Consider the following 55,912-nt stretch of genomic DNA (forward strand, 5'->3'; position numbering starts at 1 on the left):
GCGGCACGGGGGCGGCACAGTACTTTGTAGGATCTGTGAACGCCCTGTGAGCAAGTCGAAGGTCTGTACCACTTGAACCGGGGTGCAAGGATGTTCGACGATTCGCTTCCCTCCTTTCTGCAACCGGTAGTTGGGTGGGGAGCGTCTTTGCGGTTGCCCCTTCACGGTGCCGCGAAATTGTGGCATTGGGGAAGAGCGGGTACGCATGAGGGCATTTGGAGCACCGTCAAAAACGGTGGCGTACGCGTACAACCCTGACGGGGGGAAGCGTGTCCAACAGGCGTGGCAGAGGTTCTCGACATCACCAGGGTGGTCCCGGTCCGTGGCGCTGCAGTGCGTCCGCTCCGCAGACCCCGCCCGTCCGGCGGCATGCCGGTGATCGCCCCGATGCCCGCGCCCCGCACCACCCGCATCCCGTCCCAGCGCGAGGGCGCTGAGGAAACCATGGCTGCGGGCACCACCGTCGATCACCTCACCGAGACCTACCGCGCCCACTACCGGTCGCTGCTCGGTCTCGCTGCCCTCCTCCTGGACGACACGGCCTCCTGCGAGGACGTCGTCCAGGAGGCGTTCATCCGCGTCCACTCGGCGCGGAACCGGGTGCGGGACCCGGAGAAGACCCTCGCCTATCTGCGTCAGACCGTGGTCAATCTGTCGCGGTCCGCGCTGCGCCGCCGCATTCTCGGACTGAAGCTGCTCTCGAAGCCGATGCCGGACATGGCGAGCGCCGAGGAGGGGGCGTACGACCAACTGGAGCGGGACGCGCTGATCAAGGCGATGCGCGGACTCCAGCGCCGCCAGCGCGAGGTGCTGGTGCTGAGGTACTTCGCCGATATGACGGAGGCTCAGGTCGCGGAGACCTTGAGCATATCTCTGGGCTCGGTGAAGGCGTACGGCTCACGGGGTATCGCGGCGCTGCGTGTCGCCATGGAGGCGACGGCATGAGCGGGCACAGGCACAGGTTTGAGCGGTACGGGCCGGACGGGCCGTTTGACGACCGGACTGGGAACGGAATTGTGAACAACGGGCCGGAAAATGAGCTGGGCGGCCTCGGAGGCCTCGGCGGGGACGAAGACGCCCTGCGCCGACTACTGCAGGGAGCCGTGCAGGACCTCGCGCCCTCCGAAGGCGCCCTCGACCATCTGCGAAGGGCGGTCCCCGCGCGGCGCGCCCGCAAAAGGCAGGCGATCGTCGGTGCGGCGGCCGCGGTGCTGCTGATCGGCACCGCCGTCCCCGCCTTCGTCCATGTCGCGAACTCCAGCGGCAGCGACAGCGCCAACCCCGTCAACGCCGGACACGGCGAACAGGCACAGGGCGGCACCGGGTCCGAGACGAGTGCCGACGGCGGCGCCGAGGGAACGGACAATCCCTGGGGCGGCGGCCAGGGCACCGCTCAGGACCAGGGCGGTGCGTCGCAGGCGCCGGAGAAGTCGACCGGCAACCCGGTCGGCACGGCGGGCGGGGTGGTCAATCCCCCGGGCACGGCGGCCGCGAGTTCACCGGCCTGCGCCGCCGACCAGCTCGGCGTCACCTCGGTGCAGGCGGCCAAGCCGGACGCCGAGGGCAAGGTGTACGGCACCTTCCGCATCGCCAATGTCTCCAAGACCGACTGCGCAGTCGGCGGCGACGGCACGGTCGGCTTCCAGGCGCTGGGCGCGGCCGACCCCGCCAAGATCAGTGTGGTCGGCCACACGGCGGGCGACGCGGCGACCGGACTGCCCGCCCCCTCGCAGGAGTCGAGCGCGCTGCTGCTGAAGCCGGACGCGGCGTACGAAGTGAAGTTCGCGTGGGTGCCGAAGGACACCTGCCCGACCACCGGCGCCTCGCCCGACCCGACGCCCTCGCAGGGCGGCTCATCGGGTACGAGCACCGGCACGGGCACGTCGGAGAACACCGAGCCCCAGCTCGCTGCGGAGGACGGCGGCGGCACGGCGGACGGCAGCGTCACTGTGAACCACGTTGCGGAGCCGGGCGCACCGACGGCGGAGACGACAATCCCGAACGCGTGCGCGGGCACGATCTACCGCACGGGCGTGCTGAGCGCGCAGTAGCAGCGGCGGAAATCAGGCCCCTCTCCCCTGGCATCCGGAGCAGTGCAGCCGGGTCAGCAGCAACCACAAGGCCCAGGGAAGCCTGGTCGCCCGAGCGCGGGACATGACCGCAGGAGGGGCCAGGGAGGGTCCGGGGCAGCTTGTAGCCCGACCGTGTGACCTGCCCGGCCGAAATGGGGCAGCGTGGCGTGCCGGTCTGTCCCGTCCGCGGCGCGGAGTGCTTTCGTCTGGGGGCCGGGTGTGCGACGGCTCCTGCGTCTGTCCGGGCGGGAAGGGCGACTCCCGGTCTTCTCCGTGCGCCTCGCCCGTTCACTGAGGGCGTGACGTCCGAAACGCCGAAGGAGAGGGCGTCGTGGCAGGCAGTGCCGACGAGAACCGTGGGGCGATGTCCGCGCAGCTGCTCAAGGGCCGGAAGGCGCTGGTGACCGGTGCCAACTCGGGCATCGGCGAGGCGACCGTCCTTGTGCTGGGCCGGGCCGGAGCGGACGTGGTGATGAACCACGTCGTCGGTGCGGAGAGGGCCAGGAAGGTTGTCGTCGACGGCGGAATGACGCTCTTTCCCGGCTTCGCCACCGGAGGCTGATCTCCGATGCAGGATCACGTCACGCCCCGCCGGGTGGTGATCCTCGGCGGGGGGTTCGCCGGGCTGTTCGCCGCCCGCGCCCTACGCAGGTCGCCGGTCGCCGTGACCGTGGTCGACCGCTGCGCACACCACCTTTTCCAACCGCTGCTCTACCAGTGCGCCTCCGGAATCCTGTCCGAGGGCCAGATCGCCCAACCGCTCCGCGCGGTCCTGCGTCGTCACCACAACGTGAGGTGCCTGCTCGCCGAAGCCACCGACGTAGATGCCGACGCCCGGCTGGTCCACGCCCGGCGACCCGATGGCGGTGCTGTCGAGCTGCCCTACGACGATCTGATCGTCGGGGTCGGCATGCGCCAGTCCTACTTCGGGCACAACGAGTTCGCCGCGCACGCCCCCGGCATGAAGACCCTGGACGACGCGCTGGACATCCGCCGACGGCTCTACCTGGCGTTCGAGATGGCCGAAGCGGCCGCGGACGACCGGGAACGGCAGCAGTGGCTCACCTTCGCGCTCGTCGGCGGCGGGCCGACCGGCGTCGAACTCGCGGGACAGATCCGGGAGATCGCCGGCCACACGCTCGACCGGGAGTTCCAGACGATCGACTCCGCCCGGGCCCGGGTGCTGCTCTTCGAGGGGTCCGACGAGGTGCTGGGCGCGTTCGGCCGCCCATTGGCCCACCGTGCGGCCCGCACCCTGCGGAGCCTCGGCGTGGAGCTCCATCTGGGCACGAAGGTCACCGACGTCGACGCGCACGGCCTGACGGTACAAGACCAGGACGGTGCGACCACCCGGTTCGAAGCCCGCACCGTGCTGTGGACAGCCGGCGTCGAGGCGCCGCCCATCGCCGCCGCGCTGGCCCGGGCAACCGGCGCCACCCAGGACCGGGCCGGACGCATCGTCGTCGAACCCGACCTCACCGTCACCGGCCACCCGGAGATCCGCGTCACGGGCGATGTGATGAGCCTGAACAAGCTGCCGGGCCTGGCCGAGGTCGCCATGCAATCGGGCGCATACGCCGGCCGGGTCGTGCGCCACGCGGTGGAGGGCAGGATGAAGCAGCCGAAGCCCTTCACGTACCTGGATCTCGGCAGCGCCGCCTACATCTCCCGCGGCCGGGCCGTCGTCAAGGCCGGCCCGCTGCACCTGTCGGGCGCGATCGGCTGGTTCGCCTGGCTCTTCATCCACCTGGCCTTCCTCACCGGTTTCCGCAGCAGGCTGGGAGCGGTGCTCAGCTGGTCCGTCTCCTTCGCCACCAGTTCGCGACGCGAGCGCGCCTTCACCATGCCCGACACCGATGCGGCGGCCACCGGCCCGCCCGAGCCGAAGGCGCCCCCGCCGCATCCCTGACAACGGCCTCGGCCCTTCCCGGCCGCCCCCTCCGCACCCTGTCCCTCCTCAGCCCCGCCCCCCTCACAGGGGCAGACCACCGAGGCGCACATGCTCAGCACAGCGGCCCTGCTGGCGAACACCCCGGCTCAACTCCTGCCGGCTCGCGAGCTGATGGCCTTCACCCTGGCCTCGCACATCCTGCTGGTCCCGTTCGGGGTGGCACTGCCGTTCATCACGCTGCTGATGCATCACCGGGCGCTGCGCCGCAACGACGCCGTCGCCCTTCAGCTCGCGCGGCGCTGGTCGGCGGTGATGGCTGTCCAGTTCGCCATCGGCGTCGTCACCGGCACCGTGCTGTCCTTCGAGCTCGGTCTGCTCTGGCCCGGCATGATGGGCCGCTGGGGCGACGTCTTCGGCCTCGGGTTCGGCGTCGAGGCCTGGGCGTTCTTCCTGGAGGCCGTCCTGATCGCGATCTACCTCTACGGCTGGCGCCGGCTCAAGCCCTGGACGCACTTCTGGCTGGCCGTACCGCTGCCGCCGGCCGCCCTCATGGGGGCGTTCGGCATCATCGCGGCCAACTCCTGGATGAACACCCCGCAGGGGTTCCGCCTCGATGCCCAGGGCAATCCCGTCGACGTCAATGTGCGGCAGGCTGTCTTCACACCGATCTTCGGCCCGGAGTACTGGCACTTCGTGGTCGCGATGTTCATGACCGCCGGCTACCTGGTCGCCGGCGTGTACGCGGTCGGCTGGCTGCGGGGACGCCGCGACCGATACCACCGGCTCGGCTTCACGCTGCCGTTCACGGTCGCCGCGATCCTCACACCGGTCCAGTTCATGCTCGGCGACTCCGCTGCCCGAGCCGTCTTCCACAAGCAGCCGATCAAGTTCGCTGCCACGGAGATCGTATGGAAGACCGACACTCACGTACCGGAGTACATGTTCGGGCGTCTGCATCCCGACGGGACAACCTCCGGCGGACTCAGGATTCCCCAGCTGGACTCGATCCTCGCCGGTTTCAGCCCGGACACCAAGGTAACGGGCCTGTCGTCGGTCGCCGCGAGTGACCGCCCCACGGCGACTCAGGCCACCATCGCCCACTGGGCCTTCGACATCATGGTCACCGTCGGCAGCGTGCTCATCCTGCTCGCGCTCTGGTACGCCTGGTCCTGGCTGCGGCATCGGGACCTCCCTCGCAGCCGTTGGTTCTTCCGCTGCGCCGCAGTCGCGGGAGCTGCGTGCCTGGTCACCGTGGAGTGCGGCTGGATCACCACGGAGGTCGGCCGCCAGCCCTGGATCGTCTACAACCACATGAGGGTCTCGGAGGCGGTGACCGCCACCCGCGCCGGCTCGCTGTGGACGATGCTCGGCATCGTCATGGCCGTGTACGTGGCCGTTTTCGCGGGGTTCCTCGCGATCGTCCTGAAGATGCGAACTCGCTGGCGCATCGCCGACGAGGGCTCGGCCGCCGCGCGCGCCGCACTGCCCCCTGAGACCGACACCCCCTACGGGCCCAGAAGCGAGCCCGAGCCCGCAGCCGCCGAGCCCGCAGCCGCCGGGGCCGCGCTCGGTGGCGGGTCCGACCGCACCTCTGGCGGTGCGTGATGATGGCTGATCTCATCGCCTGGGTGATGGTGCTCGCGATCGCCGCCTACGCCTCTGCGGGGGGTACCGACTACGGGGCGGGCTTCTGGGACCTCTTGGCCGGAGGGGCGGAACGGGGCGAGCAGCCGCGCCGGCTGGTCGACCACGCCATGGCACCGGTCTGGGAGGTCAACAACGTCTGGTTGATCTTCGTCCTGGTCATCATGTGGACCGGCTTCCCGACGATGTTCCAGGCCGTCTTCTCCGCGATGTGGCTGCCGCTCGCCCTCGCCGCCGTCGGTCTGGTGCTCCGTGGCGCCGGATTCGCCCTGCGCAAGCCGTCCCGCCGCCTGGCCCAACGACGGATCTGCGGTGCGGTGTTCGCCGTCTCCTCGCTGGTCACGCCGTTCTTCCTCGGAGCCGTGCTCGGCGGCATCGCCTCCGGCCGGGTCGCCGTCGGCACGACGGCCTCCGCGGACGCCTGGGCCAACCCGGTCTCCGTCCTCACGGGTCTGCTGGCCATCGCCTCCAGCGCCTTCCTCGGGGCGGTGTTCCTCTGCTCCGACGCCCGGCGCTTCGGCGCGGAGGGCCTCATCGACTACTTCCGCCTGCGGGCGCTGCTCGCCATCGGCGCCGTCGTCGTCCTCGCACTCATCGGCCTGCCCGTCACCCACAACGGCGCCCGGTACGTCTGGAAGGGCCTCACCGGGGGCCTGGGCCTGCTCCTGATCATCCTGGCCGCGGTCTGCGGTCTGGCCACGGTGCTGCTTCTGGTGCGCCGGTCCTTCGGCTGGTCCCGCTACACCTCGGTGGCGAGCGTCGCCCTGACCGTCGGCGCCTGGGGCTTCGCGCAGCGGCCCTACCTGCTGCCCACCTCGCTGACGGTGGCCCAGGCGGCCGGCGCCGCTCACACACTGCGCTGGCTGGCGCTCGTCACGGTCATCGCGATCGTGCTGGTCGGCCCGGCGCTGGTGCTGCTCTACCGGCTCGACACCATGGGTGAGCTGGAGCCGCTCACCGACGCCGACACCCGGGCGGCCAGAACATCCGGGGACAACCTGTAACGGCGCTCCGTCGCCGCGTGCGACACCCCGTCAGCGCAGCCGGGCGGCGATGTGGTCACCGACCCGCAGGGCGTTGGCGATGGCGGTCAGTGACGGGTTCACCGCGCCGATGCTGGGGAAGAAGCTGGTGTCCACGACGTAGAGGTTGTCGAGATCGTGGGCCTTGCAATCGACGTCAAGGGCCGAACTCTTCGGGTCGTCGCCGAATCGCACGGTGCCGGCCTGGTGAGCGGTGGCGCCGATCGGCATGCCCTTGTGCAGGTAGATGCTGTGCGACAGCAGGTGGTGCTCGTGCATGCCCAGGTGCCCGAGCATCTTCTGCAGCTTGTGCTGGAGGCGCTTGAGACCGGCCATGTTGTTCTTCTCGTCCAGGGCCAGATGGATGGCGTCGTCCTTGTCGAGGGTGACGCGGCTCCCGGGCAGCGGGAGGTCCTCCCCGCACAGCCAGAAGTCGACGGCGTGGTGCGCCAGTACCTCGAACGGCATGTCGGGCGAGACCGCGCCGGCCCAGCGCGGCGCCTCGCCGTGGATCTGGTCGGCGTCCGACTTGCCGAGCATCTGGATGCCGCCGAGGGGGTAGTCCCAGTCGTCCGCGCCCAGGTACCAGTCGTGCAGCGCCAGGGTCTTCTGGAACTTGGTGGGGTTCGGTTCCTTCGACACCGCCATCAGCGCCAGGTTGTTGTGACGCATGTAGTGGCGCCCCACCACGTCCGAGCTGTTGGCCAGGCCGCCGGGGTGCTTGTCGTTCGCCGAACGGAGCAGCAGGACAGCGGAGTTGACCGCGCCACAGGCGACGACCACGATGTCGGCGCCGAATCCCTCGGTCGTTCCGTCCGCCAGTTCGGCGACGACCCTGGTGACGGTGCGTCCGGTCGCGTCGGTCTCCAGATGCCGCACGTTGGCGCCCGTCACCATCGTGACGTTGTCGTGCTTCAGCGCCGGGTCGACGCAGATCACCTGTGCGTCGGACTTGGCGCCCACCAGGCAGGGGAAGCCGTCGACCCGGTCGCAGCGGATGCAGACGCTGTCATGGGTGGCCCGGCCGTTCTCGTCCTGGGTCAGGTTCACGCCGATGGGCAGGTGGAAAGGGTGCAGTCCCCTCTTCTCCAGGTCGTCGCTGAGCTGCTGGATGCGCGGCTCGTGCTCCACTGGAGGATGCGGATACTGTCCGCCGGCCGGACCCTCGGTCGGATCCTCGCCATGCCTCCCGTGCACAAGGTAGAGCTGCTCCGCCTGCGTGTAGTACGGCTCCAGGTCCTCGTAGTGGATCGGCCAGGCCGGTGAGATACCGTCGTGGTGGCGCAACTCGCCGAAGTCCTCGGGCCGGAGCCGGAAGAGCGCGGCGCCGTAGAACTTGGTGTTGCCCCCGACGTAGTAGTTGACCTCCGGGGGGAACTGGTTGCCGTGCTTGTCGTACCAGAACTCGGGGGCACGGTACTTGCCCTTGACGAAGACGGCGGTGGAGTCCCAGTTGGCCCGCTCCCGGGGCAGGTAGTCGCCGCGCTCCAGGATCAGGACCCGCTTGCCGGTGGGGGCCAGCCGGTGGGCGAGCGTACCGCCGCCCGCTCCCGTACCGATGACGATGACGTCGTAGTGGTGATCGTCGGCCATGCGAAGGTCCCGTTCTAGGAGTCGTTGGCTGTCCTGGCCGTAGCGCCCGTCTGGAGGACCCGCTGTGCCGCACTGTGCCGGACGCACGCCCGCACAATCGGGCACATCCGAGCCAATGTGGAAGCTATCGGGCGGTTCCGGCAGCGGCGACCCGACGGGAGCTGAACAGGTGCCTGTTCACCCGATTGCCCGCACGGCGCTCGCCGCCTCGGCCCTCGACGTCACCGACCCCGGGCCGCTCCCGGCCGGGCATCCGCTCCGGCACGCGCCCACACGCTGATCAGCCCACACGGCGGAGGCGACAGCTCAGCCGGCCCTGACCTGGGGCCGGGCCCGAGACGTCACAGTACGGCGATCGGGTTGACCGGTGAGCCGGTGGCGTCCGGGAGCCGCAGCGGGGCGATCACGCAGAGGAACGACCAGCGCCCCTCCGCCTCGCAGACCGGCGCCAGGTCCTCGAACTGCAGGTAGTCCAACAGGTGAAGGCCCATGGCGTGGACCGCCAGCACATGCACGGGGAAGTCGACGCCCTCGGTGGAACTCGGGGCTGTGTCGTTGTTCCCGTCGCCGCCCAGCACGGCGACCCGCCGGTCCGCCAGGAACTCCAGCGCGGACGGATGGAGCCCGGCCCGCAGTTGTGCCGCGTGCCACGCTCCCAGTTCGGCGCGGCGGCGGCGGTGGCCGACCCGGACGAACAGAAGGCCGCCCTCGGTCACGCGGACGTCCTGGGCGGTCTCGGCCGCGGTGAGGTCGTCGGCGGTCACGTGATCACCGGGTTCGAGCCACGGCACACCGCGCAGCCGCGGGATGTCCAGCAGCACGCCGCGTCCGACAATCCCGTCGCGAGCCGCCTCGATGGAGAGCGCCGTGGCTCCGCCCGCCGTGACGCTGCTCGCGGCCACTCCGCCGTGCAGCGTGCCGTCGTAGATCACGTGGCACAGGGCGTCGATGTGGCTGTCGGCGTCGCCGTGCACATTCATCGCGAAGCTGTCCCTTGCGAAGTGGAGCCCGCTCGAAGCGTCTTGTTCCGGCTGCCCGCTCATCCGGTGCTTCGCGGGCTGTGGATTGTCCGGACCGGGCACTGTCTCCACCGGCGCGGCGAGCGTGACCGTCCGGCCGGTCCGCACCTCGCGGGTGGCGGCCAGCACCCGGGCAGGAGTGAGTGCGTTCAGAGCACCCCGCTCGCCCTCGGCCCAAGCGGCGCGCGAGACCAGGCGCTGGTACAGCACGCCGAACTCGGCCGCGGTCAGTCGTGGCGGTCCTGCAGGACGGGCATGCGTGACCATGGGTCAGCGCCCCTCCTCCGCGTCGAGCGCCTTGTCGAGGGTGATGGCCGCCATGATGAGCGACAGATGGGTGAACGCCTGGGGGAAGTTGCCCAGTTGCTCCCCGCTCGGACCGACCTCCTCGGCGAACAGCCCGACGTGGTTGGCGTAGGTCTGCATCTTCTCGAAGGTGTAGCGGGCCTGGGAAAGCCGCCCCGCCCGGGCCAGCGCGTCGACGTAGAGGAAGGTACACAGACTGAAAGTGCCCTCCGAGCCGCGCAGCCCGTCCGGCGATGCCTCCGGGTCGTAGCGGTAGACGAGGCTGTCGGAGACGAGCTTGCGGTCCATCGCGTCGAGCGTGGAGAGCCAGGCCGGGTCCTTCGGGGCGATGAACTCGACCCGCGGCATGAGCAGCAGGGAGGCGTCCAGGACGTCGCCGCCGTAGCGCTGGACGAAGGCGCCTTCCTTGTCGCTCCAGCCGCGTTCCATGACCTGTTCGAGGATGGCGTCCCTGGCGCTGCGCCACTTCTCCAGGTCGGCCGGCCTGCGGAAGTGCTCGGCCAGGCTCAGCCCTTGGTCGAAGGCGACCCAGGACATCACCCGGCTGTAGGTGAAGTCCTGGCGACCGCCGCGAGTCTCCCAGATGCCCTCGTCCGGCCGGTCCCAGGCGTCGGCGAACCAGTCCAACGTCCTGGTCAGCGCCTTCCACCCCCGGTAGTTGGCCTGCTGCCCGATCCCTCGGCCCTGGGACAGCGCGTAGAGGACCTCGCCGTAGATGTCCAGCTGGAGCTGGTCGGCGGCGCCGTTGCCGATGCGGACAGGGGAGGAGCCGCGGTATCCCTCGAAGTGATCGAGTGTCTCCTCCGGCAGGTCGGGGCTGCCGTCGATCCGGTACATCGTCTGGAGCGGTTCTTCCTCCTTGCCCTCGCGCTCATGCAGCCTGTCCACGAGCCAGTGGACGAAGGCGGTGGCCTCCTCGACGAAGCCGAGGTCCAGCATCGCCCGCACGGACAGCGCGCCGTCGCGTACCCAGGTGAACCGGTAGTCCCAGTTGCGCTCTCCGCCGATCTGCTCGGGCAGGCCCATGGTGGCCGCCGCGATCAGCGCGCCGGTGGGGGCGTAGGTGAGGAGCTTGAGGGTGATGACCGAGCGGTGCACCAGCTCGGGCCAGCGGCCCCGGTAGCGGGACTGGCGCAGCCAGTGCTGCCAGAAGCGGGCGGTCTCCTGGACCTGTGCGGTGACCCCGTCGGCGGTGGGGCGTGCGGGCGCCTCGCCGCCGGACGCGCAAACGGTGAACACTGCGCCGCCGACTTCGCCGGCGCGGAGCGTCACTCTGCCACGTACGTCCTGGCCGTCCTGCTCCAGCGGGAAGGTGCTGTGCAGGTGCGCGTCGATCCCGGGGGCCCGGAACAGGCCGTCGTTCTCGCCGAGCTCGAGTGTGTGCTTGGCCCGGCCGTAGTCGAAGCGCGGCCGGCACTCGAGTACGAAGTCGACGGTACCCCGCACGGCACGCACCACGCGGACCAGGGTGTGACGGTCGGTGGCGGTGCGGGTCTGGTCCGGCGGCATGAAGTCGACCACCTCGCCCACGCCGTCGGACGACATGAATCGGGTCACCAGAATGGCCGTGTCGGGGTAGTAGAGCTGTTTGCAGGCCGCGTGGGGATTCTCGGGGGCCAGCCGCATGTACCCGCCGCCGTCGTGGTCGAGCAGGGCGGCGAAGATGCTGGGCGAGTCGAACCGGGGAGCGGCGAACCAGTCGACGACGCCCTGTGACGAGATGAGCGCCGCGGTCTGCAGGTCGCCCACCAGGCCGTGCTCGGCGATGGGAGGGTAGCGGTCCATAGCTGCTCCGACGCTCGGAAGACGCCCCCTACGCCCCACTATCCGACCAGACGCTCGCCCTCGCCACGTCGAGGCGGTCGACGAGCGCTCGCCCTTGCCACGTCGAGGCGGTCGACGAGCGCTCGCCTTTGCCACGTCGAGGCGGTCGACGAACACTCGCCCCACGGCCGTCGGCGACGACAGTCCGCGGGCCGGCACCCTTACGGCGCGACGGCGACCTGCCGCAGGCCCGCCGCAGCCGGGGCCTCGGCCGGGCACCCGAAGCGACCGTGGCCGCTGGAGCCGAGTGCCTCACTCGGCTTGCTGACCGTCCTTCCGGCGGGCGTTACTGGCTGGGAATTGCCGGGCGCAGGTGGCCCCTGGCCCGGTGCACGGGCGCTGCCGCGCCTCGGTACGGCCGCCGGCCGGGCGATGGAGGTTGCGCATGGAGATGATCCACCTCCGAGTGGTGAGCCCCCCTGATCTCACTCCCCGTGCGGTCGGGTTGCTGACCGACGACCGCTATGTCTTCAATCTGGTCGTCCTTCCCCAACTGGCGCACAACCCCGACGGAGACGCGGTCGAGTGCGACATCCTGGCAGGCGCGGCCAACGCCGTGCTGCGTGGGCTGCGCGAGCTGGAAATCGACCGCCGGGGATCCATCGTCATCGAGCCGGTCGAAATGGCCCTCTCCGGCACAGCGGCAGAGGCGGAGCAGAAGCAGCTCGGGGCGCTCGCGCACGCGCCGGTCTGGGAGGAGGTGGAAGCGCGCATTCGCGCAGAGGGCACCTATCTGCCGAGCTTCTACGTCTACCTGGTCATCGCAGGCGTCATCGGGGCGGTGGGAATCATCACCAACTCCCAGATCCTGATCGTCGCGGCGATGGTCGTCGGACCGGAGTACGGTGCCATCACCAGCGTCGCGCTGGGCATCGACCGTGGTAACGGCACCAGGATCCGGCAGGGCCTGTTCGCCCTGACCGCAGGATTCCTGCTGGCCATCGTGGTGACCTTCTTGTTCTCGAGGGCGATCCGGGGCCTCAGCCTTCAACCCAAGGCATTCGAGCTGGGCATCAGGCCGGTCTCCACGCTGATCAACACCCCCGGCTTCTTCTCCGTCGTTGTTGCGGTGCTGGCCGGCATCGTCGGGATCGTGTCTCTGACCCAGGCCAGGACGAGCGCGCTGCTCGGCGTCTTCATCTCGGTCACCACCATCCCGGCCGCCGCCGACATCGGCGTCTCCTGCGCGTTCTCCAGCTGGAGCCAGGCGCGCGGCTCCCTGGCCCAACTCCTGCTCAACATCGTGCTGCTGATCGTGGTGGGCGTGCTGATGCTCAGATTCCAACGGGCTGTCTGGCGGCACATCGGCCGACGCAGCGGGCGCTCGGGCGGCAGGTGAAGCCGTCGTCCCGTTCGGGAGACAGCGCAAGCCGGGCGAAGTAGGCCCGCGGGGTGAGGGAAGCATCCGCTCTGCGGCTCCGCCGCGGGAGCCGGCCGCAGGCGCGTCGTCAGGCTCGGCCTACGCCGGGCCCGGTTTCGGGCCCGGGTCCGGGTCCGGCGACGGGCCGGTCGGCGGCTCCGTGGCCCGTCTCCGGATCGGGGCCGGTCTCCGGCTCCGGGTCCAGGCCCAGCGCACTGTCCCGTGCCGCCTCCGCATCGCGCCGCAGCAGCCGGAACCACATGAACAGCACGAAGCCCGCGAAGACGAACCACTCCCCGGTGTAGCCGAGGTTCTGAAACGCCTTGAGGTCAAGACCGCTGCCCTCCGGCGCCACCGCGGGCACCGCCGTCAGCCCGCTGTCCGCCGCGGTCAGGGTGACCCACGCGTCGTACACGTCGTCCGGCACGAGGTTCACGAGCGAGGCCGCGCTGATCATCCCCAGCTGGCCGCTGGGCAGCCCGCCGGACGCCTGGACCCCGTCCGTGCCGGGCGTCTCGGAGGCCTGTAGCGCACCGGCCACGGTGACCCGGCCAGCGGGCGCCGCGGGGACCTGGCCCCCCTTCGGCAGCCAGCCGCGGACCACGGGCAGCGTCCGACCGCCGTCGGTCTTCAGCAGCGTCAGCACATACGAGCCGTTCTTGCCGTCCAGCTCCCGGTCCGGCACCAGGAACTGCTTCCCGTACTGCCCGGCGGCGGTTGCCTGCCGCCCCGACGTCTCCTTGTCGACCGGCAGCAACTCGTCGACGGGCGCGGCCTTCTGCTCACCGGGCGCCGGCTTCCGCTCCGCCTCCTGGTGCGTGTGCACGCGTTCCTCGAACTTGCCGAGCTGCCAGGAGCCCATGAAGACGCAGAAGGGGATCGCCAGCACGACGAAGATATTGATCCCCCACCAGCGGGGCGTCAGCAGGAACCGGTACACCCCTCCACGGTACGGAACGTGCCCGCGGGCTCTGGGCCCACCCCTCCGGTTAACCCGGGTGCGCCCCCTGTCCCAGGTGCTCGGCTGCGAAGGCGATCTCCAGCCGCACCTGCTTGATCCGCTCCTCCACGACGAGCGACCCGTGCCCCGCGTCGTACCGGTACACCTCGTGCACCGCGCCCCGCGCCGCCAGCCTGTCCACATAGTTCTCGACCTGGCGGATCGGACACCGCGGGTCGTTGACGCCCGCGGAGATGTAGACCGGCGCCCGCACCGCGTCCACATATGTCAGCGGCGACGAGGCCTCGAACCGCTCCGGGACCTCCTCCGGGGTGCCGCCGAGCAGCGTGCGGTCCATCGCCTTCAGGGCTTCCATCTCGTCGTGGTACGCCGTGACGTAGTCCGCGACCGGGACCGCCGCAAGCCCCAGCGCCCACGCCTCCGGCTGGGTGCCGAGACCGAGCAGGGTCAGATAGCCGCCCCAGGAGCCGCCCGCCAGTATCAGCTTCGCCGGGTCCGCGAGCCCGGACGCCACCGCCCACTCGCGGACCGCCGCGATGTCCTCCAGCTCGATCAGCCCGACCCGGTGCTTGAGGGCGTCCGTCCACTCCCGTCCGTACCCCGTCGAGCCGCGGTAGTTGACCCGTACCACCGCGTACCCCTGGTCGATCCAGGCCGCCGGGCCCGCCGCGAAGGCGTCACTGTCGTGCCAGGTGGGGCCGCCGTGGATCTCGAAGACGGTCGGCAGCGGACCCGTCGCGCCGGCCGGCCTCTGCACCAGCGCATGGATACGGCCTCCCGGCCCCTCCACCCACGCGTCCTCCACCGGCACGGACCCCGGCGCCTTCATCCCCGGAGGGTCGAGCACAACGCCACCCGCGGTCGAGCGCACCTGCGGCGGCAGCGCGGCCGACGACCACAGATACTCCACCTCCCCGTCCGGCCGGGCGGTCGCGCCCGAGACCGAACCGGTCGGCGTCTCGATCCGCACCAGCTCGCGCGTCGCCAGGTCGTACCGCCACAGCTCGCCGCGCGCCTCGAAGCTGTGCGCGACCAGCAGCCCGGAGCCGTCCGGATACCACTCGGCGTTCACATCGCCCGGCAGATCTATCGCGAGATCGGTCTCTTCGCCCGAGGCGACGTCCCAGATCATCGGCTCCCAGCGGCCGCGCCGCTGATGCCCGACGAGCAGCCGGGTGTCCCCGTCCACCGGAGCGAAGCCGAGGACTTCAAGCCCCAGTTCCTTGGTGCCCCCCTTCGTGTCGTCCAGCTCGGCCACCGTGGTGGCTCCGCCGGAGCCTTCGGCGTGGGTGGTGCCCCCGAGGCGCACCACCCGCAGCGCCGAGTGCATCGCGTCCCCGTGCTCGGTGTGCTCGATCGCGACCAGCGTCCCGTCGTGCGAGAGATCGCCGACCCCGGCCGACTCCCGGTGCCGGTAGATCTCGACCGGCTCCGCGCCCGCCCGTACGACATGGATCGTCGTGCCGTCCTCGTCGGTAGACCGGCCGATCACCGAGGTGCCGTCCCGGCCGATGGCCAGCCCCGCCGGGTACGAAGGCTCGAGCCCCGGAGCGGCGGGCTCGTCGGCTCCGCCGCCGAAGGGCTGCCGCATCCAGACCCCGAACTCGTCCCCGTCCGTGTCCGAGAACCACCAGATCGCCGAGCCGTCGGGCGAAAGCACGCCGTCCGTCGTGCCGTTCGGCCGGTCCGTCGCCTGCCGCTGCTCGCCCGTCGCCCTGTCCCATGCGTACAGCTCGTATGTCCCCGTGGCGTTCGACACGAAGAGCGAGCGGTCCGGCGCGTCCTCCGCCCAGTCGGGCAGGGAGACGCGCGGCGCGCGGAAGCGCTTCTCCCAGTCCGTCATGCCGGTCGGCTCCGGCTTGGAGTCAGTGATCTCAGTCATGACCCCATTCTGCGCCGGGCCCCCGACAACCCGTTCGCATGGCCCGCAGCCTGTGGATAACTTCGTTGGCATGTACTCTCCAGCCGCTCGGACTGGCGCGAGTCCAGGGCCGGCCTGATTGTCAGTGGTGCGGTGCACACTCGCCGTATGACCGAACTGCACAAGACAGTTGAGAGCTTCTGGTCGGCGGCGGAGGCCCGCGACTGGTCCACTTTCGCGTCCACGCTCGCCGAGGACGTGCTCTACGACCTGCCGCAGACCCGCGAACGCATACGAGGCAGGGACAGGTACGTCCGGTTCAACCGCGAGTACCCCGGCGACTGGCAGCTGCGCATCCAGCGGATCGTGGCCGACTCCGAGCAGGCCGTCACCTGGGTACACGTCACGGTCGGCCTTGAGGAGATCTACGCGGTCACCTTCTTCACCGCCGACGAGGAGGGCCGGATCACGACCGTCACGGACTTCTGGCCCGAGGCGTACGAACCCCCGCCGGGCCGCGAGCACCTGGTCGAGCGCTACTAGGGCGGGCGTTACTGAGCCTTCGGCACGCGCGGCAGCCGTACCACCGCACGGCCACCGTCCAGGTCGACCGTGGACCGATGCGGCGGAGCTCCGTCCTCCTCGTCGTCCTTCATCAGCAGCGCGCTCTGCCGTTCCTTGAGCTCGCTCTGCTTGCCGGGCGAGAAGGTCGCATGCAGCTGCTCGAACCCGGTCGCGGAAACCTGGCCGCGCCGTCGGCCCCGACCTGTCGCACGCAGTAGTTGGTCGCCGAAGGCTATGCCGACGAGCAGGATCACCAGCCCCGGGAGGGTCATGAAAACGACGAACTCCATGGGCTCAGTCTCCGGTGCGCGGCTGATTGCGTGACCGCGGCATCGACGGGTGGCGGCGGACGGCCACGGCTGCCGCATGGCCGGGGTCGGTAGCCAGGTCGGACAGCAACCAGTCGGCGTTCGCGGCAGGTTGTGGGCCGGTTCCCACGTATGTGAGGGACAGCTCCTCGTTCAGCCCGGCGCCGGTCGCCTTCAGGAGAGCCTCCTTACGGGTCCAGCAACGGGCGAACGCGGTGGGGCGCTCCGCAGTGGGCAGCGAGGCCAGTTCCGTACGCTCCCGCGGGTGCAGCTGGGTCGCGACCTCCGCGGTGGTGCCGCGGTCGGGTACGCCTTCGACATCGACGCCGACCGGCGCCCCGGCGAGGGCGATCAGCACCAGGCCGGCCGTGTGGGAGAGCGAGAAGTGCACGGGGTTCCCGGGGACGACGGGCCGCCCGTGCGGGCCGCCGCAGTTGGCGCACGGTTCGCGCGTCAGCGTCACCGACTCCGGGGCAAGTCCGAGCCGCTCGCCGAGCAGCCTGCGCAGCGCCACATGCGCGACGGCGAAGGCGTCCCGATCAGTGTCCCGGTGGAAGGCGAGCAGACGCGCGGCCTCTCCGGCGTCAAGGAGGTGCCGGTGGGCTGCGGCGTCCTCGGCATGGTCACGGACCCGGCCGGACCAGAGCAGCTCCACGCCGGGCGGCGGCGTCAGCTGCTCGTGGCCGGTCGGTGTGTCGGTCGCCACGCTGTGGTCCTCCTCGGGCCGGAGAGGCTGTCGAAGCGCTTCACGGTCCCCGGCGGCCGGTCGCCCGGAACCGGGTCTGCGGGTCCGACCCCCGAGGAGGCCAGACCCGCGGAACTGCCAGGTGCGGCTCAGATGTTGACGCCGAAGTCCTGCGCGATGCCGCGCAGGCCCGACGCGTAGCCCTGGCCGACCGCGCGGAACTTCCACTCCGCGCCGTTGCGATACAGCTCGCCGAAGACCATCGCCGTCTCGGTCGAGGCGTCCTCGCTCAGGTCGTACCGGGCGAGCTCGGCGCCGCCGGCCTGGTTGACGACGCGGATGAATGCGTTGCGCACCTGGCCGAAGGACTGCTGGCGGCTCTCGCCCTCGTGGATCGAGACCGGGAACACGATCTTGTCGACCTCGGCGGGCACGCCCGACAGGTTCACCTTGATCTGCTCGTCGTCGCCCTCGCCCTCACCCGTGAGGTTGTCTCCGGTGTGCTCGACGGAGCCTTCCGGACTCTTGAGGTTGTTGAAGAAGACGAAGTGCTGGTCGGACACGACCTTGCCGTTGGCGTCCACCAGCAGGGCGCTGGCGTCCAGGTCGAAGTCGGTGCCGGTGGTGCTGCGTACGTCCCAGCCCAGGCCCACGACGACCGCAGACAGGCCCGGGGCCTCCTTGCTGAGCGAAACGTTGCCGCCCTTGGAAAGGCTGACTCCCATGGAAATCCCCTGCGCAATCCGGCGCGGGCCGCGCCTCTTGACGATTCCTTTGCCCACCGGGGCAACGAGCGGCCCCCGGCGCGGGTTCCCCACATTCGTTAAGTTTTGACTTATATAAACGGTGCTCGGCATGGGCATAGTGGGGAACGTGCACGCATTCGACGTACTGGGAGATCCGGTGCGACGCCGGATATTGGAGCTGCTCGCCGAGGGTGAGCAGCAGTCGGGCGCGGTCAGCGCCGTGATCCAGAGCGAGTTCGGGATCTCTCAGCCCGCCGTGTCGCAGCATCTGCGAGTGCTCCGCGAGAGGGGCTTCGCCTCCGTACGGGCGGAGGGCACCCGGCGGCTCTACGCCGTCGACACCGCGCCCCTGCGTGAGGTCGATCTGTGGCTGGACCGTTTCCGCAACGACCGCCGCAAGAGGAATGAGCAGGAGAAGCAGTGATGAGTGACATCGTCGATCACATCGATCACGTCAGCCGCGAGGTCGGCAGCCGGTCCGTCGCGCAGGGCGAGGCGCGCACGGTCCTGCTGCGGCGTACGTACGAGGCCGCGGCCGCAGATGTGTGGGACGCATGCACCGACCCCGAACGCATCGGCCGGTGGTTCCTGCCGGTCAGTGGCGATCTGCGGCCGGGCGGCCACTACCGGCTGGAGGGCAACGCGGGCGGCGAGATCCTGCGGTGCGAGCCGCCGAAGCTGTTGAGGGTGAGCTGGCTGTTCGGCGAGAGCCCGGGCTTCGGCGAGGTCGAGGTGCGGCTGACACCCGAGCCCCGCCCGGCAAACGAGCCCGTCGAGGGCGGCCGGGGCGGCGAGGGCGGCCGGCGAACCGTCTTCGAGCTGGAGCATGTCGCGGTCGTACCGCCGGGGATGTGGGACCAGTTCGGCCCCGGTGCGGTGGGCGTCGGATGGGATCTGGCGGTCTTCGGCCTCGGTATCCATCTGCGCGGACGCTCGGTCGAGGACCCGGCGGCCTGGCAGGTCTCGGACGATGGCCGGGAGTTCATGACCCGCAGCAGCGAGGCATGGGGTGCGGCGTACGAGGCGTCGGGCGCGCCGGCGGACGTGGCGGCCGCCGCGGTGCGTGCCACGACCGGCTTCTACGCGCCCGAGAAGTAGGTCCGGGAGGGACCGACTCAGGCGGTCCGCCGTCGACGTTGATCACTGCGCGCTCTCCGGGAGGTGATGGAGCCGGAGGGCACGGCCGCCCGGCACTGGGCGATGACCCTCTGCCGCAGTGCCCGGGTTCGAACCTGACGTCCGCTTCGAGTCCACGGACCTCCTCCTCCATCTGCGCCTCGTCGAACAGGGCCACGCGGCCGCCCTGCTCCCGGACCTGGTCTGGGGCGGCCGTGCACCGACCGTCCCCCTGCACCAGCTCCCGCGCGGCCATGCGTCCCGCAGGCTTTTCACGGCGGTACGCCGGGGCCGCAGCCGGCACCCTGCGATCCAGGCCTGCCGACAGGCACTCCACAGGGCGTCGTTGTCGTGACAACGACGCCCTGTGGAGGGAGGGCCTGGACCCGGTGACGTTCGCTGTCCGCCAGGATTTCCCGGCGTTGAGCGATACGACTGCGGCAGAGGCTCGTCAGTAGGCCGACGAACGCCCTCGGTCCCCTCGGTCCGTGCACAGCGCCCAGATCACAAAGACCGCGATGGCGATCGAGACGATGGCCCAAACGGGCTGGTACGGAAGCCACATGAAGTTGGCAATGAGGGCGAGCGAGGCCAGCAGCACACCCAAGACACGACCCCAGCCGGTCCCTCTGAGGATGGCCGCGCCGACGAGGGCCACGATCACGCCGAGGATGAGGTGGGTCCAGCCCCAGGCGGTCGAGTCGAACTCGAAGACATAGTTGCCGATCTGTGCGTAGACGTCGTCCTTCGCAATTCCCACGATGCCCTGGAGAATCATGAGTACGCCTTCGACGACCATCAGAACACCGGCGAACATGGCGCCGCCGACCGCCCACATGCTGCGGCCACCGTGGCCTCGTTCGGAATGCTGCGAGGCGCTGGGCTGGGTTGTTGTCTTTGCCATAGCAGGCTCCTTCGTCGAGATGACACCGAGCCTGTTCGGCAGGCCTGGGGGCGGCGACCCGGACGCGGCCATACGGGTGACGGAGTGAACATGACAGCACCGCCCTAACCGGCAGACCATGAGGGCGATGACGGCTACGCCTGGCTCGCCGCGACACGCGTCGTCAAACCGAGGGAGACAGTGGCTGCTGAGCGGAATGGCCGGACCAATTGCGGCCGCTACCCGCTATGCTTACTGGGCACGTTCTCTTGAACACGAAGAGTGTCGAACATCCTGCATCTGGCACTGCCTGATCCGTGGCGACGGCAGTTCGTGACCGTCGTCGCGTGAGCGTTGGCGGGAGGGCCGCATCACGGTGGTGGCGATCGATGTCGTAAGCGCTGTTGTGGGTTGGCTGGTGGCTTTCTGCAGCGACTCCGGCGTCCGTCTGGTCAGAGGTCAACACGACGAGCGATCGCTCAAGAAGACCGTGAGTCGCGCCTTGGCGACGGTCGTGGCCCAGGCGGACCCAGCGGTTCGGCCCGTGCTGGAGCGGGGACTCGCTCGCCACTTCGCCGCATCGCCAAAATTGAGCTTCGGCGGTTCGCCGTCCGTGCGGGACGCCCTGACGGCCGCCGTAGCAGGCCAGATGGTCGAATTGGAGCAGTGGGTCGCCGATGCGACCGGCCGCCCCTTCGCCGACGTGGTGGACATGGAGCCGGCGGAATTCGTCGGACAGGTCTCCGAAGCTGTCGTCACCGGCCTGCGCCAATATGCCGCCGCCGGAGAACTGACGGAGCTGGTCCGCGCCCTCGACACGGCCGAAATCATGGGCCGACTCGAAGTGCTCGGGGTGCAGATCACCGAACTCGCGGTGCCGGCAAGGGCGGCTGCGACGTTCAGTCTGCCCCGCGACATCGCGTCCTTCACCGGGCGCGGTGCCGAGCTGGAACGGATTGTGCAGGTCCTGGACTCGGCCGACCCGGACACCGGGGCCATTGACATTCACGCGATAGACGGAATGGCGGGAATCGGAAAGACTGCCCTCGCCCTGCGCACCGCGCACTTTCTCGCCCCGCGATTCCAGGACGGCCAGCTCTTTCTCCATCTGCATGGTCATACCCCGGGGCAACGCCCGGTCGACCCGTCAGACGCTCTCGCATCGCTGCTTCTCGCAGTAGGGGTACCCGCCAGCCGGATCCCCACGGATCGGCAGACACGGTCGGCACTGTGGCGACAGCAACTGCGCACCAAGAGGATATTGCTACTGCTGGACGATGCTGTATCGAGTGAGCAGATTCGTCACTTGCTGCCCGGATCCCCGGGTTGCCTGGTCCTGATCACTAGCCGACGCCGGCTTACCGCGCTGGAAGGGGTGGTTCCGATCAGCCTGGAAACACTCCCGCCGACAGAGGCGACCGTGCTCTTCTCGCGCCTGGCAGCCCGCCCGGGCCTCTTTCCCTCGGACCCCCATGTCGAGGAGGTCGTACGCCTGTGCGGCTACCTGCCGCTGGCCATTCGGCTCACCGCGGGGAAGCTGGCCCACCATCCGAGCTGGACCGTCCGGGACCTCGTAACCGACCTCACGCGGACACAGAACCGGATTGCGGCAATGCGTGCCGAAGACGACTCCGTGGCTTCAGCGTTCGATCTTTCCTACCATGACCTCGCTCCCGACCCTCAGCTCATGTTCCGGCGGCTCGGTCTGCACCCCGGCTCGGAGATCGACGCGTACGTCGCCGCGGCCCTCGCCGACATGGAGCTGGCAACGGCGCAAGAGCTGCTCGACGACCTCTTCATGCACCACCTCATCGAGGAACCCGCGCGTGGCAGCTACCGCATGCACGACCTCGTGCGGCAGAAAGCAAAGTCCCTGGTCTCCCTGGACTTGGTGCTGGAAACCGAGACCGCACTGGACCGCATGCTGGACTACTACCTGCACACGGCACAGCACGCCGCACATTTCGTCATCGGGCGGGCTCCCGCCTCGGCCCGGCCGACGGTGAACCGGCCTCCCGCCTGGACACCCGAGATCAACAGCTCCGCACAGGCCCTCGACTGGCTGCGAGAACAGCGTGCCAACCTGCACGCCGCCGTCGACTTCGCCGCCTTCCGCGCCCGTCCCACTCACGCGATCTACATCGCGGCAGCGCTGAACGACTTCCTCCGCATCCAAGGGCATTGGGACGAAGCAGTCGCTGTGCACCAGTGCGCTCTGGAAGCGGCGATCCGGACGGGGGACCGCCTCGGGCAGGGCCTGGCTCTGGGAAATCTTGGGTCAGTGCAACGGCTGCAAGGCCAATACCCGGCCGCGGTACGCAGCCAACAGCAGGCACAGAGAGCCTATCGGGAGGTCGGCGACCGCCTCGGCGAAGCGAACGCCGTGCACGAATTGGGCGTCGCGCAACGCCTCTGCTCGGACTACGCCGCCGACCGGGTCAGCCAGGAGCAGGCCGGAGCGCTCTACCGAACTCTCGACAACAAGCTCGGCGAGGCCAACACGCTCCATGAACTCGGCACCATGTATTTCCTGATGGGAAACCTGCATGCGTCGCTCGCCTCGCAGGCGCGTGCACTGGAGATGTTCCAGGAAATCGGCAAACCCTACGGCCTGGCCTTCGCGTACAACGAATTGGCTGTGGCCTCCTACCTCATGGGCGACTACCCGGCAGCCGCGACACATGTCGCCCACGGGATGAGCCTCCATACCGAGCTCGGCAACACGTTCGGGGAGGCCTACTCCCTCAAGGAATTGGGTGTCGTCGAATACCTCACCGGAAACCTTCGCGCCGCGATCACCACGCTCACCTCGGCGGTGGATCTGCACCGCCGACTCGGCAGCCGCTACGGGATGGGACTGGCCCTGACCGACCTGGGCGTGGCCCACCGTCTTTCCGGCGAGCACGCAACGGCCCTCAGTACGCTGCTCCAGGCGCTCAGCCTGCACCGTGAGTTCGCCTTTCGATACGGCGAGGGCTGCACGCTCAAGGAACTCGCGGTCGTGAAGGATCTGCTGGGAGACCGTGCCGGCGCGGAGGCCGATCTCGCATCGGCGCTCCATCTGCACACTGAATTCGGGCACCGTCATGGTCTGACCGACACCGTGATCACCCAGGGAGAGCTTCTGCTCCGCCACGGCGAACACGACCCTGCCAGGGACACGTTCAACCATTCACTGGAGCCGGCGCGGGAGATCGGCGCCCCGCTCCTGGAGGCCCGTGCTGACGAGGGGCTGGGCCACTGCCTCCTCCGCTCCGACGACACGACCGAGGGCCTCGCCAGGCTGAGGCAGGCACAGGCGATCTATCAGCGCATCGGTGCACCTGATCTGGCCCGGGTCGAGGAAGCGCTGCGCGGTCGATAGCGAGCCTTCCGCCAAACGATCAATAAGGGCGGAGGAGGAACGCGAGGGAGTGGACTCCCGTTGAGCTGCGACAGAGCTGCGTCTCGCAGTGTCAGGGGTCGATACGAAGCGGCCGTCACGCAGATGGTCACGCACAACACATCAGGCCCGGGTCGTCACCTGACGACCCGGGCCTGACCTGGTGTTTCAGCTGTCGGGGTGGCGGGATTTGAACCCACGACCTCTTCGTCCCGAATTAGGCCCTGGAAGATCGCCGGCCTGGGACTCAAGCTGAAGACGCAGGTCAGAGCGTCGGGATGTGTCGGTCTCCGGCGGCGCTACAGGGCAGCCATCGCTAGATCGTCTCCAGGATTTCTCCACGGAGGTATGGCGTGGCTGCGTGGGTTCGCTGCGGCTGCTTCCGCCCGCCAACTTTCGTCGTGGCTGACGGCCAGATGGGGAATCAAGACCGAGACCCACGCATCATGAGGACAGTGGGCGGACAGACTGCGGGGTGGTCGGACGTGGCTGCTTTGGCTGCAGCGCCCTCTACGGCGAGTTCGACGCCGTTCATGCAGCGAAAGCAGGCACTAGGAAAAGGAGGGGTTACTCCTCGCTCTCCGTATCACTCGCCTTCTCGTTCTCCGCAGCCTTTCTCGCTCTCTCTTCCATCTCCTCTGCTTCCTTCGCTACCTCATCCTCCCGCTTCTTTTCTTCCCGGGATTCGAGGAGAATCCCGACGCCACGCCCAAAGAGTGCGGAGCCGACAGTTGTTGCAGGCGCAGCAATCATGGCTCCAGCAGGACCTAGAGCGAATACGCTGCCAGCGCCTCCACTGATGAGTAGGAGGCCGCTGAGGGCGCACAGGGCGCCCGTCAAACGTCTCGGCAGGTCCCCCTCCGGAACCCCGCCCTTGAGTAGAATCTCCGACCTCTGGACGAGGTAGTCAATCTCCCGCTGGCCATACTCCTCGATGTATCTGGCAGCGTCGTTGGCAATGTGGTTGAGCGACGTCCCGAGGTCGGGACTGATGCTGCTCGTATCGTGCGTCGCGTGCTTGGCGAAGTCCCGCACGAAACTGGCGCTGTGCCTGATGGCTTCGAGCTCCGCCACCATCTCGTGCCCAACACCGGCTAGATCCTCACGTGACGCATCACTGAGATCCGACTCAGCAAGCCGACCCGTCCAGATCACATCCAAGGCGAGCACACGAATGCACCTATCGGCCAGGTCCACCGCATGGCGCTGCTCTGAGATCGAAAGGGACATCGGTAGTGCCTCCTGCCACCGCATCACGTGGAGATCTGCCCCGATCGTAAGTACAGCTCTTCTCACGTTGCCTCACAGCGTGCGCCGAATGAGCGACCATCCGCATGGTGAGCCTGGGGCGCGTGCCATCACCGTCATGCCGGTGGTGCGCTACTGGCCCTGCGCACCGCCCAATGGGTGCACCGCGTCTGCCGCCTGCGCGCCAGGCTGCGTCGCGGACCGCGGGCGGTTAAGGGCGAGACCTACACATTACGAGTTGTCCGATCTTGGTCCGGGGGCGTCCGTGGGTATCCGCGAAGCAAGCAGCATGCCTGCTCATAGGGGGTGCCGGCCCCGGTGGACAGTGGTGGACAGCGACGGAACAGGGGTGACCGAGGCCCCAACTGAGACCGTGGCGACGCTCCGGCATGAGCCGAATCGTGCGTGACCGACGGTCATCGCCCCCTAGCGCATGGTCAGTTGAACCGGTCACCATGTCCGGATGGACACTCCGGAGGACCCCCGGGTCAACATCCCGACGCCTCGCCCCGATGACACTCATCCTGCTGTCACGGTTCTGGGCGATAAGGCATGCAAGGCGCGGTTCGGAGTCGCGTATGTCCGGGCGATCTTCAGCCAGGCAGGATTCCCTTTTAAGGAAACATCTCCCGACGAGGATGCAATGGCAATCGACGGGGACGTGGATTTTATCGCCGCCTCCGCTCGCGTTCAAATCAAATGCTCGTCACAATTCAAGATATCCGGGCGAGGGGCGACGTGGCCAGCGGAAGTGCATTGGCGCGACCGTTGGAATAAATGCAAGGTTCCCGTATACTTCGTCCTCGTCATACTTGAACATAACGACAGACCCGATTGGGTGGAGCACCATCCGGCCGGAACAGACCAGCAGGCCGCAGCATTCTGGGTCCGAGTTGACAGCATCGGGCCCGAAGAGAACGTTGTGATACCGAAAAGTCAGCGACTGACAATCAGCACTCTCACTCAATGGGCAGAGGAGGTGGAGGAATGCTTCTCGCCGAGGTGAGCGAGATCACGAGCCCCAGCCTCCCCACGATCGATCAAATTCGCGACTATCTTGAGGCTGAGGGTTGGGCGGCGCGAGCTCCCGGACCTGCCGGTTCAATGTGGATCCGCAACGAGAGTCGCATCGGCGTCCCCGACATTGAAGGGGGAGACCCCTACCTCATTGATGGGATTCTGGAGCGCATCGCCAGAGCCGAACAGAAAGATAAGCGTTTCGTCACAAACTACATCCGGTATTACCGCATGGATGTCACTCTCTTGCAGGCCGCGAGCGAGCAGTCCCCCTCGGAGACAATCCCTCTAGGAGCAGCCTCGACGGTTATAAGCTCCGCGCGCTCAATCCTTAGGGCTAGTGGAACCACAGCATGGAATGAGCGGAGTCACATTGCCGGTAATTACGCCAGGCAAGGCGACACCGTCCTGGAGCGGGCAAGGATGGACCATACCGTTCGTGGCCCTTTCATGATTCCTGTATTGGTCCCCCTCCCCCGAATGCAGGCACCTGACAACACGCGTCAGGGGGATGAGTCGTTGGAACTCTTCCGGGCTGCTCCTGAGCCATTTGAACGGCGCGTCACGCGCACGCTCGCTCAATCCCTGCTCGCAGTTCAAGAAGTCATCGTGCAACCTGAAAAAATGCCAACAATGCGTGACTTGCATCTCGCAGTTGAACGCGGAGTAAGTCGAGAGTTTTGCACCGCCCTATCCAAGATCCTCGAAGAGCCATCGATTGGAGAATTCAAGGCCCAGTTTGAATGGGCTCCCGCCGTGAGTGCGCCGGAAACTATGCCCCGAAGTGTCGAGCTACCCTCGGACGCCAGGGAAAAAATTGAGCACGCTGCCGATATCCTAAAGCGCCACCGTGTCGAGCCACGCTCCATCTTCTCCGGCGGCATCGTTGAACTTCGTCATGTCGTGGATGACCCCTGGGGATACATCACGATTTCCACAGTCCGACATGGCAGGGCGTCCGAGATTCGGGTTCGACTTAGGTATGACCAATACCTGGAGGCCATGTCATGGCACAGCAAACACCGAGCGGTGATCGTAGAGGGAACAGTCAGGGAAGGCCCAAATCGACGCCTGGTTGTAGACGAGCCTGTTAGCTGTCGACCGATCGACGAAGCGTTGCTTCCTGAGGATCATAATCCGCCCCTCCCTGCACCTAGGCCGGCTTCGTGGAGCGATCAGAAATTTCGGTAATTGGGCTGGTCAGCCATTCTAAGTCGACCCGCGCGGCAACAACGGGGATCGTCGCAGCTTGAGCCACTGGCCGCCGAGAGAGCCGAGCGTGGGAAGCTTGAGCCAGACGGCGAGCCAACAGGGAGGGAGAGCGCGTGTCACAGCAGGCCAGCCCTCGGGGGACCTTCTTGCAGATCGCAGAGTTGGTGAAGGCCCAGATCAGGGCGGACCCGCAGATGACGCAGCTTCCGCCTGCCGCAGATCTCATACGCGATCACAACGTCTCGCGCGGGGTTGTCCTTCGTGCATTCAAGGCGCTGGAGAGAGAGGGTGTCGCCGAGCCGGTGCGGGGCGGCCGGTGGCGCGTCGTCCGTGAAGGCGAGCAGACCGACCGCCGACCGCTGGATGAGCGCATCGCCGACATCATCACCGCTGAAGGGTTTGAGGTGGGCGCAGCCTTCCTGAGCGCATCCGACCTAATGGAGAGGTTCGGAGTCTCACGCCCCACCGTAACCAAGGCGCTCGACAAGTTGGAAGCTGCTGGCGTGCTGGAAGGCGCAGGGCAAGGCAGGGTGCGGACCGTACGCGCCGTGCCGATTCGAGAGGAGCGTTCCTAGCTTGTCGGACCTGACGGAGTGGGCCTATCCCCTCGCCGAGTCATTGCTCGCCGAGCCCTTGCCGCGACGGTGGCAACACTCGCTGGGGGTAGCCGAGCGAGCGCGCACCATCGCGCTCATCCTCGGGCAGGACGCCGAACTGCTCGAAGCATCAGCCGTCCTACATGACATTGGCTACGCGCCAGATCTGGCTAAGACGGGATTCCACCCGCTCGACGGCGCTCGTTACCTCCGTGACGTGGCGCATGCCGACGCACGGGTCGTGAACCTGGTGGCCCACCACTCGTGTTCTTGGATGGAGGCCGAATCGCGCGGCCTGCGCGAAGAGCTGGAGGGCGAGTTCCCGCGCGAGTCTGCGCACCTCAATGACGCCCTCTGTTTCTGCGACATGAACACCACGCCGGACGGCACGCCCACGAATCCGGTCGACCGCGTCAACGAAATCGCCGGACGGTACGGACCGGACAGTCTGATCGGCACGTTCATCCGCCGCGCCGAGCCGGAGATCCTCGCGAGCACGTCGCGCGTCCTCGAACGGGTGGCCGCCGCCAAGCGTCAGCCGATGTAGGGAGCGGTCCGCGTCCCGTCCATCGCGTGCTCAATCCGGAGCCGCATGGTGGGGTGGATGTCCAGCTTCGACAGGTCCGCTGGGTCGACCCAGCGGACCTGCGTCGTCTCGTTGCTCGTGCGCAGCTCACCGCCGACCGGCCGCGCGCGGAAGCAGATGCTGAACTGCTGGCGGATCTCACCATCGTCGTATTGCATCCGGTGACCAGGGTCGGTGTAGATCCCGGACATGTCGACGACTTCGGCCTTGACGCCCGTCTCTTCCCAAACCTCGCGCACCACAGTGTCGCTGATGGACTCGCCTACGTCGTGCCCGCCGCCGGGCAGTGCCCAACGGCCGTTGTCGGACCGCTGGATCATCAGGACCTGTCCCGCATCGTTCTGCACAAATGCCACAACGGACGGCACCACAGAGTTGGCCGGCGGGGCGTCGGGGTCGTGAAGGTAGTCGATGCGTCCCATGGCTCATGCTCCTGTGATGTCGTGTTCCGTCACTGCCCTTGCACCTTCCCAGGTCTGCTGAACGCTATTGGCGAAGGTGTCGAAGAGCCCGCCCCCGGGGAGTCGGCGTAGGTGCAGCACCGGCGCCAGGTAGGCACCGATGCCGTACACGTGCGTGTTGACGAGCATCTCGTCATCCACACGGTAGATCGAGTTGTAGAGCACGGTGTCATGCAGGCGGAATGTGATCTCAGGGTGGCTGGTGAACAGAGGGCGGTAGTTGACAAGAGCGTTGCGGATCTTTCCGTCCATGATGCGGTGACCCTCGTCGATGCCGCGCCGAATGACGGCCTCGCACGCAGGATCGCCCATCAGGACGCGAATCGCGACGCTCTTTGATTTCGCCTTGAGGACCGACAGGAAGCGCGGGTCTTCCGCCAAGCCGATGCCTGCGTAGACGAGGATGTCGATGCGCTCCTTGGCGCGTTCGCACATCTCCCGCCACAGGTCGGTCGGTACGACGTGGCGATGCGGGTAGACCGTGACGATCTCCGCTTTGCTCAAGTCAGTGGCGCTGTCGACTGATCGTGCGTCGTCCCAAAGCGTTGTCACGTCGACGTTCAGGACAGACGCCGTGGCGTACTGGTGGCGTCGATAAGGGACCTTGCCCTGCGTGATCCAGCGCTCGACCGTCTTCGGGTTGACCTCGATCTTTTCCGCGAGCTGCTGAATGGTCATGCTCTGCGCCAAGAGGGCCGACCGTAGACGCTCGTTGGACATCTCCACCCCCGATGGGAGCTCTAGGGAGCTCTTGACGGTAGCCAGATCAACCGGAGCTGTCCACGCATGGGGTGTCCAACTCCCCTGACCTGCACCGATTCTGATGGTGCACCAAGAAGTCCCGGTGCGAAGCCAAGAGGTTCCGTCGCTGTACTTGACGGACCCCTATGCAGTACCTGTAAAACAGGTACTGCATCAGGAAGCGCCCGGAGGGCCCCGTGAAACGGGCTCGAAGGAAGCGAGTGATCTTTGACAACTTCACACAGGGAACTGCCGGTAACCCGTGGTCCGCCTGCCCGAAGGGGTCGGAAACAAGGCGGAGAAGACCGGCGTGCCCCGTACGGCAGCCCGACCGGTTCGAGTCCGGTCCGGGGCACTTCGGCCACTGCTCAGTGGCCGCGCCGCGCACGACGCGCGGCTTTCTCCATCAACGGCGCGCACCCCCGGAGGGGCAACTCCGGGGGTGCTGTTCGGGCCGTTCCACCTGTGAGAGGAACAACGACCCATGAAGCACATCGCTGCTGCTCAGGCGGTTGTTACCGCCGACGACTTCGACCGCGAACCCACCCACGCGGAGCTGCGCGCGATCGGGCAGGAAATGCCCGTGATCCTGGCTGAGGTCGACCTGCTCGACGCCCAGATCATCACGCTTGACCGCACCCCGACCGAGCTGGACGCCCGGCGTATCCGGCGCGCTCGCCGCCGCGTGCTCGCTGAGCGCCGCGCCCTGGCCAACCGCACGGCCGGCGTGACCCTGTCCGGGGGTGCCGCATGAGCACCACCACCAGGAGCTTGACGGCCGCGCACGCCGAAGTGAAGGCGGAGATCGCACGGACCGACACCAAGACCGCTCTGTTGCTAGCGTTCGTCGGCGCGGTGCTCGCCGGTACCTGGACGGTCGCCCGCGGCCTCCCGCTGACCGTTCCCGCCGCTGTGGTGGGCGGGGTCGGTATGGCGCTGCTGGTCGGCGCGGCCGGACTGCTGCTGCGCTCCACGCGGCCGAACCTGCGCGGTCGGCACGGCTTCCCGCTGTGGGCCACCCTCACGGCCGAGGAGATCACCGCCGTCGTCTCCACCGATCTGGCCGCCGATATCGCCGGGCTGTCCCGGCTGGCGGTCGCCAAGTTCACCTGCCTGCGCCGCGCGGTCGACCTGACCCTGAGCGGTGGCGCCCTGCTCATCCTCGCCGCCCTGCTCACGCTCGGGGGTGCGGCATGAAGGCCAAGACCGTGCTGCCCGCCGTTGCGATGACGGCGGTGTCCATGGTGCTCACCCTGGCCGTGGTCGTGATGTGGCTGGGGACGGCCGTGCCGTGGCCGGTCGCTTTGGTCGTCGGTCTGGGAATCGACGGCGGGTGGCTGGCCACCCTCGCCTACGAACGCCGCCTGGCGGCACAGGGCGACCACAGCCGAGTGGTGACCGGTGTCGGCTGGTGCTTCGGTCTGGTCGCGGCTGGCGTCCTGGTGGCGCACGCACTCACCGTTGAGGAGTCCGCCGCCGCGTGGCTGGCCGTGGCGTGGCTGCCGATTGCAGCCAAGGCGCTGTGGCTGGTGCACGGGCTGTGGGAGCGCACCGCGCTCACTCCGGTGGCGCTGGACGCGATCCGGGGCATTCAGCAGGAAGCCCGCGACGATGCGGCCGTGGCCCGTGCTCGACTGCGGGCAGACGCTACCACCGAAGAGACCCGGCTGACCGCCGTGACGGCGGCCGGCGCTCGCGTCGCCCGCGTCCAGGCGAAGACCGCCAAGATCCTGTCACGGGCCTGGTCGACGCTGGAGACGGCACGGCAGGGCAAGGACACCGGCAGGGCGCTGACCAGCGTGACGACCCCCGTCACACCCGGCGTCACGCCCCGTTGGGAACTCCCCGTCTGGGGTCCTACGGAGCCTGTCCCCGCTCTCACACTGGAGGCCGGTCCCGCGCTCACCGACGAGGCGCTTGACGCGCTGGTCGACGAGATCCGCAACAGCGAGACGCCCGCTCTGTCGTATCGCGAGATGGCCGCCCGGTTTCGCGCTGCCGGACACTCCGCATCCGAGGTCCGCTTGCGCGCCGCGTGGAAGCGCGTGGCGTGAGTGTGCGGTTCTGGGACCCGGGCGGCACCAAGTTCGGCATCCCCACCTACCCGTGGCGTCTGGCCCCGGACGGCTTGGCCACCCGTCGCCAACTGCGTGGCCGGGGACTGAGCCCGGGTCGCCAGGGCATCGCCGCACAGATGCTGCGCCCGCGTCGCCGGCGCAAGCCGCTGACCGCGTAGCTGTACCGCATCGACCTGGCGCGCCCGGTCCGGCCGATGACGCCGGGCATGTGGCGCGCGCACGCCGCGATGATGCGCGCTCGCCGCCGCTGCCCCGAGTGCGGCCAGGACGCCGGATACGTCATCCCGACCTCGCTCGGAACCTGCGTGACCTGCGCCGACCCCGAGGAACAGCGCGCTGCCTGAACCATCCGAAACCCGGGTCCGGCCGTCCACCTTCCACAGCAAGTCGGCCGGACCCTTCGACTCCCGAAGGAGCCCGTACATCGTGACGGAGAACCCCGTGTTCCCGCCCCCGGACGAGCCGGAGGGCACCGACGAGCGGACGGCCGCCGTGCTGCCGTTCCCCCTCAAGAAGGACACCGACCCCGCCCCCGAGGCACTCGCCGGGGGCGAGGCCAAGCCGGGCGAGTGGGAGGCCGAACTCCCCGACGCCGACGACCCCGAGGGCGACGGCCTGACCGAGGGCGCCCCGGTCGACCCGCCGCGCGATGCCTACCCGCCCTCGGTCAGTGAGTGGATGGAGGCCAAGGACAAGGCCCGTATGCCGGTCCTGCCGGACTGGGTCAAGCTCCCTGACCAGCGCACGGCCGTCCGCAAGTGGGCCGTCCGGCACTACTCGGCTGTGATCGGCTACCACGCCGTTCGCCTGCCGTGCATCTACACGCCCAAGGTGCTGTTCTACTCGCCGCGCGGGGCATGGCGCTGGTCGGCCGCGATCGGCCGGTGGGTGTTCGACGCGGAAGGCAAGTCCCTGCGCCTCGCCTCCGTGGCCAACGAGGACGCTGCCGAGTACCTGAAGCTCTCGCGGCAGCGCAACGACCGCGTGAGGCTCCGGGGCATCGTCGCCACGATCGCCGGGTTCATCGGCCTCGCCGCCGCCCTGACTTTGTACGTCATGGCACCGTCGTGGCTGTTGTTGCTGTCCATCGCCGCCCTGACGACCACGCTCGGGGCGGTCGGGGCGCCGGCGGACCGGCCGCTGATCGACATGGCCAAGGTGACGTTCCGCAAGCGCAAGTTGTCCTCGGACATCGTCATCCGCGCTCACGATGCGTCCGGACTGACCACCAAGGATCAGTCGATTGCCTTCCCGCGGCCGATCGGCAGGGACGGCGACGGATGGCGGGTGGTCGTGGACCTGCCGTACGGCAAGACGTTCGAGGACGCCGTCAAGGCGCACGCGCGGCTCGCCTCCGGCATGGACATCGCGCCGACTCAGCTCTTCCTCGACAAGGACGAGACGAGCGGTCGGCGGGTGTCGTACTGGATCGCCGACCGTGACCCGCTCGCCGTCCCCTCTGGCAAGACCCCGCTGTTGGGCGCGACTCGGGTGGACTTCTGGAAGCCGTTCCCGTGGGGCGTGGACGAGCGGGGCAACCCGGTCATGGCCACCATGCTGTGGCTGTCGCTGCTGGTCGGTGCCGTCCCGAGGCAGGGCAAGACGTTCTCTGCGCGGACCATCGCGCTCGCCGCCGCGCTGGATCCGTACGTGCGTCTGTACGTGTTCGACGGCAAGGCGTCGCCGGACTGGCGCAAGTTCACCAAGGTCGCCCATCGCATCGGGTTCGGCATCGTCCCGAAGAACGGGTTCGATCCGGTGGTGCATCTGCTGACCTCGCTGCGGGAGTTGAAGGCGGACGTCGAGGACCGGTACCACCGGCTCTCGGAACTGCCGCTGCACATCTGCCCGGAGGGCAAGCTCACCCCGGAGATCAGCCGGGACAAGAAGCTGAACATGCCCCTGACCCTGTTCGTGGTCGACGAGGTGCAGGAGTACTTGACTCACCCCGAGCACGGCAAGGAGATCCTGTCTCTGCTGGTCTACCTCGCCCGGGTCGCCCCGGCGGTCGGCGTGAGCGTGATGACGTCCACGCAGAAGCCGGACGACAAGGCGTGCCCCTCGGAGCTGCGTGACCAGCATCAGGCCCGGTTCGCGCTGCGGGTCGGTGCCTACCAGGTCTCGGACGTCATCCTCGGTGCGGGCTCGTACTCCGAGGGTCTGGACGCGTCCAAGCTGCTGAAGTCGCACAAGGGCGTGGGGCTGCTCAAGGGCATGTCGGACGACTCCGGGATCGTGCGGACCTACCTCGCCGACGGCCGCGACGCGGAGCGCATCCTGACCAGGGCTGCCGCGCTGCGGGAGGCCGAGGGCACGCTGACCGGCGACGCGGCCGGCGAGGCTCCGGCCCCGGAGGTGTCCGCGACGATCCTGGACGACGTGGCGGCCGTGCTCGGCAAGGGCGAGGCCAAGGTGTGGTCCGAGACCATCGTCGACCGCCTCGCCGACCTGCGCCCCGAGACCTACGGGCCGTGGGCTGAGCTGGACGCCAAGCCCAAGGCGGAAGCGCTCACCGCAGCGCTCAAGCCGTTCGGCGTGGCAACCGAACAGATCAGCCGCCGTATCGACGGCAAGACGGTCAACAAGCGCGGCATCAAGCGCGACGACCTCGCCGCCGCGATTACGGAGCGCAACAAGAAGAGGGACGCCGGATAGGTCTCCGGGGGTCGCTTGCGCAAGCATCGCCCGTCGCTTGCGCAAGCGACCCTGCTAGCGACCAAAACCACTCCTGATCAGGCCGCTAGCGAATAGCGGCCCACCTGCGGAAACCCTTCAAACCCTGCCTGAGAGGCCCCTGATGAGCCTTCCTCTGCTCGCTTTCGCCTGCCTGATGTTCGTCACGCTCGGTTACAGCGTCAAGTGCTGGCTGAGCCCGTTCGGCGACTGCCGCAAGTGCTCCGGCATGGGTCACGCGCTCAAGGCCGACCGCAAGGGACGCCTCAAGCGCGGCAAGGACTGCCGCCGCTGCCACGCCACCGGCAAGCGCATACGCGTCGGCCGCTGGATCTACAACCGCGCCGCGCGGACCTACCGCGCCGGCACCCGCTGACCCGCTCCGGAGGACCCATGGTCATCACCATCCCGCTCGTGCTGCTGCTCGCCGGTGGCCTCGCCCTGCTGCTGCGCTTCAAGGCGCTGGGCTTCGGCGCGGCCGTCGTCGCCGCGCTCTTCGGCTTCTACCTCGCCGCCACCGACGCGAGCGACACCGTCAACCAGCTCGTCACCGCCGTGACCGGCGCGCTCGCCGACATCGGCCGCTAGAAGGGGAGACCAGGACGTGAACGAGCCCACCACGCCCTACGACTGGCACCGTCCCGCCGGGCACGATGTGGCGGCTGTGGAGGTCCACCACCCCACGCCGCTCGCCCCGGTACCGCACGCCGCACCGCTCGTGCCCGTGCAGCCGGGCAGCATCCCGGCCGTGGCGAGCGTCGTCCTGCCGGACGGCCGCGTCGTCACCGGCTACGCCATCGAGCCCGTCAAGCCCGAATCGGTCGCGACCAAGCCGGCCGTCTCGCGCACGGCGGTGAACATCGCCCTCGGAGGCATCGGGTTCGGCGCCGTGTGCGGCGGCCTGGTCCTGCTGACCACCTTCATCGCCGCCCTCGCCGCGCTGGTCCACCAGCTCATCATCCTCGCCGCCGTCATCTTCGGCGGCTGGATCGCCGTGCAGGTCTTCAGCGCGAGCGGCCACAACGGCGGCAACACCTTCCACATCCGCAAGGCCGTGTTCAAGCGCAACCACTTCAACGGCTGACAGGAGCCTCCGTGTTCGAGATCCGCGTCCTCTGCGACCCCGCCGACGCCGACCGCGTCACCACCGCGCTGAACGCCGCGTTCACGACCGGCGACGTGCGCCAGTACCCGACCCGCGACGGCAAGCGCACCCGCTTCTACCTCACCGCCGATCACCGCCCCACCCCGCAGGACTGGCCCACCCCCGAGCAGGCATACGCCGACGCTCCCAGCATCAACAGTGAGATCGGCTGGACGGCCCGCTTCCTGGCCGACGCAGAGTGCTACACCGAACTCGACCGTGAGTTCTACCTGCGCAAGGCCGCCCTACTCGACCGCATCGCCCTGCTCGACGAACCCGACGCCACGGACAGCGACGCCACCGACACCGCCTACGCGGCGGCTGTGTTCCTGCTCGACATCGACCAGCCCGGCGTGATCTGCGACCCGCGCGCCTACGTCCGTCAGCAGTACGCCCTCACGCTCTCCGACCAGTAGCTATGCCAAGGGCGGCCCCCTCATCTCGCCAAAGATCCGGGGCCGCCCTTGCCAACCAGTCACCTTCAAGGAACTGGAGACATCCAGCATGACCGAACCGACCGACATCCGGCGAGCACCGGCCGCGTCCCGACCCTTGAGGGTTGTGGACGGGTTCTCAACCAAGTGCGTCCCCAACGACATCGTTGAACTGTTCCGTGGGCCTGGTGGCTGGGCAGAGGGCCTGCGCATGCTCGGTCTGGCCGACATCGGCCTGGAGTGGGACACAGCGGCGTGCAGGACCGCGCACGCCGCCGGCCACGCGACCATTCAGACCGACGTAGCCGCCTACCCGACCGACCTGTTCAAGGACCGCATCAAAGGGCTGATCGCGTCGCCACCGTGCCAGGCGTGGTCCCGCGCCGGGAAGCGCGGCGGGGTCGCCGATCAGGCGCTCGTGCACCAGGCCGTTCGCGACCTCGCCCATGGCCGCGACACCCGTACGGAACTCCTCGTTCAGTGCAAGGACAAGCGGTCCCTGCTCGCCGCAGAGCCGATGCGCTGGCTGTACGACCTGCGCCCCGAGTGGGCGTGCCTGGAGGAGGTCCCCGACGTCCTCCCGCTGTTCCAGCAGTACGCCGGCATCCTGCGCGGCTGGGGTTACAGCGTGTGGGTCGGCATCCTCAACGCAGCCGACTACGGCGTGCCGCAGACCCGGAAGCGGGCGATTCTCCTGGCCTCCCGCATCCGCCGTGTGACCGCGCCCGATCCGACGCACGCCAAATGCCCGGCGACCGATCTGTTCGGCGGGCGCCCGGCTGCCTGGGTGTCCATGGCGGACGCGTTGGGCCTGCCGTCCGGTGTCACGGTCAACACGCGCGGCGACCGCCCCAGGGATGGGCGTGGGCGGGCGGTCGGCGGCAACGAGTTCACGGCCGACGGCCCGAGCAACGCGCTGACTGGTCGGGCGCGCTCCTGGAAGCTGCGCAGCGGGCAGGGTTGGAAGCTGCCCTCCGGCGACGTCGAACGGTACGAGCGGGCACTGAGCGAACCCGCTTTCACCATCACCAGTACCGCGAACCGCTGCAAGTGGGTGGGGGACGGCGTCGAGGAGCGCAACCTGACGCTTGCGGAAGCGGCGATTCTCCAATCGTTCCCAACCGATCACCCCTTCCACGGGACCCGAACCAAGCAGTTCGAGCAAGTCGGCAACGCCGTGCCGCCGCTGCTGGCCGCACACATCGTCTCCGTGCCCACTGGCATCCCGGTCCGCCCGGCCTTGGGGGTGGCGGCGTGAGCGAGCATCTGCGCACCGCGCTGCGGCTCGCAGCCTCCGGCGTCCCGCCCCTGCCCCTGCGGGCGGGAAAGCTGCCGTTCGGGAACTGCCGCTCCTGTGCCAACAACGCGTGCGGCGGCCGGCCGAACATGAAGAGCGCGGGCCCCTGCGCCTGCCCGGCGCCCTGCCACGGCTGGGCTGCCGCCACCCTCGACCCCCGCGTCATCAACTCGCCGGTGTGGGTGCGAGCGTGGGGGGAAGCGGCGGCGGTCGCGTACCACCCCGGCGGCGCTGGCCTGACTGTGGTCGACCTCGACAACGCGGAGGCCATCGCGTGGGCGCGTGCGAGCCTGCCCGCGACCCGCATCGTGCGCACGACTCGGGGTGAGCACCGGATCTACCGGGGCACCATGGCGTCCTCGAACGCGGTCCGGCCCGGTGTGGACATCAAGTCCCTTATGCAGTACGCCCGTTGGCTGGGCCAGGGGGTGGGTGCCACGGCTGCTCTCCCGGCCGCTGTACGCGCCCTGGCAGTAAAGGAGCCGTCCCAGGTTCGTAGGGCCCGACAGGCGCTGTCAGTGCCCCTGGGGGGCGGCGAGGGAGAGTGCCGTCACCGCACGCCCACCTACCTGGAGCGTGGCATTGCCATGGCGGAGCAGCGCATCACCGAGGCCCGCAGCGCGATCCACGCGACCGTGTACCGCACGTTCCTCGCCGTGCTGTCCACGCATGGCCGGTGCGGCTGCCTCACTGATGCCCATGTCGCGCGGCTGTTCACCGCCGCGCAGGCCAAGGGCGAAACCGCCCGGCACTGCACCGACGCGTGGACCAACGCCCGCACCGCACTGGGGATGTGACCGTGTCCGACGACGACGAGAAGACTCCCGCCCGCAAGGTCATCACCGACTACGCGCAGGCGCACTTCCGGTACTTCCGCACCATCGACGGCACCGTCTACGCGCAGAAGAACGGCCACCCCGTCGCCCGCCCGATCCGCTCCCAGGGCACCACGGGCAGCCACCGGCAGGAACTCATGGTCGGTCTCTTCAAGGACGGGATCGGCGTGTTCAACGGCACGGCACTCAAGGAGGCACTGGACTTGATCGAAGCACTCGCCCTGACCGAGGACGTACAGCCCACCCACATCCGCGTGGCGCCCGGGTTCGACGGCGCGACCTGGCTCGACCTGGGCCGCACCGACGGCCAGTCAGTCCGCATCCACCCCACCGGATGGGACATCCGCACCCCCGACCCGCAGGAAGTCTGCTGGCGGCGCACCCAGCTCACCGGAGAACTCCCCCTGCCCGCCAAGGACACCAACGGCAAGGGCATCGATCACCTGCTCCGCCTGTGCAACTTCGCCGGCGCCGAGACCGAATGCCTGGCCCTGGCCTGGCTGATCGGCTGCCTGGAACCCTCCGTGCCCGTCCCCGCACCCTTCCTCACCGGCCCCCAGGGGGCGGGCAAGTCCACCGGCGGCCGGATGCTCGTGCGGGTCATCGAGGGGATGAGCGGCGACCTGCGCCGGGCTCCGAAGGACGAGGAGAACATGATCACGGCCGTTGCTGCCGGATGGGTCACCGCCCTGGACAACCTCTCCCACCTGCCCCCGGACCTGTCCGACCTCATGTGCTGCATCGTCACCGGCGCCGAGAGCATCAAGCGCGCGCTGTTCACCGACGGCGACGTCGTCCGCTCCCGCTACCGGCGCCCCATGCTCCTGACCGGTATCGACGTCGGCGTCATCCGCCCCGACCTCGCCGAACGCCTCCTCCCGCTCCGTCTCGTACGGCCCCGGGTACGGCGCACCGAGGCAGAGCTGTGGGCGGAGTACGCGGAGATCCTCCCCGTCGTTCTCGGCTCCCTGCTCGACCTGACGGTCAAGGTGCGGGCCGCGCAGGCGGACACCCCCACCGACCTGCGGATGGCCGACTTCGCCCACCTGTGTGCGCAGCTCGATGCGGCTACCGGCTTCGCCTCGCTGGCCGCCTACCGGGCCAGCCTCGACGACCTCAACGACGACGTCATCGAAGGTGACCTGCTGGCACAGACGGTCCTGAAGCACGCCGGCGAACTCGACGCGGGAGCGGAAGTCCGCATGACGTCCTCGGAGTGGCTGCACTGCCTCACCACCCTCTACAGCGGTGAGGAGTGCCGTCCCCTGCCCAAGGGCTGGCCCACCACCGGCAAGGTCCTCTCCGACCGGCTCAAGCGGCTGCAACCGACCCTCGCCGCACGCGGCGTGCTCATCGACTGGGGACGCACCAGCGCCGCCCGCTACATCGAGATGACCCGCGCCGCCACCCTCGCCCCCCACCAGCAGGAAGCGGCGTTCTGACCCGCCACCGACCGGCGCGGACAAGCAAGAGGAGCACCCCCGCCCGGCGACGGGTGCTCCTCTTGTTGTTCCGGCGGCTTGCCGCCGCATAAGCGTGCCGCTGCGCGGCTCCGCATTCGTCCTGAGCCGAGCCGCACCACCACAGACACCACCCCGTCTCTTTCCTAAGAGAAGAGACCCTGCGTCACCCACGTCACCAGCCACCCGAAACCGGTCGCTGACCAGCGGCTACAGCGGTGACGCAGACGGCCGAAATCTGCGTCACCGCCCGTCATCCGCGTCACGGGTGACAGAACCCCGCCCCGCCCTGTGACACGCCCCGCACTGCCCGCGTCACCGCATAACCCCAGGTCAGAGGCACAAATGACGTGCGTGACGCGATGACGCAGAAATCTGGGCCTCGGACAGGTCCAAGCGTCGGAACCCCCGAAGCGAGCCCAAGAGGAGACATGAAAGTGCGTCAGAAGATCACTGGCTTGCCTCAGCTCTACTCTGCTGCGGATGTTGCCCAAGCTCTCCGTTGCTCCGAGTGGTGGGTGAAGGAACAGGCCCGGAGGGGACGCATTCCCTTCACCAAGCCCGGAGGCAGCTACCGGTTCACGGCTGACCACGTTGCAGAGATAACGCGCATCTTCGAGAGCCGTCCCACCGAAAGCAGCAGCGCTGCCGTACCAGTCTCACAAGCGCCGCGCCGCCGGGCGGCCACCGCAGCGGTGTCCGTCACCTCGCTGAAGGCAAGGACCCCGCGCAGGGCGCGACACGGCCAATCGCAGTCCACCGCAGCCTGATTCCGTGTGCCGCCCGGCCCTCCAGCCGGGCGGCAACCCCGCCGATAGGGAGAGCAAGTTGGGTTACGCCGAGAACCTCGGCAGCTACTGGCGCGGCCGGTACAAGCTCGCGCCCGGCAAGTACGCCACTGTGCGCGATGCCGATGGTGACGCCATCCGCTTCCGGACCAAGGCAGCGGCAAAGAAGGCGGCGGACGCCGAAGAAGCGAAGCTGTTGGCCGGAACGAAGAAGGCGCCTCCTGAGCGGATCACTTTTGGCGCCTACGTGAACCGCTGGTACGCCGCACAGGACTTGGCGGCGTCCACCATGCAGAACTACCGGCGGCACATCGAAGAGCACCTGCTCCCTGCGTTCGAGGATTTCGCCATTGCCGACATCTTGAGCACCGACATTGCCGCTTGGGAGAAGCGCGAACGCGCCGTTCCCTACGCGGCTACCAGCGTCAAGACATGGCGGGCGACACTGCACCTGATCCTTGCCGACGCGGTTGACGAGGGATTGCGCGACTCCAACCCGGCAACCAAGCGGCGCGGACGAGGGAAGCGCGCCGGCCGCTCCCGCAACCGTGGCCCGGAGAAGGCTGTCACCACAGCGCTCGGCATTCTGCTGCTCGCCGAAAGGATGGCGCTGCTGTCCGGCCGGGACGATGAGTTCGTTGGCGGCATCCTCAAGGGCTACACAGGCATGCGCTGGGGCGAGATCGTTGGCCTTGAGACCGAGTTCGTCCGACCGAAGAGCATTCGCGTTGAGTGGCAGCTCTACGAGCTGGACACCGGCGAACTGCACCGTTGCCCGCCCAAGGACGACTCGTACCGGGATATTGACGCTCCGGATTTCCTCGCCGTACTGGTTGCGAGCCACATCGCCCGGACGAAACCGAAGCCTTGTGAGTGCCACGGACTGGCCTATGTCTTCCGTGGTCACGGCGCTGCCAATGGCTCTGTGAACCGTCCGGGAGCAAAGCTGGTCGACGTCGCTCGACGCGCCGGCGTCTCGACAGGCACCGTCTCCAACGTCCTCAACCGCCCCGGCGCTGTGGCGGAGCCGACTCGCCTGAAGGTGCTGGATGCGATCACCGAACTCGGGTACGTCCGTAACGCGGGAGCGGGGGAGCTGGCCGCGCACTGGCGACGCTCGGGCTTCGCCACCTGGCTCTTTCGACCTGCCGCCACGGGACGGTACCCCGGACGCGGCGATCAGAAAGAGCACCCTGTGCCGGTGGTCGCTGAGCCGTGGCCCGGGATTCCCGCACGTGGGCGAGGAGCCTCCAAGCGGGCTGAGGCGTGCTGGGTGCCGATCGCTCCGGGGCTGACGCCGCACGGGCTGCGCCATACGCACAAGACCCTGATGAGAGAGGTGGGGACCCCGCCGAAGCTGATGGACGAACGCATGGGTCACGAGGACGGCTCGGTGCAGTCCCGCTATGACCACATCACGGCTGGCATGCGGCAGGCGCTGATGACCGCGCTCACCGGAATGTGGGAGGAGGCGTTGGACGCGCGCCGGGCGATGAGCCCCGGCTCGCCCGTTGCTGCTCTGGATGCGCTGCTGAGGGCTCGCGGGTAGGGCACTGGTCTGGAGACGATTTCCAAGATCTTCTCCAGGATTTCTCCAGAGAGCCTCTGGAGAACAGTTCAGGGCCGGTGCTGATCTCTCAGCACCGGCCCTGAACTGGTGTTTCTCTGTCGGGGTGGCGGGATTTGAACCCACGACCTCTTCGTCCCGAACGAAGCGCGCTGCCAAGCTGCGCTACACCCCGATGTCACCGCTGTCGCGGCGACATCGATTACTTTAGCCCACCCGCGCTCCCAGACGAAATCCGGTTTTCGCCGCTCTCCAGGCGGCTTCACCAGCGGGCCCCGCACCTCTGCCAGGCCAGCCTCAGTCGCGCCCCACCAGTGTCAGCAGCGTCGCCTCCGGGGGGCACGCGAAGCGCACCGGCGTGTAGCGGTTCGTGCCGCAGCCTGCCGAGACGTGCAGGTAGGAGACATTTCCCGCCGTGCTGTGGGTGGAGAGGCCCTTCGCGCGGGCCGTGTCCAGGTCGCAGTTGGTGACCAGCGCTCCGTAGAAGGGGACGCAGAGCTGCCCGCCGTGGGTGTGACCCGCCAGGATCAGGGGGTAGCCGTCCGCCGCGAAAGAGTCCAGCGAGCGCAGATACGGGGCATGGACCACGGCCAGGGACAGGTCGGCGCCCGGCTCCGGGCCGCCCGTGACGGTGTCGTAGCGGTCGCGTCTGATGTGGGGGTCGTCGAGGCCGGTGAAGGCCAGTTCGTAGCCGTCCACCTTCAGGCGGCCGCGGGTGTTGTTCAGGTTCACCCAGCCGGCCTCGTCGAAGGCGTCGCGCAGGATCTCCCACGGGTTGTGGACCACGCCGACCGCCGGGGCGTTGCCGTTCAGGCCGTGCCTGCCGCGTGCCGTTTCGATGAGGTAGCGGGCCGGGTTGCGCAGTTTGGGCCCGTAGTAGTCGTTGGAGCCGAAGACATAGACGCCGGGGAAGTCGAGCAGTGGACCAAGGGCGTCGAGGACCTCGGGCACGCCCTCCGGGTCGGACAGGTTGTCGCCCGTGTTGACCACGAAGTCCGGGCGCAGGCCTGCGAGCGACTGGAGCCAGGCGCGTTTCTTGCGCTGGCCGCACACCATGTGGATGTCGGAGACCTGGAGTACGCGCAGCGGCCGCATGCCGCGCGGCAGCACCGGGACCGTCAGCCGTCGGAGGCGGAAGGAACGGACCTCGAAGCCGGCGGCGTAGGCGAGGCCGGCCGCGCCGAATGCCGTGATTCCCAGGGGTACTCCGTAGCGTGCGCGCATGCGCCCATCGTTGCAGACCCGGTGGGTTGAGGGAGCGGGCGGGCGAGTCCCCCGGGCCTGCCCGACGTCGTCTGCGGCCCGCCCGGGGCCGCCGCCGGTACGTCCGACGTCGCGCCTTCGCGCAGCGGCAGCGCGAGCAGCAGGCCAAGACAGATCCAGACGTACGTATTACTCCCCAGGAAGCCGTCGATGCCCCCGGCTCCCCAGCTCCACAGCCATACGACGCTGCTGCACAGGACCACATAGATCGTTCCGGCCCACCTCAGCAGCAGTCTCCTACGCCGTGGGTCCTCCTGGCCGGCCCGCAGCCCGGCGTCGGTGAGGACGGCGAGGGCCGGAAACACCCAGACCAAATGGTGCACCCAGGTGACCGGGCTGATCAGGCAGGCCGTCAGGCCGGTGAGCGCGAAACCCGCAAGCTCGTCACCCACGGCGACAGCACGGCGTACCCGCCGGACCCAGACGCAGAGGAGTACGAGTACGCCGAGCGCCCACACCGTACGGCTCGGGTCGTCGGGTTCGGCGAGCCGAGCCAGTACGCCCTGCCAGGACTGGTTGGAGACATAGGCGAGCCGTCCCACGCGGTCCGTGTCCCACATCGCCTCGGTCCAGTAGACACGCGAGGCGCCGGGTGCCAGCCACAGCGCGAGCAGCGTCGCGCTGATCGCGACCCCCGAGGCTGTCGCGGCGGCCCGCCAGCGGCGGGTGATCAGCAGGTAGCCGATGAAGATGGCCGGGGTGAGCTTGATCGCGGCTGCGAGACCGATGCCGAGGCCCGCGAACCGTCCCAGGCCCGCGAACCGTCCCAGGCCGGCGGACCCTCCCCGTCCCGCAGCCCGCCCCCCGCCCTTGGACAGCAGCCACGCATCCGCCAGTACCAGCGCCAGCAGCAGCAGATTCACCTGGCCGAAGCTGAATGTGTCGCGGACCGGCTCCAGCAGGGCGAACAGACAGCCCGCGACGGCGAACGTGTACCACCGGCTCCAGCCCTGCCGGCGTACGACCGCGGCGGCCGAGCAGTACAGCACCGCAGCCGCCGCCGAGACATTGAGCAGCACGCTGATCGCGACGGCGCCCGGCCAGCCGATCAGGGTCATCGGCAGCATGCAGATCGCGGCGAACGGCGGATAGGTGAAGCCGTAGTGCGTGCCCGGCACCAGGTAGTCGTAGATGCGGCCGCCCTGCTGCCAGCTGTCGACGGCTCCGTAGTAGACGCGGAGGTCGAACCAGTGCCGGTGCAGCGGGACCGTCGCGAGGAAGAGTGCGGTCGCGGCCGCCAGTCCCACGACGAGGAACAGCCGCCCGCGCGTGCTCCTCGGCCAGGTCGTGGTCATGCCGGGCTCCCCAGCGCGTCGGTCCCGGCATGTGACGCCGCGCGCCCCGCGATGCGATGGGCGCACCACAGCGCCAGCACCGCCAGGACCCCACCGCACGTCGCCAGCGCCAGCTGTGGCCCCTCCGGAGCGAAACCGCTCGGCAGTACGGCCAGGGCGAGCACCGCGCTTGCGGCCGCGACCGCCCGCCGCACCGGTCTGTCGGGCCCGGCGGCGGCTATCAGGAACAGCCCCCACAGCACATACCAAGGCCGTATCGCCGGGCCGAGGACGGCCACCGCGATCAGGCTCAGCCCGAGTGCGTACACCGGACGCACTCGATGGTGGCGCCGCCACGCGATCAGTACGGTCAGTGCGGTGGCGGCCAGTCCCGCCAAGTGCCAGGCGGGGGCGGCGAATTGGGCCAGACCGCTGCCCGCGTTAGTAAGCAGCGCGCCGGTCATCCGGCCCAGTGACGAGGTGATCGACCAGTTCTGCGGCGATACGGGAGTGTCCAGCGCGCCTATCCAGCCGTAGCCCGTGCCCGCGACGGCCGTTGTCACCGCCGTCGTCGCCGCAGCTGTGCCCACCACCGCGAGACCGGCCCTCAGCCGTGGAGTCCGGCCGCCCAGCTGACGGCCCCAGAGCAGGGCGACAGCGACCAGTCCCAACGCGGCGGGAGCCTTCACCAGGGCGGCGAGCGTGACCAGCACGGCAGCGAGGATCGGCCATCGTCCGAGCGCCGCGACCAGGCCCGCGCCCAGCAGGCCGAGCATGATCGCGTCATTGTGGGCGCCGCCGACGAGATGCAGCAGCAGGAGCGGATTGAGCGCCCCGAGCCAGAGGGCCGCGGCCGGGTCCGCCCCGCAGCGCCGGGCCAGCGCCGGCAGGCAGAGCACCATCACCGCGACCCCGAGCAGTGCGACGAAGCGCATGCCGAGCACCCCGACGGACACCTCCGTACGCGAGAGATCGGCTATCGCCGTCGCGCAGGCGAGGAACAGCGGCCCGTACGGAGTGGGGGTGTGCTGCCAGAGCGGTGCGACCTCGTCGGTCAGCGGTCCGCCGAGCCGGGACGGCCCGTTCGCGTACACATCTATCTGGGCGTCGACCATGGCGCCCTGGGCGAGATAGCTGTACACGTCGCGGCTGAAGAGGGGGGGCGCCAGCAGCAGCGGCGCTGCCCAGAGCCCGAGCGTGAGCAGCAGGGTGCGCGGGGCCGGCGGCTCGGGGCCGCGCACCGCCCTGCCCAGCAGCGCCCAGGCCGCGACCAGCAGTACGAGTCCGAAGTACGTGGCGACCAGGCCGAGCGCCGCCCGCCCGGACTCCGGCGCAAGAGCCTCCCGTACGGGCAGCGCACCCGCGGTCACGCCACCCGTGGCAAGCGCTCCCGAGCCCACCAGTCCCAGCAGTTGGCAGCGGCGGGTGTCCACGGGAAGGGGCACGGCGAGCATCTGTGCAGCCTGTCAACGGGCGGTGGCCGGAAGGCGACGTAGCCGTCGCCATCGAGCGGCCGCAATGTGTCGGCCGCATGACGAACACGCGGACGGAGGCAGGGACGGACGGAGACACCCAGGGAAGGAGACGCGGACGGAGACGCGCACGGAGATCTCCAGCACGCGCAGGTTCAGCTTCACTCCTATGCTCTTCGGCGCCCGCACTATCTCTTGCCCCCGTGCCTGGACTGGGGAGTTCTCAACGATTCCCGCCCTGCGGCCACTTCATACGGGAGATCATGGGTGCGGCGTTGTGTCGGGGTGGCCTTGAGGGGAATGGGGCCAAGGGATCGCCGCAGCAGCGGAGTCGGTCTCGTCTGTAGTGGGGAGGGGGGCCATGCACGGTGAGCCTGTGGCGTTCATGAGCTATGTCCGTTTCAATGACCAGCACGACGATGGTCTACTCACCCAGTTCCGGGAACGGCTCGGTACCGAAGTCCGGGCGCAGACCGGCGAGGAGTTCGCGATCTTCCAGGATCGTAACGACGTCGCCTGGGGGCAGAACTGGCAACAGCGCATCGATGAAGCGCTGGACGCAGTGACACTGTTGCTGGTCATCATCACGCCGAGCCTGTTCCGCAGCCCCGCCTGTCGGGCAGAGGTGGCACGGTTTCTCGAGCGGGAAGGTGACCTGGGCCGACAGGACTTGATCTTGCCGGTGTATTACATCAGTGCCCGGGAGCTGGATGATCCCGAGCTGCGCGAAGCCGATGAGATGGCCAGGATGCTGGCCTCACGGCAGCACGTCGACTGGCGGGAGCTGCGGTTCGAGCCGTTCACCTCACCGCTGGTACGCAAGTCCATCGCGCAACTGGCGTCGCGGATGCGGGATACGTTCTGGCATCCTCCCGCCACCACCCCGGCGCGCCCTGCCAGGCGTGCGGAGGAAACTGAGGCGACGGCCGGGGCGGCAGAGCAGACGGAGGGCGCGGCCAGAGCCACGGCCAAGACCGAGCCGCCGACCCATGTGGTGGATCCCTATCAGCGGGGAGACTTCGCCACGATCAGCGCCGCGATCAAGGCCGCGAAACCCGGTGACCGGATCCTGGTCCGACCGGGCCTTTACGAGGAGGGCCTGGTGGTCGACAAGCCGCTGGAAATCCTCGGCGACGGCCCGGTCGCCGACATCGAGATCCGCGCCCGCGACGCCAACGCGCTGATGTTCCAGGCCAGTATCGGCCGCGTCGCGAACCTGACCCTGCGCCAGACCGGAGGTAAATGGTACGGCGTAGACATCACCCAGGGGCGCCTGGACCTGGAAGGCTGCGACATCAGCAGCCAGGGCCTCGCGTGCGTCGCCATCCGCAACGGCGCCGACCCGCGCCTGCGTCGCAACCGGATCCACGACGGCAAGGCTTCCGGCGTCTTGGTCCTTGACAGCGGCATGGGCACGTTGGAGGACAACGACATCACTGGCAACGCTTTGGCGGGTGTGGAGATCAAGACGGGCGGTGATCCCACGCTGCGTCGCAACCAGATCCACGACGGCAAGACGGGCGGCGTCTTCGTCCATGACAGCGGCATGGGCACGCTGGAGGACAACGACATCACCGGCAACGCTTCGACGAATGTGACGATCAAGACGGGTGCCGATCCGCGCCTGCGTCGCAACCGGGTCCACGACGGCAAGGCTTCCGGCGTCTTGGTCCTTGACAGCGGCATGGGCACGTTGGAGGACAACGACATCACTGGCAACGCTTTGGCGGGTGTGGAGATCAAGACGGGCGGTGATCCCACGCTGCGTCGCAACCGGATCCATGACGGCAAGACGGGCGGTGTCTTCGTCCATGACAGCGGCATGGGCACGCTGGAGGACAACGACATCACCGGCAACGCGTTGACGGGTGTGGAGATCAAGACGGGCGGTGATCCCACGCTGCGTCGCAACCGGATCCACGACGGTAAGCAGGGCGGCGTCTTCATCTACGACAGCGGCATGGGCACGCTGGAGGACAACGACATCACCGGCAACGCTTTGACGGGTGTGGAGATCAAGACGGGCGGTGATCCCACGCTGCGTCGCAACCGGATCCACGACGGCAAGACGGGCGGCGTCTTCGTCCATGACAGCGGCATGGGCACGCTGGAGGACAACGACATCACCGGCAACGCTTCGACGAATGTGACGATCAAAACGGGTGCCGATCCGCGCCTGCGTCGCAACCGGGTCCACGACGGCAAGGCTTCCGGCGTCTTGGTCCTTGACAGCGGCATGGGCACGTTGGAGGACAACGACATCACTGGCAACGCTTTGGCGGGTGTGGAGATCAAGACGGGCGGTGATCCCACGCTGCGTCGCAACCGGATCCACGACGGCAAGACGGGCGGCGTCTTCGTCCATGACAGCGGCATGGGCACGTTGGAGGACAACGACATCACCGGAAACGCGTTGACGGGTGTGACGATCACAACGGGTGGCAACCCGACCTTGCGCGCCAACCGGATCAACGGCAACCAATATCAGGCGGTATGGATTTACGAGGGTGGCGGTGGCGTGATCGAGGCCAATGACCTGACGGGCAATGCCAAAGGCGCGTGGCGCATCGCAGAGGATTGCGAGGCCAATGTGACCCGCGCCGGCAACGAGGAATGAGTACTGCTTCACACACCTGGCGACTCTCCTACCTCGTTGCCTGTCAGAGGGGGTTGGGGTCGATGTCCGCACGGCCGAAGTCGAAGTACCGCCCCTTGGTGGTCGGCTCGTCGATGATCACGGCGTTGAAGAGGAACCGCAGAACTGCATTCATCCGGTCGTACTCCTCGGCCTCCACGAGCTTGTGCCAGTTGCTCTCCGCATCCGGACCGGCCAGACCTCTGAGCACTTCGACTGCCGGCCTGACGACGAGCTTGCGCTCAGTCCTTGAGATCCGCTCCTCGACCGTCTTTTTCATGGCGCGGTACTCGTGGGTCTTCAGCTCTCGCTTGTCCCACATGTCCTTGAGCTCGGCGAGCTCTCCGTGGTCGGCCTCGATTGCCGCCTGATCCTCCTCCGACAGGACAGCGGCGCTCTCTTGACCAGTCACGTCCAACCGCTCGAGCAGCTTGATCGCAGCATCACTCACGAACTTCTCAAGGGGCACGCTGCTGGCGGTGCGGTAGCAGCGCAGTGCGTCGGAACGGGCCGCGCGATTGCACATGTACTTGCCTCCGCTTCCGCCCATCCGGTTGCCGCACCCCTTGCACACGACCAGCCCGCGAAGGATGTACGGATGCTTGGGCGCGTACTGGCCCCGGCTCGCTGCCGTGCGGTAGCTGCGGCGCTCCTGCACCTCGTCCCACGTGCCCCGAGGGATGATCGCCGGCCACTCGCCCTGCCCCAACTCCTCGCCCCGAAAGACGCGGATACCCGCTACGTGGCGACTGCCCAAGATCGTCCGAACGTTGAAGCTGTTCCACCCCCTGCCGAGTGCGGTCAGCTCTCCCCGCTGGTTGAGATCCCCGGCGATGGCCGTCGTGCTCTCCCCATCGAGGTACCGCGAGAAAATCTCGCGCACGATCTCTGCCTCTGCGGGAATGATGGCCGTGCCGCTCTTGTCGTAGCCGTACCGCCGCTTGCCGGTGTGCGGCTTGCCGTCCTGGGCGCGGTCGATCAGTGCGTCTTTGAGTCGTCGGGAGGTGTCGTCGCTGGACCTGCAAGCGTGTGCTACCTCTATGCGCAGAAGGAACCGGTCGTCGGGGTCGGCAAGGTCCCGTTGGTTCGCCTGCCCGTGCAGGGTGATGCTGTGGTCGTCCGCGATCTGAAGAAGCTCCTCAAGGTCGCGAGGCTGCCTCATCAGCCGGTCGGGGTGGTAGGTCAGGATGTGCCGGACGCCTTCGGACCGTGCGGCATCGAGTAGGGCATCCCACCCCTTCCGCTTCCGGTTGCGCTGCCACGCCGATCGGTTGTTGTCCACGAAGACCATGTGCTGACCGACCGTCACACCGAGGCGCTGCGCGATGTCCCGGCAGATACGCTCTTGTCGGTCGACACCGGTTTGATCGTCGTCGTTGACGTGCGAAATCCGGCAGTAGATCGCCGCCGGTTCCCCTGTCCAGTCGGTACGACTGCGTGTGTCCCGCTGCGACCCGGCTGTCCGGGCCAGCCTGCGGAGCCGTTCCGAGTCGTTGTTGACCTGCGAATCCTCGTTGACCGGGTCCATGAGAAAAGGCTATGAAGAAGTTATGACTACCCTCAAGTCCAAGCTGCACGAAGACCTCACCACCGCCATCAAGGCGCGCGACGAGCTGCGCTCCTCGACCCTTCGGCTGACCCTCGCCGCGATCTCCAAGGAGGAGGTCTCGGGCAAGACGGCCCGCGAGCTCTCCGACGACGAGGTGCAGAAGGTGATCGCCAAGGAGGCGAAGAAGCGCCGTGAGGCGGCCGACGCCTTCGCCCAGGGCGGCCGGCCCGAGCAGGCCGAGCGCGAGAAGGCGGAAGGCGTCATCCTCGACGCCTACCTGCCGCAGCAGCTGACGGACGACGAGCTCGGCGCCATCGTCGCGCAGGCCGTCGAGGAGGCGAAGGCCGCCGGCGCCGAGGGGCCGCGTGCCATGGGTGCCGTGATGAAGATCGTGAACCCGAAGGTGGCGGGCCGCGCCGAGGGCGGTCGGCTGGCCGCCACGGTGAAGCGGCTTCTCGCGGGCTGAGCGACGGCGGATACAGAGAGAGGGGACCCGGCAGCCAGGCCGGGTCCCCTTCTCCCTTCAGTCTCTACGGGAACTTCCCGCCGCTCCCGCCGCCGTTCCCCTGGCCGCGGTTGTTCCCGCCGCCGATGATGTCCGGCGGGATCGAGATGCCGGGGAACGGATCCTGCCCGCCGTTGCCCTGGCCCCGGTTGTCGCCGGGCTTGTCGTCCGGCTTCTCGGGCTTCTCCTTCGGCGGGTCCGGAATCACGACGCTGTTGAACGGCGGCGCTTCCTTCCCGTCCAGCGCCCCGGTCATCGCGTCCCGCCAGATCGGTCCGGGGACCTGACCACCGAAAACCTTGTCCTCGTACTTTCCGCCGATGTAGATGTGCTCCATCTTCACCTGCTGGGTGGGGCTGCCGACCCAGACGGCCGCGGACAGGTTCGGGGTGTAGCCGACGAACCAGGCGTTCTTCCGGCCGTCCGTCGTACCCGTCTTGCCCGCGTTGTCACGGCTCTGCAGACCAGCCTGCCGACCCGTACCGGAATCGATCACTCCGCGCAGCAGTGTGTTGATCGTGTCCGCGGTCCGCTCGGTCATGGCCTTGGTGCAGGTGCTCTGCGGCACCTCCAGGTTCTTGCCGTCGGCCGTCCTGATCGACTCGATGGCGGTCGGCGTGCAGTACGTGCCGCGGTTGGCGAAGGTCGCGTACGCACCGGCCATCGTCAGCGGTGAGATACCGGTGGAGCCCAGGGTCAGCGCGGAGGGCTCCTCGGGCAGCTTCTTGCCGTTGCCCTGCACCACTCCGAGCCGCTGGGTCATCTCCATCACCGGGCAGAGACCGATGTCGGCGATCATCTGCACGAAGTAGGTGTTGACCGACTTCGCCATCGCGTCCTTGAGGGCGTACGGACCGACCTCGGACTCGTTCTCGTTCTCCAGGCGCTGGTTGCCGAGGTTGACCCACGGCTTTCCGCTGCAGGTCGCCACCTGGGAGGGGTAGGGCATTTGGTACGGCGCCGGATACATCTGCGTCGGCGGCCTGCCCTGCTCTATCGCCGCCGAGGCGACGAACGGCTTGAAGGTCGAGCCGACCGGGAAGCCGTAGTTCGAGCCGCCCATGCCCTGGTTGACCGAGTAGTTGATCTGCGTCTCGGTCTTTCCGAAGCCGTACGGCCGTGACTGGCCCATCGCCAGGATCTTGCCGCTGCCCGGCTGGACCATCGTCACCGCGGTGGCGACCTCGTCCGTCTGGTAGACGTGCTTCTTGATCGACTTCTGCGCCGACTTCTGCGCCTGCGGGTCGAGGGTCGTCTTGATCGTCAGGCCGCCCCGGTTCCAGACCTTGGCCCGGTCCTCCTTGGTCTTGCCGAAGACCGGGTCGGAGAGGAACACCTCGCGTACGTAGTCGCAGAAGAAGCCGGCGCCGCTGGCCGCGGTGATACAGCCGTTCTTCGGTTTGCTGACCTTCAGCTGGATCGGGATCGCCTTGGCCTTGTCGGCGTCCGCCTGGGTGATGTCGCGTACGTCGGCCATGCGCTGCAGCACGGTGTTGCGACGCTTGGTCGCCTCCTGCGTGTCATTGACCGGGTCGTAGCGGCTGGGGGACTGGACGATGCCGGCGAGCATCGCGGCCTCCTCCAGCTTCAGATCCTTGGCCGACTTGGAGAAGTAGCGGTGCGAGGCCGCCTCGATGCCGTACGCCTGCTGCCCGAAGAAGGTGATGTTGAGGTAGTTCTCGAGGATCTTCTTCTTGCCCAGCTCTTCCTCGACCTGGATCGCGAACTTGAGCTCCTGGATCTTACGGCCGAGCGTTTGCTGGGTGGCCTGGGCGACCTTGTCGGGGTCGTCGCCGGCCTCCTCCACGAAGACGTTCTTCACATACTGCTGGGTGAGGGTGGAGGCGCCCTGGGAGACCCCGCCCGACTGGGCGTTGCGGTTGAGTGCGCGCAGCACGCCCTTGAGGTCGACCGCGCCGTGCTCGTAGAAGCGCGAGTCCTCGATCGCGACGATCGCCTTCTGCATGTACGGGGAGACGTCCTTGAGCGGCACCACCGTGCGGTCGCGGGAGTAGACCGTGGCGATCTGCCCGCCCTGCGAGTCCAGGATCGTGGTGCGCTGGCTCAGCGGCGGCGTCTTGAGGTTGGCGGGGATCTCGTCGAATCCCTTCACCGTGCCCTTGGCGGCCAGTCCCAGTGCGCCGACGGCGGGCAGGGCGATGCCTGCCAGCACAGCTCCGGAGAGCACGCTGACACCGAGGAACTTGGCGGCCTGCTGGGTCCCTGTCAGACCTCCGCCGGAGCGCTTCTTTGCCATGGGGGCAGCCTACGTTCTGAATCACCGGACACGCGTATATGCCTTGGCCTAAGCTGCTCTCAACTGTCACAGCCGTGCGGTTCTGCATCAAGCCCTTCCAAGACCCCCCTGTATCCCGAATCTTGCGGGCTGATGTCCGAATTCGCCTCATGCGTCGTCCGACGTCCGTTGTGACCCAGCTGAATTGCCCCTATTTTTCCAGATAGTCGCGTATGCCCCCAGCTCACTCCCCTGGGTGATCTGCCGCGTACCCATAGTCCGTTCGGGCCATTCAAGATTGGGCCCGAAGGGGGTGTTGCGCTGTGCCCACCTTCCGTAACGTCCTCAACTGGCAGCGGTGAATATGCCGCTGCCGCCGTGGGGGAGCCTCGATTCGGGAGAGGACGGCACCGGTATGGGCTGGGTAACCGACTGGAGTGCGCAGGCAGCCTGCCGCACTACCGATCCGGATGAACTGTTTGTACAAGGGGCAGCGCAGAACAGGGCCAAGGCGGTGTGCACCGGTTGCCCGGTGCGGACCGAGTGCCTGGCCGATGCGCTCGACAACCACGTCGAGTTCGGCGTCTGGGGCGGAATGACCGAAAGGGAGCGTCGTGCACTGCTGCGCAGGCGTCCCACGGTCACCTCCTGGCGAAGACTGCTGGAGACCGCGCGCACGGAATACGAGCGCAGTGCGGGCATTCTGCCCGTGGGTCTCGACGACGACGAGACGTACGAGACATACGCAGCGGTGGGGTAGCCCACGGTGTCCTCGGTGGGACGGTCCGCGGTGGGGTAGCCCTCGGCGTGGCACAGCCCACGAGGGTTCCGTACGCGAGGGTCCCGTACACGGATTTCCCGTGTGCCGGGAGCCCGTGAAGCGGCAACCACCCGCTGTCGTCTCTACGCAGCTCCGGCCGGATCGCCACCACCGGTCGCGAGCCGATCACCGATGGCCCGAAGGCCGGCGAGATCGTGTACATCGCCGGGCAGCGCGGGCACTTGGGCAACCGCCACCTCGGGGTGGAGTGCGGTGAAGCGGTCGCGCGTCCGCTGTTCACGCGCGAGCACCTGCATCCGTTCGGCGTGCAGACGCAGCAGCCCCGCGGTCAGTTGTTCCGTGGTGCGGTCAGTATGGTCGGTTTCGTCCGCGGGCGGGGATTCGGGAGAGGCGCCCGTGGCGTCACGAACACCAGTCTTCCCGGACCTCTGATCCACAATGCGGCCCTCGTCAAGATTTTCTGCGGCGGCAAGCGCCCGCTCGGCGGACAGCCTGGCGGCGCCGCTGCCATGGACCCGGTTGAGGACCAGACCGGCCAGCGGCATCTCCTCCGCCGCCAGCCGCTGCACGAAGTACGCAGCCTCCCGCAGCGCGTCCCGCTCCGGCGCCGCGACCACCAAGAACGCCGTGCCGGGCGCCTGCAGCAGCCGGTAGGTGGCATCGGCCCGGGTGCGGAAGCCGCCGAACATGGTGTCCATCGCGGCCACGAAGGTCTGCACGTCACGCAGGAGTTGACCGCCGAGCAGTTTGCCGAGCGTCCCCGTCATCATCGACATGCCGACATTGAGGAACTTCATCCCCGCCCGGCCGCCCATCTTCGCCGGGGCCATCAGCAGCTTGATGAACGTGCCGTCCAGGAACGACCCGAGGCGCCCCGGCGCATCCAGGAAGTCGAGAGCGGAGCGCGACGGCGGGGTGTCGACCACGATCAGGTCCCACTCGTCGCGGGCGCGCAGCTGCCCCAGCTTCTCCATCGCCATGTACTCCTGTGTGCCCGCGAAACCGGCCGACAGGGACTGGTAGAAGGGGTTCTCCAGGATCGCGCGCGCCCGCTGGGCGTCCGCGTGCGACTCGACGATCTCGTCGAAGGTGCGCTTCATGTCGAGCATCATGGCGTGCAGTTCTCCGTCGCCCTCGATGCCCTTGACCCGGCGCGGGGTGTTGTCGAGGGAGTCGATGCCCATGGACTGGGCGAGCCTGCGGGCGGGGTCGATGGTCAGGACGACGACCTTGCGGCCGCGCTCGGCCGCCCGTACGCCGAGAGCCGCGGCGGTCGTCGTCTTGCCGACGCCGCCGGAGCCGCAGCACACGATGATCCGGGTGGCCGGGTTGTCGATGAGCGGGTCGACTTCGAGGGTGGCCGACGCGTCCAGGGTCATGAACCGGTCCCTTGCTTCCGCAGTTCCTTGGCCAGTTGGTAGAGCCCCGCCAGGTCGACTCCCTCGCTGAGCAGGGGGAGTTCGTAGGTGGGCAGATCGAGGTCGGAGAGCGTGGCGCGCTGCTCGCGCTCCAGTTCGACGCGCTGGGCGTGGTCCGCGGCCTGCTCCAGGAGCGGGGTGACGAGCTTCGCGGAGCCGCTGACGCCCGCCGCCGTGAGCACCTTGGCGATGTCCGCACGCCGGCCGCCGGCCGCGCTGCGCACCGCCTCCTCGTCGAGGATGTGTGGGCGCACCATGTTCACGATCGCCTTGCCGACGGGGAGCCCTGCGGCACGCAGTTCGGCGACGCCGTCCGCGGTCTCCTGGACCGGCATCTCCTCAAGGAGCGTCACCAGATGGACCGCCGTCTCGGGGGACTTGAGCACGCGCATCACGGCCTGCGCCTGATTGTGTATCGGGCCGAACTTCGCAAGACCGGCCACTTCGTCGTTCACATTGAGGAACCGGGTGATGCGGCCGGTGGGCGGGGCGTCCATCACCACGTAGTCGAACGCGTACGGCCCCTGCTTGGTCCTGCGGCGTACGGCCTCGCACGCCTTGCCGGTCAGCAGTACGTCCCGTACGCCCGGTGCGATCGTGGTCGCGAAGTCGATGGCGCCGAGCTTCTTGAGCGCGCGGCCCGCACCGCCCAGCTTGTAGAACATCTGGAGGTAGTCGAGGAGGGCGCGCTCGGCGTCGATGGCCAGCGCGAACACCTCTCCGCCGCCCGACGAGACGGCGATCTTCCGCTCCTCGTACGGAAGTGCCTCCGTCTCGAAGAGCTGCGCGATGCCCTGTCTGCCCTCGACCTCGATGAGGAGTGTCCGCTTTCCCTCGGTGGCGAGGGCGAGCGCGAGGGCGGCGGCGACCGTCGTCTTACCGGTACCACCCTTGCCGCTGACGACCTGGAGCCTGCTCACGTATTCGAGCCTAACCAGTCGGGCGGCGGGCTACGCACGAGGCTGCCCACAGGTGCGGGTGAGGTGCGGCTACAGTCGGCTCCATGACCAAGTGGGAATACGCGACCGTGCCCCTTCTCGTGCACGCGACCAAGCAGATTCTGGACACCTGGGGCGAGGACGGCTGGGAGCTCGTCCAGGTCGTTCCCGGGCCGAACAACCCCGAGCAGCTCGTGGCGTACCTGAAGCGGGAGAAGGCATGAGTGGCGTCGTCGAGAGAAAGCTGGCGGAGCTCGGGCTGACGCTGCCGGAGGTCGTGCCGCCGCTGGCCGCGTACCAGCCGGCCGTGGTGTCGGGTCCGTACGTCTACACCGCGGGCCAGCTCCCGATGGTGGAGGGCAAGCTTCCGGTCACCGGAAAGGTGGGCGGCGAGGTCACCCCCGAGGAGGCCAAGGAGCTCGCCCGCACCTGCGCGCTCAATGCGCTGGCGGCCGTGAAGTCGGTC

General features: G+C 68.4%; 51 protein-coding genes, 1 tRNA gene and 5 pseudogenes (2 of these 57 running past the window's edge). 37 read left to right on the forward strand and 20 right to left on the reverse strand.

Annotated elements, in window-relative coordinates:
- From ACQEVG_RS20625 to ACQEVG_RS20655, 7 genes and pseudogenes are all read left to right on the forward strand, one after another.
- Positions 1 to 30, forward strand: partial view of an aspartate-semialdehyde dehydrogenase gene (locus tag ACQEVG_RS20625; RefSeq protein ID WP_432986090.1) — the 3' portion only. The gene continues 1,098 nt to the left of window position 1, outside the view; the window shows 30 of its 1,128 coding nt (coding positions 1,099–1,128); the start codon falls outside the window, past its left edge; it ends in the stop codon at positions 28 to 30.
- 339 nt (positions 31 to 369) lie between these two features.
- A complete protein-coding gene (locus ACQEVG_RS20630) occupies positions 370 to 945 on the forward strand; it encodes a SigE family RNA polymerase sigma factor (RefSeq protein ID WP_432992770.1) in 576 nt (191 codons plus the stop codon).
- A gap of 71 nt (positions 946 to 1,016) precedes the next feature.
- Entirely contained in the window at positions 1,017 to 2,051 is a 1,035-nt protein-coding gene (locus tag ACQEVG_RS20635) for a hypothetical protein (RefSeq protein ID WP_432986092.1), read from the forward strand.
- Between the two features lie 385 nt (positions 2,052 to 2,436).
- Positions 2,437 to 2,586: pseudogene (locus tag ACQEVG_RS20640) on the forward strand (sugar dehydrogenase); the annotation flags it as partial.
- 54 nt (positions 2,587 to 2,640) lie between these two features.
- Complete coding sequence (locus ACQEVG_RS20645; protein WP_432986094.1) at positions 2,641 to 3,981, forward strand: NAD(P)/FAD-dependent oxidoreductase; 1,341 nt, start codon at positions 2,641 to 2,643, stop codon at positions 3,979 to 3,981.
- 90 nt (positions 3,982 to 4,071) lie between these two features.
- A complete protein-coding gene (locus tag ACQEVG_RS20650) occupies positions 4,072 to 5,568 on the forward strand; it encodes a cytochrome ubiquinol oxidase subunit I (protein WP_432986096.1) in 1,497 nt (498 codons plus the stop codon).
- Positions 5,568 to 6,611 (forward strand): cytochrome d ubiquinol oxidase subunit II, encoded by a 1,044-nt coding sequence (locus ACQEVG_RS20655; RefSeq protein ID WP_432986098.1) that lies wholly within the window; start codon positions 5,568 to 5,570, stop codon positions 6,609 to 6,611. The genes ACQEVG_RS20650 and ACQEVG_RS20655 overlap by 1 nt, the downstream gene beginning before the upstream one ends.
- Before the next feature lie 30 nt (positions 6,612 to 6,641).
- Here ACQEVG_RS20655 and ACQEVG_RS20660 read toward each other — a convergent pair whose 3' ends face one another.
- Positions 6,642 to 8,222, reverse strand: a complete 1,581-nt coding sequence (locus tag ACQEVG_RS20660) for a GMC oxidoreductase (RefSeq protein ID WP_432986100.1) — start codon at positions 8,220 to 8,222, stop codon at positions 6,642 to 6,644.
- A 208-nt stretch (positions 8,223 to 8,430) separates the two neighbouring features.
- Between ACQEVG_RS20660 and ACQEVG_RS20665 the strand changes: the two are divergent.
- Positions 8,431 to 8,534 (forward strand): annotated as a pseudogene (locus ACQEVG_RS20665) (dihydrofolate reductase); the annotation flags it as partial.
- A gap of 29 nt (positions 8,535 to 8,563) precedes the next feature.
- On the opposite strand, the gene ACQEVG_RS20670 reads toward ACQEVG_RS20665, so the two are convergent.
- Together ACQEVG_RS20670 and ACQEVG_RS20675 are read right to left on the reverse strand one after the other, a co-directional pair.
- A complete protein-coding gene (locus ACQEVG_RS20670; protein WP_432986102.1) occupies positions 8,564 to 9,508 on the reverse strand; it encodes a cyclase family protein in 945 nt (314 codons plus the stop codon).
- A gap of 3 nt (positions 9,509 to 9,511) precedes the next feature.
- Positions 9,512 to 11,332, reverse strand: coding sequence for a glycoside hydrolase family 15 protein (locus ACQEVG_RS20675; protein WP_432986104.1), 1,821 nt, complete (start codon positions 11,330 to 11,332; stop codon positions 9,512 to 9,514).
- A 424-nt stretch (positions 11,333 to 11,756) separates the two neighbouring features.
- On the opposite strand from ACQEVG_RS20675, the gene ACQEVG_RS20680 reads away from it, so the two are divergent.
- A complete protein-coding gene (locus ACQEVG_RS20680) occupies positions 11,757 to 12,710 on the forward strand; it encodes a DUF389 domain-containing protein (protein WP_432986106.1) in 954 nt (317 codons plus the stop codon).
- A 109-nt stretch (positions 12,711 to 12,819) separates the two neighbouring features.
- Here ACQEVG_RS20680 and ACQEVG_RS20685 read toward each other — a convergent pair whose 3' ends face one another.
- Together ACQEVG_RS20685 and ACQEVG_RS20690 are read right to left on the reverse strand one after the other, a co-directional pair.
- On the reverse strand, positions 12,820 to 13,671 hold the full coding sequence (locus ACQEVG_RS20685) for an SURF1 family protein (protein WP_432986108.1): 852 nt from the start codon (positions 13,669 to 13,671) through the stop codon (positions 12,820 to 12,822).
- 49 nt (positions 13,672 to 13,720) lie between these two features.
- Positions 13,721 to 15,574 carry a prolyl oligopeptidase family serine peptidase gene (locus tag ACQEVG_RS20690; RefSeq protein ID WP_432986110.1) on the reverse strand — a complete coding sequence of 618 codons (1,854 nt, stop codon included), beginning with the start codon at positions 15,572 to 15,574 and terminating at the stop codon, positions 13,721 to 13,723.
- A 147-nt stretch (positions 15,575 to 15,721) separates the two neighbouring features.
- Between ACQEVG_RS20690 and ACQEVG_RS20695 the strand changes: the two genes are divergently transcribed.
- Positions 15,722 to 16,096: a nuclear transport factor 2 family protein gene (locus ACQEVG_RS20695; protein WP_432986112.1), complete on the forward strand. Its 375-nt coding sequence runs from the start codon at positions 15,722 to 15,724 to the stop codon at positions 16,094 to 16,096.
- Between the two features lie 8 nt (positions 16,097 to 16,104).
- Here the strand turns inward: ACQEVG_RS20695 and ACQEVG_RS20700 are convergent, their stop codons facing one another.
- The 3 genes from ACQEVG_RS20700 to ACQEVG_RS20710 form a co-directional block, all read right to left on the reverse strand.
- Positions 16,105 to 16,407: a DUF6191 domain-containing protein gene (locus ACQEVG_RS20700; RefSeq protein ID WP_432986114.1), complete on the reverse strand. Its 303-nt coding sequence runs from the start codon at positions 16,405 to 16,407 to the stop codon at positions 16,105 to 16,107.
- Between the two features lie 4 nt (positions 16,408 to 16,411).
- Entirely contained in the window at positions 16,412 to 17,131 is a 720-nt protein-coding gene (locus ACQEVG_RS20705; RefSeq protein ID WP_432986116.1) for a 4'-phosphopantetheinyl transferase family protein, read from the reverse strand.
- A 128-nt stretch (positions 17,132 to 17,259) separates the two neighbouring features.
- Positions 17,260 to 17,835, reverse strand: a complete 576-nt coding sequence (locus tag ACQEVG_RS20710; RefSeq protein WP_404725370.1) for a TerD family protein — start codon at positions 17,833 to 17,835, stop codon at positions 17,260 to 17,262.
- 130 nt (positions 17,836 to 17,965) lie between these two features.
- Here ACQEVG_RS20710 and ACQEVG_RS20715 point away from each other — a divergent pair.
- The 3 genes and pseudogenes from ACQEVG_RS20715 to ACQEVG_RS20725 form a co-directional block, all read left to right on the forward strand.
- Positions 17,966 to 18,241 (forward strand): annotated as a pseudogene (locus ACQEVG_RS20715) (ArsR/SmtB family transcription factor); the annotation flags it as partial.
- A 38-nt stretch (positions 18,242 to 18,279) separates the two neighbouring features.
- Positions 18,280 to 18,954, forward strand: coding sequence for an SRPBCC family protein (locus ACQEVG_RS20720; protein ID WP_432986119.1), 675 nt, complete (start codon positions 18,280 to 18,282; stop codon positions 18,952 to 18,954).
- 63 nt (positions 18,955 to 19,017) lie between these two features.
- Positions 19,018 to 19,327, forward strand: a pseudogene (locus tag ACQEVG_RS20725) (LysR substrate-binding domain-containing protein); the annotation flags it as partial.
- Between the two features lie 96 nt (positions 19,328 to 19,423).
- Here the strand turns inward: ACQEVG_RS20725 and ACQEVG_RS20730 are convergent.
- Positions 19,424 to 19,876: a DUF7144 family membrane protein gene (locus ACQEVG_RS20730; protein WP_432986121.1), complete on the reverse strand. Its 453-nt coding sequence runs from the start codon at positions 19,874 to 19,876 to the stop codon at positions 19,424 to 19,426.
- A gap of 358 nt (positions 19,877 to 20,234) precedes the next feature.
- On the opposite strand from ACQEVG_RS20730, the gene ACQEVG_RS20735 reads away from it, so the two are divergent.
- Positions 20,235 to 23,219 carry an ATP-binding protein gene (locus ACQEVG_RS20735; RefSeq protein WP_432986123.1) on the forward strand — a complete coding sequence of 995 codons (2,985 nt, stop codon included), beginning with the start codon at positions 20,235 to 20,237 and terminating at the stop codon, positions 23,217 to 23,219.
- Positions 23,220 to 23,804: 585 nt separating this feature from the next.
- Here ACQEVG_RS20735 and ACQEVG_RS20740 read toward each other — a convergent pair.
- Entirely contained in the window at positions 23,805 to 24,467 is a 663-nt protein-coding gene (locus ACQEVG_RS20740; protein ID WP_432986125.1) for a hypothetical protein, read from the reverse strand.
- A gap of 481 nt (positions 24,468 to 24,948) precedes the next feature.
- Here ACQEVG_RS20740 and ACQEVG_RS20745 point away from each other — a divergent pair, with 481 nt between their 5' ends.
- The 4 genes from ACQEVG_RS20745 (at position 24,949) to ACQEVG_RS20760 (ending at position 27,857) form a co-directional block, all read left to right on the forward strand.
- On the forward strand, positions 24,949 to 25,491 hold the full coding sequence (locus tag ACQEVG_RS20745; RefSeq protein WP_432986127.1) for a DUF4365 domain-containing protein: 543 nt from the start codon (positions 24,949 to 24,951) through the stop codon (positions 25,489 to 25,491).
- Positions 25,473 to 26,693 carry a hypothetical protein gene (locus tag ACQEVG_RS20750; RefSeq protein ID WP_432986129.1) on the forward strand — a complete coding sequence of 407 codons (1,221 nt, stop codon included), beginning with the start codon at positions 25,473 to 25,475 and terminating at the stop codon, positions 26,691 to 26,693. Before ACQEVG_RS20745 ends, ACQEVG_RS20750 begins: the two co-directional genes overlap by 19 nt.
- A 134-nt stretch (positions 26,694 to 26,827) precedes the next feature.
- Entirely contained in the window at positions 26,828 to 27,289 is a 462-nt protein-coding gene (locus ACQEVG_RS20755; protein WP_432986131.1) for a GntR family transcriptional regulator, read from the forward strand.
- A 1-nt stretch (position 27,290) separates the two neighbouring features.
- Positions 27,291 to 27,857, forward strand: a complete 567-nt coding sequence (locus ACQEVG_RS20760) for an HD domain-containing protein (protein WP_432986133.1) — start codon at positions 27,291 to 27,293, stop codon at positions 27,855 to 27,857.
- Here the strand turns inward: ACQEVG_RS20760 and ACQEVG_RS20765 are convergent.
- Positions 27,845 to 28,318: an NUDIX domain-containing protein gene (locus tag ACQEVG_RS20765; protein WP_432986135.1), complete on the reverse strand. Its 474-nt coding sequence runs from the start codon at positions 28,316 to 28,318 to the stop codon at positions 27,845 to 27,847. The genes ACQEVG_RS20760 and ACQEVG_RS20765 overlap by 13 nt on opposite strands.
- A 3-nt stretch (positions 28,319 to 28,321) precedes the next feature.
- The gene (locus ACQEVG_RS20770; RefSeq protein ID WP_432992773.1) at positions 28,322 to 29,035 is read right to left on the reverse strand and encodes an XRE family transcriptional regulator; all 714 of its coding nucleotides are present in this window, start codon (positions 29,033 to 29,035) and stop codon (positions 28,322 to 28,324) included.
- 547 nt (positions 29,036 to 29,582) lie between these two features.
- On the opposite strand from ACQEVG_RS20770, the gene ACQEVG_RS20775 reads away from it, so the two are divergent.
- The 14 genes and pseudogenes from ACQEVG_RS20775 (at position 29,583) to ACQEVG_RS20840 (ending at position 41,357) form a co-directional block, all read left to right on the forward strand.
- Entirely contained in the window at positions 29,583 to 29,852 is a 270-nt protein-coding gene (locus tag ACQEVG_RS20775) for a DUF6284 family protein (protein ID WP_432986137.1), read from the forward strand.
- The gene (locus ACQEVG_RS20780; RefSeq protein ID WP_432986139.1) at positions 29,849 to 30,295 is read left to right on the forward strand and encodes a Pycsar system effector family protein; all 447 of its coding nucleotides are present in this window, start codon (positions 29,849 to 29,851) and stop codon (positions 30,293 to 30,295) included. Before ACQEVG_RS20775 ends, ACQEVG_RS20780 begins: the two co-directional genes overlap by 4 nt.
- Positions 30,292 to 31,152 carry a protein spdB gene (locus ACQEVG_RS20785; protein WP_432986141.1) on the forward strand — a complete coding sequence of 287 codons (861 nt, stop codon included), beginning with the start codon at positions 30,292 to 30,294 and terminating at the stop codon, positions 31,150 to 31,152. The genes ACQEVG_RS20780 and ACQEVG_RS20785 overlap by 4 nt, the downstream gene beginning before the upstream one ends.
- A 2-nt stretch (positions 31,153 to 31,154) precedes the next feature.
- Positions 31,155 to 31,520: pseudogene (locus ACQEVG_RS20790) on the forward strand (RRQRL motif-containing zinc-binding protein).
- Between the two features lie 82 nt (positions 31,521 to 31,602).
- A complete protein-coding gene (locus ACQEVG_RS20795) occupies positions 31,603 to 33,831 on the forward strand; it encodes a cell division protein FtsK (RefSeq protein WP_432986143.1) in 2,229 nt (742 codons plus the stop codon).
- Positions 33,832 to 33,973: 142 nt separating this feature from the next.
- Positions 33,974 to 34,225: a hypothetical protein gene (locus ACQEVG_RS20800; RefSeq protein ID WP_432986145.1), complete on the forward strand. Its 252-nt coding sequence runs from the start codon at positions 33,974 to 33,976 to the stop codon at positions 34,223 to 34,225.
- Between the two features lie 17 nt (positions 34,226 to 34,242).
- Positions 34,243 to 34,437 (forward strand): hypothetical protein, encoded by a 195-nt coding sequence (locus ACQEVG_RS20805; RefSeq protein ID WP_125528115.1) that lies wholly within the window; start codon positions 34,243 to 34,245, stop codon positions 34,435 to 34,437.
- A gap of 16 nt (positions 34,438 to 34,453) precedes the next feature.
- Positions 34,454 to 34,933 (forward strand): hypothetical protein, encoded by a 480-nt coding sequence (locus ACQEVG_RS20810; protein ID WP_432986147.1) that lies wholly within the window; start codon positions 34,454 to 34,456, stop codon positions 34,931 to 34,933.
- 11 nt (positions 34,934 to 34,944) lie between these two features.
- A complete protein-coding gene (locus ACQEVG_RS20815) occupies positions 34,945 to 35,409 on the forward strand; it encodes a hypothetical protein (RefSeq protein WP_432986149.1) in 465 nt (154 codons plus the stop codon).
- An 88-nt stretch (positions 35,410 to 35,497) separates the two neighbouring features.
- Positions 35,498 to 36,685, forward strand: coding sequence for a DNA cytosine methyltransferase (locus tag ACQEVG_RS20820; RefSeq protein ID WP_432986151.1), 1,188 nt, complete (start codon positions 35,498 to 35,500; stop codon positions 36,683 to 36,685).
- Entirely contained in the window at positions 36,682 to 37,521 is an 840-nt protein-coding gene (locus ACQEVG_RS20825) for a bifunctional DNA primase/polymerase (protein WP_432986153.1), read from the forward strand. Before ACQEVG_RS20820 ends, ACQEVG_RS20825 begins: the two co-directional genes overlap by 4 nt.
- Positions 37,518 to 39,002: an ATP-binding protein gene (locus ACQEVG_RS20830; protein WP_432986155.1), complete on the forward strand. Its 1,485-nt coding sequence runs from the start codon at positions 37,518 to 37,520 to the stop codon at positions 39,000 to 39,002. The genes ACQEVG_RS20825 and ACQEVG_RS20830 overlap by 4 nt, the downstream gene beginning before the upstream one ends.
- A gap of 449 nt (positions 39,003 to 39,451) precedes the next feature.
- On the forward strand, positions 39,452 to 39,790 hold the full coding sequence (locus ACQEVG_RS20835) for a helix-turn-helix domain-containing protein (protein ID WP_432986157.1): 339 nt from the start codon (positions 39,452 to 39,454) through the stop codon (positions 39,788 to 39,790).
- 58 nt (positions 39,791 to 39,848) lie between these two features.
- Positions 39,849 to 41,357, forward strand: coding sequence for a LacI family DNA-binding transcriptional regulator (locus tag ACQEVG_RS20840; RefSeq protein WP_432986159.1), 1,509 nt, complete (start codon positions 39,849 to 39,851; stop codon positions 41,355 to 41,357).
- 119 nt (positions 41,358 to 41,476) lie between these two features.
- On the opposite strand, the gene ACQEVG_RS20845 is transcribed toward ACQEVG_RS20840, so the two are convergent.
- The 4 genes from ACQEVG_RS20845 to mptB all read right to left on the reverse strand — a co-directional run bounded on the left by ACQEVG_RS20845 (position 41,477) and on the right by mptB (position 45,366).
- Positions 41,477 to 41,550, reverse strand: a tRNA-Pro gene (locus ACQEVG_RS20845).
- Positions 41,551 to 41,672: 122 nt separating this feature from the next.
- On the reverse strand, positions 41,673 to 42,599 hold the full coding sequence (locus ACQEVG_RS20850) for a metallophosphoesterase (protein ID WP_432986161.1): 927 nt from the start codon (positions 42,597 to 42,599) through the stop codon (positions 41,673 to 41,675).
- Positions 42,494 to 43,933: a glycosyltransferase 87 family protein gene (locus ACQEVG_RS20855; protein ID WP_432986163.1), complete on the reverse strand. Its 1,440-nt coding sequence runs from the start codon at positions 43,931 to 43,933 to the stop codon at positions 42,494 to 42,496. Before ACQEVG_RS20855 ends, ACQEVG_RS20850 begins: the two co-directional genes overlap by 106 nt.
- On the reverse strand, positions 43,930 to 45,366 hold the full coding sequence (gene mptB, locus ACQEVG_RS20860; protein ID WP_432986165.1) for a polyprenol phosphomannose-dependent alpha 1,6 mannosyltransferase MptB: 1,437 nt from the start codon (positions 45,364 to 45,366) through the stop codon (positions 43,930 to 43,932). The genes ACQEVG_RS20855 and mptB overlap by 4 nt, the downstream gene beginning before the upstream one ends.
- Before the next feature lie 403 nt (positions 45,367 to 45,769).
- Here mptB and ACQEVG_RS20865 point away from each other — a divergent pair, with 403 nt between their 5' ends.
- Positions 45,770 to 48,001 (forward strand): right-handed parallel beta-helix repeat-containing protein, encoded by a 2,232-nt coding sequence (locus ACQEVG_RS20865; protein WP_432992776.1) that lies wholly within the window; start codon positions 45,770 to 45,772, stop codon positions 47,999 to 48,001.
- 43 nt (positions 48,002 to 48,044) lie between these two features.
- Here ACQEVG_RS20865 and ACQEVG_RS20870 read toward each other — a convergent pair whose 3' ends face one another.
- Positions 48,045 to 49,547 (reverse strand): recombinase family protein, encoded by a 1,503-nt coding sequence (locus ACQEVG_RS20870; protein WP_432986167.1) that lies wholly within the window; start codon positions 49,545 to 49,547, stop codon positions 48,045 to 48,047.
- Between the two features lie 22 nt (positions 49,548 to 49,569).
- On the opposite strand from ACQEVG_RS20870, the gene ACQEVG_RS20875 reads away from it, so the two are divergent.
- Complete coding sequence (locus ACQEVG_RS20875) at positions 49,570 to 50,034, forward strand: GatB/YqeY domain-containing protein (protein ID WP_432986169.1); 465 nt, start codon at positions 49,570 to 49,572, stop codon at positions 50,032 to 50,034.
- 64 nt (positions 50,035 to 50,098) lie between these two features.
- Here the strand turns inward: ACQEVG_RS20875 and ACQEVG_RS20880 are convergent, their stop codons facing one another.
- On the reverse strand, positions 50,099 to 52,330 hold the full coding sequence (locus ACQEVG_RS20880; RefSeq protein WP_432986171.1) for a transglycosylase domain-containing protein: 2,232 nt from the start codon (positions 52,328 to 52,330) through the stop codon (positions 50,099 to 50,101).
- A 394-nt stretch (positions 52,331 to 52,724) separates the two neighbouring features.
- Between ACQEVG_RS20880 and ACQEVG_RS20885 the strand changes: the two genes are divergently transcribed.
- The gene (locus ACQEVG_RS20885) at positions 52,725 to 53,069 is read left to right on the forward strand and encodes a WhiB family transcriptional regulator (protein ID WP_360880570.1); all 345 of its coding nucleotides are present in this window, start codon (positions 52,725 to 52,727) and stop codon (positions 53,067 to 53,069) included.
- A gap of 143 nt (positions 53,070 to 53,212) precedes the next feature.
- Here the strand turns inward: ACQEVG_RS20885 and ACQEVG_RS20890 are convergent, their stop codons facing one another.
- A complete protein-coding gene (locus ACQEVG_RS20890) occupies positions 53,213 to 54,469 on the reverse strand; it encodes an ArsA family ATPase (protein WP_432986174.1) in 1,257 nt (418 codons plus the stop codon).
- Positions 54,466 to 55,428 (reverse strand): ArsA family ATPase, encoded by a 963-nt coding sequence (locus ACQEVG_RS20895; protein WP_432986176.1) that lies wholly within the window; start codon positions 55,426 to 55,428, stop codon positions 54,466 to 54,468. The genes ACQEVG_RS20890 and ACQEVG_RS20895 overlap by 4 nt, the downstream gene beginning before the upstream one ends.
- An 83-nt stretch (positions 55,429 to 55,511) precedes the next feature.
- Between ACQEVG_RS20895 and ACQEVG_RS20900 the strand changes: the two genes are divergently transcribed.
- The gene (locus ACQEVG_RS20900) at positions 55,512 to 55,670 is read left to right on the forward strand and encodes a DUF4177 domain-containing protein (RefSeq protein WP_003967454.1); all 159 of its coding nucleotides are present in this window, start codon (positions 55,512 to 55,514) and stop codon (positions 55,668 to 55,670) included.
- On the forward strand, positions 55,667 to 55,912 hold the 5' portion of the coding sequence (locus tag ACQEVG_RS20905) for a RidA family protein (RefSeq protein WP_432986178.1). Its footprint extends 225 nt past the window's final position; the window shows 246 of its 471 coding nt (coding positions 1–246); it begins with the start codon at positions 55,667 to 55,669; the stop codon falls past the right edge of the window. Before ACQEVG_RS20900 ends, ACQEVG_RS20905 begins: the two co-directional genes overlap by 4 nt.

This window comes from Streptomyces sp. CA-135486, from assembly GCF_050936555.1.
Lineage (GTDB): Bacteria > Actinomycetota > Actinomycetes > Streptomycetales > Streptomycetaceae > Streptomyces.

What these genes read in the sequence shown, in the direction of transcription:
- ACQEVG_RS20630 (WP_432992770.1), top strand. Translation starts at nt 370, where the DNA reads ATGCCGGTGATCGCCCCGATGCCCGCGCCCCGCACCACCCGCATCCCG.
- ACQEVG_RS20645 (WP_432986094.1), top strand. Translation starts at nt 2,641, where the DNA reads ATGCAGGATCACGTCACGCCCCGCCGGGTGGTGATCCTCGGCGGGGGG.
- ACQEVG_RS20650 (WP_432986096.1), top strand. Translation starts at nt 4,072, where the DNA reads ATGCTCAGCACAGCGGCCCTGCTGGCGAACACCCCGGCTCAACTCCTG.
- ACQEVG_RS20655 (WP_432986098.1), top strand. Translation starts at nt 5,568, where the DNA reads ATGATGGCTGATCTCATCGCCTGGGTGATGGTGCTCGCGATCGCCGCC.
- ACQEVG_RS20660 (WP_432986100.1), bottom strand. Translation starts at nt 8,222, where the DNA reads ATGGCCGACGATCACCACTACGACGTCATCGTCATCGGTACGGGAGCG.
- ACQEVG_RS20670 (WP_432986102.1), bottom strand. Translation starts at nt 9,508, where the DNA reads ATGGTCACGCATGCCCGTCCTGCAGGACCGCCACGACTGACCGCGGCC.
- ACQEVG_RS20675 (WP_432986104.1), bottom strand. Translation starts at nt 11,332, where the DNA reads ATGGACCGCTACCCTCCCATCGCCGAGCACGGCCTGGTGGGCGACCTG.
- ACQEVG_RS20680 (WP_432986106.1), top strand. Translation starts at nt 11,757, where the DNA reads ATGGAGATGATCCACCTCCGAGTGGTGAGCCCCCCTGATCTCACTCCC.
- ACQEVG_RS20690 (WP_432986110.1), bottom strand. Translation starts at nt 15,574, where the DNA reads ATGACTGAGATCACTGACTCCAAGCCGGAGCCGACCGGCATGACGGAC.
- ACQEVG_RS20695 (WP_432986112.1), top strand. Translation starts at nt 15,722, where the DNA reads ATGACCGAACTGCACAAGACAGTTGAGAGCTTCTGGTCGGCGGCGGAG.
- ACQEVG_RS20700 (WP_432986114.1), bottom strand. Translation starts at nt 16,407, where the DNA reads ATGGAGTTCGTCGTTTTCATGACCCTCCCGGGGCTGGTGATCCTGCTC.
- ACQEVG_RS20710 (WP_404725370.1), bottom strand. Translation starts at nt 17,835, where the DNA reads ATGGGAGTCAGCCTTTCCAAGGGCGGCAACGTTTCGCTCAGCAAGGAG.
- ACQEVG_RS20720 (WP_432986119.1), top strand. Translation starts at nt 18,280, where the DNA reads ATGAGTGACATCGTCGATCACATCGATCACGTCAGCCGCGAGGTCGGC.
- ACQEVG_RS20730 (WP_432986121.1), bottom strand. Translation starts at nt 19,876, where the DNA reads ATGGCAAAGACAACAACCCAGCCCAGCGCCTCGCAGCATTCCGAACGA.
- ACQEVG_RS20740 (WP_432986125.1), bottom strand. Translation starts at nt 24,467, where the DNA reads ATGTCCCTTTCGATCTCAGAGCAGCGCCATGCGGTGGACCTGGCCGAT.
- ACQEVG_RS20745 (WP_432986127.1), top strand. Translation starts at nt 24,949, where the DNA reads ATGGACACTCCGGAGGACCCCCGGGTCAACATCCCGACGCCTCGCCCC.
- ACQEVG_RS20750 (WP_432986129.1), top strand. Translation starts at nt 25,473, where the DNA reads ATGCTTCTCGCCGAGGTGAGCGAGATCACGAGCCCCAGCCTCCCCACG.
- ACQEVG_RS20765 (WP_432986135.1), bottom strand. Translation starts at nt 28,318, where the DNA reads ATGGGACGCATCGACTACCTTCACGACCCCGACGCCCCGCCGGCCAAC.
- ACQEVG_RS20770 (WP_432992773.1), bottom strand. Translation starts at nt 29,035, where the DNA reads ATGACCATTCAGCAGCTCGCGGAAAAGATCGAGGTCAACCCGAAGACG.
- ACQEVG_RS20775 (WP_432986137.1), top strand. Translation starts at nt 29,583, where the DNA reads ATGAAGCACATCGCTGCTGCTCAGGCGGTTGTTACCGCCGACGACTTC.
- ACQEVG_RS20780 (WP_432986139.1), top strand. Translation starts at nt 29,849, where the DNA reads ATGAGCACCACCACCAGGAGCTTGACGGCCGCGCACGCCGAAGTGAAG.
- ACQEVG_RS20785 (WP_432986141.1), top strand. Translation starts at nt 30,292, where the DNA reads ATGAAGGCCAAGACCGTGCTGCCCGCCGTTGCGATGACGGCGGTGTCC.
- ACQEVG_RS20800 (WP_432986145.1), top strand. Translation starts at nt 33,974, where the DNA reads ATGAGCCTTCCTCTGCTCGCTTTCGCCTGCCTGATGTTCGTCACGCTC.
- ACQEVG_RS20805 (WP_125528115.1), top strand. Translation starts at nt 34,243, where the DNA reads ATGGTCATCACCATCCCGCTCGTGCTGCTGCTCGCCGGTGGCCTCGCC.
- ACQEVG_RS20820 (WP_432986151.1), top strand. Translation starts at nt 35,498, where the DNA reads ATGACCGAACCGACCGACATCCGGCGAGCACCGGCCGCGTCCCGACCC.
- ACQEVG_RS20835 (WP_432986157.1), top strand. Translation starts at nt 39,452, where the DNA reads ATGAAAGTGCGTCAGAAGATCACTGGCTTGCCTCAGCTCTACTCTGCT.
- ACQEVG_RS20850 (WP_432986161.1), bottom strand. Translation starts at nt 42,599, where the DNA reads ATGCGCGCACGCTACGGAGTACCCCTGGGAATCACGGCATTCGGCGCG.
- ACQEVG_RS20855 (WP_432986163.1), bottom strand. Translation starts at nt 43,933, where the DNA reads ATGACCACGACCTGGCCGAGGAGCACGCGCGGGCGGCTGTTCCTCGTC.
- mptB (WP_432986165.1), bottom strand. Translation starts at nt 45,366, where the DNA reads ATGCTCGCCGTGCCCCTTCCCGTGGACACCCGCCGCTGCCAACTGCTG.
- ACQEVG_RS20865 (WP_432992776.1), top strand. Translation starts at nt 45,770, where the DNA reads ATGAGCTATGTCCGTTTCAATGACCAGCACGACGATGGTCTACTCACC.
- ACQEVG_RS20870 (WP_432986167.1), bottom strand. Translation starts at nt 49,547, where the DNA reads ATGGACCCGGTCAACGAGGATTCGCAGGTCAACAACGACTCGGAACGG.
- ACQEVG_RS20875 (WP_432986169.1), top strand. Translation starts at nt 49,570, where the DNA reads ATGACTACCCTCAAGTCCAAGCTGCACGAAGACCTCACCACCGCCATC.
- ACQEVG_RS20880 (WP_432986171.1), bottom strand. Translation starts at nt 52,330, where the DNA reads ATGGCAAAGAAGCGCTCCGGCGGAGGTCTGACAGGGACCCAGCAGGCC.
- ACQEVG_RS20885 (WP_360880570.1), top strand. Translation starts at nt 52,725, where the DNA reads ATGGGCTGGGTAACCGACTGGAGTGCGCAGGCAGCCTGCCGCACTACC.
- ACQEVG_RS20890 (WP_432986174.1), bottom strand. Translation starts at nt 54,469, where the DNA reads ATGACCCTGGACGCGTCGGCCACCCTCGAAGTCGACCCGCTCATCGAC.
- ACQEVG_RS20900 (WP_003967454.1), top strand. Translation starts at nt 55,512, where the DNA reads ATGACCAAGTGGGAATACGCGACCGTGCCCCTTCTCGTGCACGCGACC.